The sequence below is a fragment of the Xylanibacter rarus genome, assembly GCF_001275135.1.
Classification (GTDB): domain Bacteria; phylum Bacteroidota; class Bacteroidia; order Bacteroidales; family Bacteroidaceae; genus Prevotella; species Prevotella rara.
Genome location: NZ_LFQU01000004.1, coordinates 57,672 through 115,342, shown reverse-complemented (window position 1 = coordinate 115,342; position 57,671 = coordinate 57,672). Strand labels below are relative to the sequence as shown.

Here is a 57,671-nt window from a genome sequence, read left to right as displayed (position 1 = left end):
CTCCGGGTCGGAGTAAGATGAGTGGGGGTCGAGCTTCTCCAGCATGCCCCTTATAGCGTCCTCAACGAGCTTCTTCTCGTCAACCGAGTCGACGTAGAGGTTGTTTATTGCCATTTCGGCTATCTGCAGCTTGCGCAGCGGACTGTCGTAAGAGAAGTCGATGTTCATCTGCGCGCCGGCCGGAAGGCACGACATGACAGCCGGTGCGACGGCAACGAGGGCCTTGGTGGCAGTCTTTGCCAGTGCGGCTTTTATCTTTCTGATGGTTGTGTTTATCATTGTTGTGATGTTTCTTTTATGGGATGATTGTGGGGGATGGGACTTATGGGAGGAACGGATGTTGTGGGAGAGATGGGAGGAATGGGACTGATGATGCGCGGATGAATGACTCTTGCATTGTTTTCATGCTTATTCTGCATGGCTTTTGTGTTTACTTTGCATGGCTTTCATCCTTCTTCCGCATATCATTAATGCCCCTTCCACGTATCATTAATGCCCTTTCCGCATGCTCATTATGTTTCATCAGCATTGCCGTTGGACTTATTCTGCGTCTCCTTTACGTTCCTTTTGCCCCTTGTCAGAACTTTTCTTCCTCTTCGGGACGGTCTTCCTCTATCACCAGGTTGTCTATGATGAAGTTCTGTCGCTCGGGCGTATTCTTGCCCATGTAGTACTCCAGGAGCTTCTGCACCTGGTCGGTCTTGTGCAGAGTAACCTGCTCGAGGCGCATGTCGGGGCCGATGAAGTTGACAAACTCGTCGGGACTTATCTCTCCAAGACCTTTGAATCGGGTTATCTCAGGGTCGGGACCAAGCTCCTCTATGGCCTTTACGCGCTCCTCGTCGCTGTAGCAATAGCGGGTGATGAAGTCGCCCTTCTTGCCTTTTACGTCTTCGAGCGCCTTCTTGTTGCGCACCTTCGTGCGGCGGTTTCTGACGCGGAAGAGCGGCGTCTGCAGCACGTATACGTGTCCCTTCTTGATGAGTTCGGGGAAGAACTGCAGGAAGAAGGTTATTATGAGCAGTCGGATGTGCATGCCGTCGACATCGGCATCGGTTGCAACAATCACCTTGTTGTAGCGCAGTGTGTCGAGTCCGTCCTCAATGTCGAGGGCTGCCTGAAGCAGATTAAACTCCTCGTTCTCGTACACCACCTTTTTGGTGAGTCCGAAAGAGTTGAGCGGCTTGCCCCTGAGAGAGAACACAGCCTGCGTGTTTACGTCGCGGCTCTTGGTGATAGAACCGCTCGCTGAGTCGCCCTCGGTGATGAAGATGGAGCTTTCCTCCTTGCGGTTGTTCTTCACGTCGGAGAAGTGTATGCGGCAGTCGCGCAGCTTCCGGTTGTGCAGGTTGGCTTTCTTGGCGCGCTCGCGTGCCAGCTTTGTCACTCCTGCCATCTCCTTTCTTTCCTTCTCGCTGGCCTGAATCTTCTGCAGCATAACCTCTGCCACGTCGGAGTGTTTGTGCAGATAGTTGTCCACCTCGTTCTTGATGAAGTCGCCCACGTACTTGTTTACGCTGACGCCGTCGGGGCTCATGGTAAGCGATCCGAGCTTAATCTTGGTCTGACTCTCAAACATCGGCTCCTCGACGTTGACGGCTATGGCTGCCACGAGGCCGTTGCGGATGTCGGTATATTCGAAGTTTTTGTTGAAAAACTCCTTTATCGTGCGGGCTATGTGCTCCTTGAACGCGCTCTGGTGAGTACCGCCCTGCGTGGTGTGCTGTCCGTTTACGAACGAGTGATACTCCTCGCCATACTGGTTGGTGTGCGTGAACGCAATCTCGATGTCTTCGCCCTTGAGGTGTATTATGGGGTAGATGCCGTCGTTGGTCATCGTGTCGTTGAGCAGGTCTTCAAGTCCGTTGCGGCTCAGAATCCTGCGTCCGTTGTACATGATGGTCAGTCCTGTGTTCAGGTAGGTGTAGTTGCGCAGCATCGTCTCCACGAAGTCGTGGTGGAAAGAGTAGTTCTTGAAGAGCGTGTCGTCGGGCACGAAGTATATGTATGTACCCGTCTCGTCCTGCGTCTCCTCGGTTGTGTCGCTCTTCAGCACGCCGCGTTCGAATGTCGCCGTGCGCACCGTTCCGTCGCGGTAAGACCTCACCTCGAACCTGGAGCTTAGCGCGTTGACGGCCTTGATGCCCACACCGTTGAGTCCGACGCTCTTCTTGAACGCCTTGGAGTCGTATTTACCTCCGGTGTTTAGCACGCTTACGGCCTCGATGAGCTTGCCCTGCGGTATGCCTCGTCCGTAGTCGCGCACCATCACGCTGAGGTTGTTGTCTATGTCGATCTCGATGCGCTTGCCGGCGTTCATCTTAAACTCGTCGATAGAGTTGTCGATAACCTCTTTGAGCAACACGTAGATGCCGTCCTCGGGCATGGATCCGTCGCCAAGTCGGCCGATGTACATTCCCGGTCGGGTGCGCACGTGCTCCATGTCAGACAGGTGCCTGATATTGTCGTCAGTATACTCGGTTGTAATTTTATTCTCTTCGCTCATAAAATTCCAAAATTAACAATTAAAAGTTAAAAATTAAACATCGTGGCCGGCATATGGTGGCAGCTGGGTGTGGCGTTGTCAGCTATTTCTTGCTGTCTACACCCTTCAATGATCTCAATATTGAGACAAGAAGACTTATGATGTTCTTCAAGTCGGTGTTCATTGAGTAGTAAATCTTGTCTTCCAGTATGTCTGTCGAGTGGAGCAGCCACAGCCAATATTTGGTTTCAGACGCTTCTTTGAGCGCGATGCTCATCTTGCTTATAAAGTCGGCTTTGCTTTGTGCAAATTCAGCTTCATAAAGATTGGCACCTATGCTGGTGCCGCAACGCAGCAGCTGGTCGGCAAGCGAGTATTCACGTTTGGTTTCCCTTATGAACCTGCTGCACTTAACAATGCGTATGGCGAACTTCTCCGCCTTTTCTTTCACAATGTTATTGCCGTCAGCCATAATCAACGTTGTTTAATTGTTACCACACTTCTGCCAGCTTAAGTTGATATGATCACCGCCTGCCATCCCCCTCGCTGTTTAATTTTTACTTTTAATTTTTAATTATTTTCTGCCGTTTGCCGGCAGAAAATCTATATCCACTTCTTGTAGCAGCGTCTTCTCTTGTGGAGGATGGTCTCGAGATACTGCCACTGGCTCTGCACGTTCTCGTTGGTCTCCATCTCAACCTGGCTCTCGCCCCATTTGAATCCGTAGGCCTGATAGCGCGGGATGAGGTCGTAGAACATAAGGGCGTTGGCACCCTTCATGCGGTATTCGGGCAGCACTCCGAGCAGCAGCAGGTCTACGCCCTCGGTCTTGTGAGCCTTCAGAGCCCTCAGCACGTGCCACCATCCGAAGGGCCAGAGCCTTCCGCGGCGGCACTTCTGCAGCGCCTTCGACAGCGACGGGATGGTGATGCCCACGGCCACGGGCTTGTTGCCGGCGCTGCGGTCCTCTACAACGGTGATGAGGCTGAGGTCGGCCAGGGGGAAGTACATCTTGATGTACTGGTCGATCTGCCTTTCAGACAGTTCCGAATATCCGTACAGGTCCTTGAAGCAGGTGTTTATCAGCTCAAACATCTTCTTGCCGTAGCCGCCCTCAAACACGTCCTTCTTGGTCAGTTTCCTGATGTGCAGGTCGTAGCGCTTCTGTATCATCTCGGCTATCTTGGTGTATTTCTCGGGCACTTTGTCGGGCACCATGAGCTTAAACTCCACATAGTCGTTGTCCTTCTCGAAGTCGCCCAGCTTCTCCATGTGCTCCGGATAGTACGGATAGTTGTATATGGTGGCCATAGTGCCCAGCTGGTCGAATCCCATTGTGAGCATGCCTTCGGGGTCGAGGTCGGTGAATCCGAGCGGACCTATCATCTCTTCCATGCCTTTCGACTTGCCGTATTTCTCAACGGCGTCGAACAGGGCCCTAGACACGTTGATGTCGTCGATGAAGTCTATCCATCCGAATCTGACGCACTTGCGCCCCCAGCGCTTGTTGGCGCGGTGGTTGATTATGGCTGCCACGCGGCCCACCATGCGCCCACGTCCGTCGAACGCCATGAAATACTCGGCCTCGGAGAACTCGAACGCCGCGTTCTTGTCCTTGCTCAGGGTGTTCAGGTCGTCGCTGAACAGTGTGGGAACGTCATACTCATTGTCCTTGTAGAGGTCATAGTGAAAGTCTATAAACCGCTCAAGGTCTTTCCTTGTTTCTACTTTTTTGATTTTAATAGTTGACATTTGTCTTACTTTATATTAGACAACTTAAACATGCAAAAATACGAGTTTTGCGCCATATAAAAAAATAAATAACGCTAAATCAGCCTTTTTAAGGCTTTTTGGGCATTGTATGTAAGCTTTTTATGCACATCTGCCACATGGTCCGTGCCGCCTTCAGACAGTGTCCTTGCTGCCTGTCTGTGGCCGTGCCGAGGCGCGCCCTGATGGCGCCTGCCGTGTGCCTGTTTTCCGAAAGGTGCCCTTTCAGCCTCCAAAAGGCCACCTTTTGCACGCCGAAAGGCCATCTTTTAGAGCCTGAAACATGGCTTTTTGCAACGCGCTGAATGTCAGTATGTTACAACGGCGGATAAAACCGGCGCATCATCGGGCCGCAATCAGCGCCGCGATGTCATTTTTTCGGGTCTCCGGCACGTTTTTCAATGTATCTTTAAGGCTTTTTATTCATTGCGCCTGAACATGCGGACGATAATTTTAGTATCTTTGCACATATCAATCATGCCGCGGCATAATGGCAGTCAGTCTGACGCTCCGCGGCATGTGAAAGACAAACTTTTTAACCAGTAAAGATTATGAACACAGTTATAGAAAACATGAAGACACGCCGCAGCGTGCGCGCCTTCGACCCCGACCGGATGCCGGAGCGCAGCCTTATCGAGGCTGTGGCAGAGGCAGGAACCTACGCCCCAACGGGCCGCGGAGCGCAGTCGCCGCTCATCGTTGCCGTAACATCAAAGGCCGTTCGCGACCGCCTCTCTGAGCTCAACGCCGCCGTGATGGGCACCGAGGCCGACCCCTTCTACGGCGCGCCGGTGGTGCTCGTGGTGCTGGCCGACCGCACACGCCCCACTTATCTCTACGACGGATCGCTCGTAATGGGCAACCTTATGAACGCCGCACACGCTCTCGGACTGGGCAGCTGCTGGATTCACCGCGCCCGCGAGGTGTTCGACAGCGAGGAAGGCAAGGCCATGCTGCGCGCATGGGGCATTGAGGGCGACTATGAGGGCATAGGCCACTGCGTGCTGGGATACCCGCGCGAGGGTGCCGTCAGAGAGGCTGCGCCGCGCAAGGATGACTACGTAAGATTTGTTGAATAACACATAACGCACACACACAGATGAAGATAAACATGACCGAATGGGCCAAAGCCGTCATCGACAGCAAGAAGGTGATGGCTGTGCCCATAATGACACATCCCGGCATCGAGATGATAGGGCGACGCGTGATCGACGCCGTGAGCGACGGCGAGGTGCACTTCAACGCCGTCAGGGCGCTTGCCGGACGCTACGACACGGCTGCCGCCACAGTGATAATGGACCTCACCGTTGAGGCTGAAGCCTTCGGCGCCGACATCGCCTTCGAGCCCGACGAGGTGCCGGCCGTCAGGGGGCACATGCTCAACAGCGCCGACGACATAGCACGTCTGCAGGTGCCGTCGCTCAGCGCAGGCCGCGTGCCGGCATATCTCAAGGCCAATCTGCTGGCCGCCCGTGCCATAACCGACCGCCCCGTGCTTGCCGGATGCATCGGACCTTTCTCGCTTGCAGGCCGTCTCTACGACATGTCGGAGATTATGATTCTGATATATCAGAACCCCGAGGCTGCCGCCATGCTGCTCGACAAGTGTACCGACTTCATCCTGAAATACTGCATCGCGCTGAAGAAGACGGGCGCCAACGGCGTTGTCATGGCTGAGCCTGCCGCCGGACTGATGTCTGACGACGACTGCATGCGCTTCTCTTCGGTCTACGTCAGGCGTATTGTCGAGGCCGTGCAGGACGACTATTTCACCGTCGTGCTACACAACTGCGGCAACACCGGGCAGTGCACCAACGCCATGACTGCCACCGGAGCCGCCGCATATCACTTCGGCAACAAGTGCGACATGGAGCAGGTGTCGCGTCAGGTGCCGCCCACGGCTCTCACCATGGGCAACCTCGACCCCGTCAGTCTGTTCAAGTCTGCCACGCCCGACGAGATGCGCCGCGCCACCACAGACCTGCTGCGCAAGATGAGCAACTATCCAAACTTTGTGATATCAAGCGGATGCGACACCCCGCCGCACACTCCGTTTGCCAACATCGATGCCTTCTTTGAGGCTGTCGGCGAGTGGAACAGCAAACTGTAAGCGCAGGTTCTGTCAGTTCGTCAGAGGCCTTGCAGCATGACGTAAAGGTCATGGTCAGACTCGATTCATATTGACAGACCCCGCCCGACATACTTAACTACATAAGCCGCTGCACCCTCCGAGGGCCGCAGCGGCGTCATGCGGCGCAGCGTTGTGCCGCTTTTTAATCAGAATAAAATGCTAAAACAGGAAATAATTTTCGACGACCTCAACATCCTTCCGTCTGAAGTCTACGAGCAGATGGGCTATGGCGACGCCGTGCCCGACGCTGCCGTGCAGGCCGAGACCTCTGCCGTCATGGAGCGTATAAAGGCCGTTCTGCGCCCGCGTTTCTGCTTCTTCATCACTCCCGGACAGCTCGATGCAGAGCAGCATGTGCTCACCGTAGGCTCAGTCAGCTTCAGCGTGGGGCGCATCATCAGCCGGCAGCTGCGCGGCTCGCAGGCTTTCGCCTTCTTCGTGGCCACCGCCGGCGAGGAGTTTGAGCAGCTTCAGCACCGCCTTAAGGACGAAGACGACATGGTGAAGGTGTTTGTTGCCGACTCAATAGGCAGCGTCATAGCCGAGAAGGCGGCCGACTGCATGGAGCTTTCACTGCAGAAAGCCATTGATGAGCGCGGCTGGCGCCACACCAACCGCTTCAGTCCGGGCTACTGCGGGTGGCATGTCTCTCAGCAGCAGATGCTCTTCCCCCTGTTCGGCGAGGAGCGTCCGTGCGGCGTAAGCCTTACCGACTCGAGCCTTATGGTGCCCATCAAGTCGGTGAGCGGCGTGATAGGCCTCGGTCCTTCGGTGCGCAAGCTCGAATATTCGTGCGGTCTATGCGACTTCAAAGACTGCTACAAGCGCCGCCGCAAGAAGTAGTCTGCGGTGCGTTTGGCATGATAACGTGATTCATCTCGCGTCGCGTTGCCTTACATTATATGCCGTGTCGCTTTTCATTATGCGTTCAGTTGTCTTTTATAGTCTGGCATATAGTCTTTTATTATCGTGCGTATAATCCTTTAAAACGGGCCTTTCTGCCTTTTTATTGCGCGTCAGACATGGCTTGAAACATATAGAAAAGCGCGGCAAGTCCACATAGGGCTTGCCGCGCTTTTTGCTGTATCATAATTCAGTTTTGTTGTCAGTGTCCGTTGAAGAATATGTAGAGAGCCACCATAACCACGGCAAGCAGCGTCCATGCCACCACAACTGTGCGCTTTGGTCTTTCGCTCAGCTTCACTATCTCGGGGCTTACCGTTGCCTGCTTGTTGCATAGGCTGACGATAATCATGCTGATGATGAGGATTACGAAGATGTAGAACGACAGCATCATGAAGTGCACCTGCTCCGTGGCTCCCGGTATAACCCACAGGTAAAGGATGCCCGAGCCGATGCTGAAGATGGTTCCGAAGGTGAGCGTTACGTTGGCGGCGAGCGTCGTGCAGCGCTTCCAGAACACGCCCATGACGAACACTGCCGCCATAGGTGGTGCGATGAAGCTGAGCACCGACTGGAATACGTTGAAAAGGTTCATGCCCTTTATGTTGTCAACAGCCACGGTGATGACTATCGACACCAGTGCGCCTATGACGGTTATTATGCGTCCTGTGCGCATTATTTCCTTCTGTGTGGCCTCCGGACGGATGTTCTTCACGTAGATGTCCATCGTGAACACCGTGCTCAAGGCGTTGAGCGCAGAGCCTATGGTGCTGATGAGCGCGGCGGTGAGAACGGCAAGCACGAGGCCAACCATGCCCACAGGGAAGAGGCTCGACACAAGAGTCATGTAGGCGTTGTCGGCCTCAATGGTCATGCCTCCGAAGAAACCGGTCTTCCAGAGGGCGAAGCATACGATGCCGGGGATGATGTATATGGCCACGTCGAGTATCTTCAGCCAGCCCGTAAAGTTAGCTCCCTTCTGTCCTTCGCTGAGGTCTTTGGCTGCCAGTACGGGCTGAACCATCGACTGGTCGGTGCACCAGAACCACAGTCCGCTTATAGGATAACCCAGCAGTATGGGCAGCCAGGGGAAGTCTTTGTCGCTGTTGGGCTGAAAGAGGTTCCAGTAATTAGACGGCACAATGTCGGGATTGGCCAGCACGGCGATGCCTCCTGTGAACGAGTCGCCGCCGAGGCGGTATATTCCTACGAAGGTCAGCGTGGCCGAAACGAGTATGAGCAGCACCATCTGATATACGTTGGTGTAGGCCACGGCCTTCAGTCCGCCGAGCATTGTGAAGAAGGCGGAGATGCCGAGCAGCAGGAATGCCGACATCCACATGGGTATGCCGAACACCTGGCGTATGATTATGCCACCCGCGAAGAGCGTCAGCGCGAGCCACGAGATGAGTATCGTGACGATGGTATACCACGCCAGCATGTTGCGTGTGGACTGTCCGAAGCGCAGGCCCATAAACTCGGGCAGGGTGGAAACCTTGCTGCCGAGATAGCGCGGGGCGAAGACGAAGGCGAGCAGGGCTATGAAGACGAAGGCGTACCATGCGTAGTTGCCCGACACGACGCCCGTGGTGAAGCCGGCGCTTGCCGACGCTATGAGCATAGAGGGGCCTACGTTGGTGCCCCACATGGAGAATCCTATGTGATGCCAGCGCAGAGAATGTTCGGCAAGAAACAGGCTGCTGCCCTTCTTGCGCTTGGTGCTTGCCCATATGCCGATGGCAAGCAGGATGACGAAGTATGCTATTAGTATGCCCCAGTCGAGGCCATGTAATGATTGTGAGTTCATGGATATGTTGTTTATTTGGTAGTTATAGTAGTTAAAGGAGTTATCGCGGGCTGTGCCCGCTCAGTAGTTAAAGTCATTAGCCTTACAGCCGGTTGGCGGCTTTATGGGGGATGTATGACTTATGGGAGTAATGAGACCGATGCGCTGCAGATGATGTAATGACCGGCGTATTTAGCCTTGTTAATAACCGGCAGGGCATTTGGCTTTAACTCCTTTAACTACTCTAACTCCTTTAACTCCTTGAAATATTATTCTTTTCCCTTCACCAGCTCCCTTGCCACCTTCACTGCTTCGTTGGCATTGTCGCTGTATCCGTCGGCTCCTATCTCGTCGGCGAAGGCCTGGCTTACGGGCGCTCCGCCCACCATAATCTTCACCTTGTCGCGCAGTCCGGCGTCTTCCACGGCCTTGATTACATCCTTCATGTAGGTCATTGTCGTGGTAAGCAGGGCGCTCATGCACAGGATGTCGGCGTGGTTGTCCTTCAGAGCCTCTACAAACTTGTCGCTCGGCACATCGATGCCGATGTTTATCACCTCAAAGCCGCTGCCCTCGAGCATCGATGCAACGAGGTTTTTGCCTATGTCGTGCAGGTCGCCCTTTACCGTTCCGATGACCACGCGGCCTATCGTAACGTCGGCCTTGCCTGCCATGAGTGGCTTCAGCAGCACGAGGGCGGCCTTCATGGCGCGTCCTGCCATGAGCAGCTGGGGCACAAAGGCCTTGCCGTCCTGGAAGCGCTGGCCCACCTCGCCCATGGCGCGTATCATCTGACTGTTGATGATGTCCTGCGGAGCCATGCCTGCGTCTACGGCCTTCTGCGTCGCTTCGGCTGCCTTGTCGGCGTTGCCTTGCAGTATGGCGTCGAATATCTCGTCGCTTGCCGATGGCTCGTTTGCGGCCTTCGGCGCGCAGCATTCACAGGGTTCGGCGGCATGGTCGTGCCCGTGGTTTTCTGAAAGGTCACCTTTTGCATTGTGAAAGGCCACCTTTTGCACGCTAAAAGACGGCATATTGGAGCCTAAAAGGCCACCTTTTGCAACGCCCTCATTATCAGATGGTTGCGCAGGGTGGGGCGAAAGGATAAGTCCTTCGGCGGGAACCACGGCTTCGGCAAGCTTTCTGATGTGCATGTCGGTTGTGCCGCAGCATCCTCCCACGATGTTGAGCACGTGCCACTCTATCAGCGGCCACAGCTCGCGCTGCAGCATCTCGGGCGTGTGGCTGTAGCGTCCCTCGGCGTCGGGCATGCCGGCGTTGGGGTAAAGGCTTATCATGTAGGGCGTAGTCTTGCCGAGATGTACGAGCATGTCGGCGGCAAGGCTTACGTCAGAACAGCAGTTTACGCCCACCGACATGATGTCGCTGCCGGCAACGGATGCGAGGAAATCCCCGATGCTCTGTCCCAGCATGTTGTGTCCGTCGGCAGTGGCTATGCTGAAGCTCAGCATCAGCGGCAGACGTTTGCCTGTCTTGCGCATTGCTCCGCGTGCCGCCTCGATGGCCGCCTGCGCGTTCTTTGTGTCGAATATCGTCTCTATCAGCAGGGCGTCGACGCCGCCTTCAATCAGCGCTTCGGCCTGTTCTGCGTAGGCGTCGCGCAGAGTGTCGTAGCTGAAGGCATGCCAGCCCGGCTGTGTGGTGTCTGATGTTATTGAGCAGGTCTTGCTCGTCGGACCCATCGAACCTGCCACGAAGCGCGGCTTGTGCGGTGTCTTGGCTGTAAATTCGTCGGCAGCCTTGCGCGCTATGCGGCACGCCTCGAGGTTTATCTCGCGGCAGAAGTTCTCCAGATGATAGTCTGCCATGGATATGCGCTGCGCGTTGAAGGTGTTTGTCTCGATGATGTCGGCTCCGGCTTCGAGATACTTACGGTGAATGTCCTCAATGACGTCGGGGCGCGTAAGGCACAGAAGGTCGTTGCATCCCTTCACGTTCACGTCATGCCCTGCAAGCCTTTCGCCGCGGAAGTCGGCCTCGCCGAGGCGTCGGCTCTGTATCATCGTGCCCATGGCTCCGTCGATAACGAGTATGCGGTTGCGTCCTGCCGATACGATGGGGCAGCCGTCGAGCCAGTCGGCAGGCACCTTGTCGCCCTTGTCGGCAAGCTCCTCAAACTCGCGTTCGGCGCTCTCTATTATTGCCTCCACGTCCTTATCGGCGTCGTTCTTGCCGCCGCTTATGCGTATGGTGTTGTCCTCCTGCTGCGGTTTCTTTGCCTCGTCCTCCTGATATTCCTCAACGATGCGCATGGCTTTCTCCACCTCGTCCTCGTTGTGGAAGTCCATCTCTATATGCACTCCGTTGCCTCCTATGTTGTCGAGCAGCGGCCGCAGTTCGTCGAGCGTTACCCAGCATGCCATCACACTCTTGCCTCCTGCCAGTATCTTCTTGTACAGGTCGTACCATTTAGGCGAGCCACCCTGCGGCTCACCTACGCCCGGAGTCCATTGTATTGCGTTGAGTTCCTCAATCTCGAGCAGCGCCGGCAGATGATGAAGGGCGCCAACTCCGTCGAGATGATACAGCGTGTAGTCAATCTTCTGGCACTGTTCGCGTATGAAAGGCTGCACAAAGCGGCGGTAGTCTTCCACGCTTATCATCGTTGATATGTCGCTCTGCAGCTTGCTCATCTTGCCCGGTGCCCACGAAGAGAAGTAGCAGAAAGCCATCTCGTCGCCCTCGCGTATTATGTCGTAAAGCTCGTCGAACACCTTGAAGTAGATGTCGTTTATCTGCTGCATCTGCCGTTCCAGCACCTCAGGCTGCGTAACCGTGTCCATCAGCACCTTGTCGGTGCCCTTCAGAGCCGCCAGAACGTCCATGCCTTCCATGAGGTCGGGCATGCCCACATAATAGTTGCCCTTGGCCTTCTTCTTACATTCCGTCAGCAGTTGCTTGTGCAGCAGCCAGTTGGGATGCTCCGGATTAAACTTTATGTCGTCGGTGAAGTCAGGGTCGGGGTGTATCCATATCGTGTCCTCTCCGCCTTCGAACACGCCTCCAAGGATAGCGGCGAGCGAGCCGGGGCCCAGCTGTGTGTTTGCAACCGGCAGCATATCGGCCTTCAGACAGCTGTGAGCCACATACCAATCGAGATATTCCGCGCGCCATTTCGGGTCGAACCATTTCTGGTTGAGGTCCTTCGGGGCTGGCGGCGCAGGCACATCGGCATGCGGCTTGACGCCTTCCTGAAAGTGTTCCCACATGTTCAGCACAATGCCCTTGTGGTTCCACCATTGTATGTATCGCTGTTTTGTTTCTTCAAGATTCTTTTTCCACATGTTCAATAAGTAGTTATAGTAGTTAAAGGAGTTATCGCCGGCCGTGCCGGCTAGGAGTTAAAGTCATTTGTCTTGTTGGTAAATGACTCTATATTTTTATTTAATTGCTGATTGTCAGGCGGTTAGATAGGTCTGAGGTGTTGTCTCCGGCCGTGCCGGTTAAGGGCTAAAGCCATTGGCATTGCGGGCAAATGACTCTATATTTTTTATTTTGTTGCTGATTGTCAGGTGGTTAGGGTTGTTAAAGAAGTTATCGCTTTGCGTTCCTGCTTATGGCAGAAGCTATTGTATTAAATGTCTGTTTACTTATTGTAAGATTGACGATAAGCGTTCAGACTAATGGCTTTAACTCCTAGCCGGCACGGCCGGCGATAACTACTTTAACTCCTTTAACTACCAATTTAACCTATTACCACTCAATCCCTCCAAACCTTCCGTCAATCTTTATATATTCTGTCTTGCTCAGGTCCATGTCGTCTGTGCAGTCTACCGGCTCGGGATAAACAGGTATTTCGGCACCTTCGCGCACGTAGACGGGCATCAGTTCGAGCGGCACATTGAGGTCTTTGAGCCACTTTCCGCCGCTGTAGCGCTCGCCGGTGAAGAAGTTCACCCAGTTGCCTTCAGGCAAATAGACGTCGCGGCGGCCTTCGCTGTTCATCACGGGAGCCACGAGGAAGTCGTCGCCGAAGTAATATTCGTCGTCGATATGCCAGCACATGGGGTCGTCCGGGTGATGGAATATCAGCGCCTGGAGCACCGTTGAGCCGCCGCTTACGGCCTTCCGGCTTTCCTGAAGGATGTAAGGTATGAGCTTATAGCGCAGCTGCCACCATCTCTTCACTATCGGGGCGATGGCAGGGTAGTGCCAAGGCTCGCGCTTGTTGGTGCCGTGATAGCGGATGTGTGACGAGAAGACGCCGAACTGAGTCCAGCGGACGTAGACGTCATCACGTACACGTGAGTTCATGAAGTTGGGCAGAGTGTGGAATCCGGGCACGTCGTGGCTCCAGAAGGCGAAGCCCGACAGACCGAAGTGAAGTCCGCCCTTGAGCGATCCGGCCATGCCGTCCCACGAGCTGCATGAGTCGCCTCCCCAGTGCAGAGGATAGCGCTGGCAGCCCGCCCAGGCAGCTCTTGCCCATACTATGCCGTCGCCCGTAACCTCCTTGGTAACCTCATAGGCAGCCTTCTGATACAGCAGCGCATAGAGATTGTTGAGCAGTTCGGGCTTCATGTTCTTGTAGATGGCATCCATGTGGATGTTTTCGCCGAAGTCGGTCTTTATCGCTGCCACGCCCATGTTCAGCAGACGGCGCAGCAAACCCTTGTACCACTCGGTGGCGGCGGGGTCGGTGAAGTCGATTGTTCCGGCGTAGTCGAGGGCCGAGAAGTTAGAACCTTCGCCCTCCTGCTGCTTTGTCAGCGTGCAGATATAGTGGTTCTTGCGCGCCTCGTCAATCTGTTCGGCATCCTCAGCCACGTAGGGCAGCTGCCACAGAGTTACGCGGTAGCCCTTGTCCTTCAGGCCGCGGATGAAGCCTTCGGGGTCGGGGAAGCGCTCTTCGTTGAACTTCCATTCGCACAGCCAGTCGGTCTTAAACCAGCCGGTGTCCAAGTGTATCACGTCGCAGGGATAATGTTCGCGGCGCATGCGGTCGCAAATCTCGTTCACCTCGTCGGCACTGAAGTATGTCATGCGGCTCATCCACACGCCGAAGCTCCACAAGGGAGGCATCGAGGGGTAGCCCGTCAGGTCGCGGTAGCCGCGGATAATCTCCTCCATAGAGTCGCCTCCGATGAGGAATACGTCGAGCATGGCCTGGTCGCTGAGGAACTCTACCGAGCGCGTTGACACTCCGGCGAGCGACAGCTTGCTGTGGGCGCAGGTGTGATAGAATGCTCCGTACATGCGGCTCGACACGTAGAACGGAATGTTCTTATATGTGCGGCGGTTGTTTACGCCCTGTCCGTCCTGGTTCTTGAGGAAGAACGTCTGTCCGCTGAGGTCCATCTTGGTGAAGCGTTCGCCCGTTCCGGCAAAACATTCGTCGGCCTTGCACTCGAACGACATCGTGGCGCGCTCCTTCTGTCCGTCAAGCTTGCAGAAGCCTATGGGCAGCGCGTCGTAGCGCGGAGGCGAGAAGTGGTCGTAGGCGGCCAGGCGTATCTCGCGCTTTCCGTCGGGATACAGCCTTATGTCGAGCGTCTCCTGCGGGTCGGGCAGCAGCGTGCTCCAGCGGTCGAGCTCGGGCTCCTGTATGTTGATAACGGCCCTGACGGTGCCTTCGGGGTCGGTGACGGTCCATCGGCCGTTGCCGAAGCTTACGCTCAGCGGCGTCTTCTTAACCCTGTCGCTCATCTGCAACATCTCCGACTCGTCGGTCATCTGCTCCTCGCCGAAGCCTATGAACAGGCGCAGGATCTTTGGCTCATACTGCCTGATGATGAGCGTATATTCCTCACGCGGCACGCCGGTGTCGGCTGCCATGTCGTTGGCCAGTATCTGCTTCTGGAACGGAACGAGCACGCAGATGTCGCCGTCGTTCTCGAACACGGCTGAGGGTTTGCATGCCTTCCATAGCGACTCGTTGCGGCTAAGGCTGACGTCGAAGTCGAGAAAGTCGAAAAGATGGTAGTTTGTGGGTTTCATTTTTTTGTTTGTTTTTATATGTTTTTTGCCGGCTTTTTCAGTCCTCCGTCCCCTTGCCGTTAGTGTTTCGTGGCCGGGGGCGCGGCTGTGCTAATTATGCCTTCTGTTATTATGCTTTTCAGGTTTTGTCTTGTGGCCGTGTGGCTTGTGTGCGCCGGCTGCGTGCCGGTGTGCCGTTGCGGCCTGCGGCGGCATGAGTTGCCGTGGCTGTAGATATGACGCAGCGGTGTTGTTTTTGTACTATGCCATAAGGCATAATGTTCGAGCGTCGCTCTCTGTCCATTGTTGTTTGCGTATTATCGTGTTGTCCGTTGCCGTAGCCGTGTGTCCGCGTGCGGTCTGCTTACGGCCCGTCCTGCAGCCGTTGCCCTGTAGTGGGCGTGCAGGAGCTATGTTGCAAAAATAAGAAAAATAGCCTTAACGGCAAAGGATTATCCCAAATGTTTCAGTATTTTCAGCCCTTGTCATGGTTAAGTGTTTCCCCCAGGTTTTCCAATATGTGCCATTTCGCATTGCAAAAGACCACATATTGCACGCTAAAAGGCCACCTTTCAGGAGCTAAAAGATGACCTTTTGCAACGCATTGAGCGTCAATGGGTTATGCAATGGTCGGGCTGTAGGCCGCCGTACCTTGTGTGATTGCTGCCAGTATGGCGTTATGTGTTATTGTGCCGTGCCGGCTTCAGACTTGCTGTCGCCTTCGGTCTGCGTGTGCTGCGGCACGCCTATCTCCTTCACCTTCTTCTCAAACTCGTCTCTGCCGCATGTCGCGCCGTTCTTGATGCGTGCGCGGTAGTTGTAGATTGTGTTGACCGAATAGTGGAGAAACTCGGCTATCTTTGAGCTGTCGTCGATGCCGAGGCGTATCAGCGCGAATATCCTTATGTCGGTGTTCAGGCGCGACGTGTCGTCGAGATGTATGCGCTCCTCGGGGCGCAGCAGCTTGTTGAAGTCGTCGACGAAGGTGGGGAAGAGGTGGATGAACGTGGTGTCGAATATGTCGAAGAGCTCCTGCTGCTGGCGGTCTCTGAAGTCGTGCGACTTCATCTTGCTCATCAGTTCCGTGTGCTGCTTGTTCTTCAGCATCGTCAGCACCTCCTTTCTCATCCTCTCCATGTTGTCTATGTATATAGAGCACTGCCTGAGGAACAGGCCGATGTATTTCTCCTTCACCCTGTTCGACTCGTTCAGGCTGCCTATGGCCTTGTGCAGCTGGCGGTCGGTTTCGGTCAGCTGGCGGTTGCTCTCGTCCAGGTTCTCGTTCACCTGCTGCATCTCCTTGTTGAGCTTCATCAGCTGCCTGTTCTTGCGGCTGAGCTCGTCGCGCGTCAGCTTCAGCTTGCCGCGCTGTTTGTTGACATATATGAGCAGCACAAGCACCGACACGGCAAAGAGGCTTATCACGAGCACCATGATTACGAGGCGCTCCTTCTGCTTCTGCATTATGGTCTGATAGCTGCTGTCTATGGATGTGAGCACGGGCGAAATCTGGTTGCTTCTCACCCTCGTGCCGAACTTCTCGGCGCAGTTCCAGGCAAAGTTTATGTATTTATACGACCGTGCCATGTCGCCCGTCGTGTTCAGATAGTTGGCCAGTTCCCACAGCGCGCCCTGGTCCATCACGGCGTTGCGTATGTCGCCCAGCGCCGACATTGCCAGCCAGTAGGTCCAGTTGTCGGTGTCGTTCATCCTCTTGTAGTCGAGAAAGCGGTAGTAGGCAATTATCGAGAACTCGTGCGACTGTCGGTCTACGCCCTTCATCCTCATGTCGTTGTAGCGCAGCGCGCCGGCCGGGTCGTTGCTGTTGTACCGCTCAATCTCCATCAGCTGCAGATACATGTCGCTGTTTTTGTCGGCCAGTGCCGCCAGCGAGTCGGCATACATCCTTTCCAGCCGGCCATAGTTTTCCTTCAGTCTGCCTATCTTTGTGTAGAATCCCAGCTCCTTGTAGAGATGGTTGCGCGCGGCGTAATATGCCAGCCTGCCTTCGCGGTTTAGCTCTCCGGTGTTGATTGAGGCCAGCAGCTCGTCCGACTCCATATACATTCCGGCCGTTGAACACTGAAAGGCCCTCAGCGCCGTGCAGTGGTTGGCGCTCATCATGTCGCCCTGGCTGCGCGCCATCCGTTCGGCCCTGCCGAGCCATGCTATGGCCGAGTCGTTCACGAAAGCCTTGTATTCCCTGTATATTCTGAATGCTGCCGCATATCGCGCGGCATATCCGCGGCTCTTGTCAAACTGCCGCTTGAGGCCTGCAATGCGTGCCTCGCGCTTGGATAAATAAACAGATGCATTGGCGATGGCCTCGTCAATGCATCTGTAAACCGAGTCCGTGCGTGCGGCATCAGCTGACGCCACCACCGGAACAAGCCATATAATAAGTAAAAATATGTTTCTCATCGCTGTCTTATGCTTAGCCGGAACATGCCTCCGCGGCCTTTGTAAGGTTCTGTGAGACATAGGTTTATCTCTTCCTGCAAAGATAAGACAATATTGCGAACACACAAAATTTACGGCCCGTGTTTTTTTTTTTAGCCGTTATTGTCACGCTCTGCAGCGAGCGGCTGTCGTGGCCTGCCATGATATGAAACTCGCCCGGCTCGAACACCTTGCGGCCTTCGGCGTCGTAGAACGACAGGTCGTCTTCGGTTATGTCGAACTCAACGGTGCGGCTCTCGCCCTTCTTCAGGTGTATGCGGCTGAAGCCTTTCAGTTCCTTTACGGGGCGGCTGATAGATGCCACGGGGTCGCGCACATAGAGCTGCACCACCTCGTCGGCGTCATAGTTGCCCGTGTTGCTCACCGTCACCGCTGCCTTAAAGTTGCGTCCGCTGCCCGTAACGCTCAGTTTGCCGTAGCTGAAGCTCGTGTAGCTCAGGCCGTAGCCGAAGGGGTAGAGCGGGTCGTTCACCTCGTCGAGATAGTTGCTGGCATACTTGCGGAACTCTTTTGTGCCTTCGGGCACGGGGCGTCCCGTGTTGAGATGGTTGTAATAGATTGGTATCTGGCCCTCGTTGCGCGGGAAAGTCATGGTCAGACGGCCGCTCGGAGCCACGTCGCCGAACACCACGTCGCATATAGCGTCGGCTGCCTCGCTGCCTCCGAACCATACGTTCAGTATCGCGTCCACATTATTTTGCTCCCATGTAAGCACCGTCGGACGACCAGAGAAGTTGAGCATCACCACCGGTTTGCCCATCTTTACAAGCTCGGCGAGCAGCTCGCGCTGAACGTCGGGCAGCACAAGACTCGTGCGGCTCGAGCATTCGCCCGACATGTCGGCACTCTCGCCCATGGCACACACTATCACATCGGCCTTGCGTGCCGCCTCGAGAGCCTCTGCCTTGAGCTGTGCGTCGTCGCCTCTCGTTATGTTCTTGCCGAACTCTGCCGCGCGCTGACGTGCCGAGTCGGCCATCAGGTTGCATCCCTGCGCATACAGAAGTTCAGCCTTTCCGGCCAGCGCGCGCTCCATTCCTTCCTTCAGCGTCGGGTATTTGTCTGGAGTGTAGGCCACGCACCATGTGCCGGCCAAGTTGGCGCGGGTGTCTGCCAGCGGGCCTATCAGCGCTATCTTGCCCTGCTTCTTCAACGGCAGCAAAGACTTGTCGTTCTTCAGCAGCACAAATGTCTCGGCAGCAATGCGCCTTGCCTCGGCGCGGTTTTCTGCCGTGAAGATGTCGCGCTTGCGTCTTTTCGTGTCGCAGTATTTATACGGATTGGCAAAGAGTCCCAGCTTATATTTAGCCTCGAGCACCCTGCGGCATGCCTTGTTGATGGCCTCCTCGCTCACCGTTCCGTCCTTTACCGACTGCTCCAGCGTGCCGATGAATCCCATGGAGCACATGTCCATGTCGGTGCCGGCATTGAGGGCGGCTGCCGAACAGTCTTTCAGCGAACCGCCAACGCCGTGGCTCAGCATCTCGCCAATAGAGCCGTAGTCGGTAACAACGAAGCCGTCGAACTTCCACTGCTTGCGCAGCACATCCTCAAGAAGCCACTTGTTGGCCGTTGCCGGCACATAGTCAACCAGGTTGAACGATGTCATCACGCTGCCCGTTCCAGCCTTTACGGCGGCGCGGTAAGGCTCGAGATACTGGTTATACATGCGCAGACGGCTCATGTCAACGGTGTTATAGTCGCGTCCCGCCTCAACGGCGCCATACAGGGCGAAGTGCTTCAGGCACGCCATAACGTTGGCGTTGCTGCTGTAGTCGCCCTGATATCCGCGAATCATGGCCTCGGCTATGCGTGAGCCGAGATAGGGATCTTCGCCGTTTCCCTCAGATATGCGGCCCCAGCGGGCGTCTATGCAGATGTCTACCATAGGGCTGAACACCCAGTTGATGCCGTCGGCCGTGGCCTCCTTTGCGGCTATTTGGGCAGCACGCTCTATGGCGTTGAGGTCCCAGCTGCATGAAAGCGCGAACGGAATGGGAAATATCGTCTCGTATCCGTGTATCACATCCATGCCCACAAGCAGCGGAATGCCCAGCCGGCTCTTCTCAACGGCCAGCTTCTGCAGTGCTTTTATCTTGTCGACGCCCTTCAGGTTGAACACGCCTCCAATCTCTCCGGCCTTTATCTTGCCGCTTACTTCAGAGTCCTGGGCCTGTCCTGTGGTTATGTCGCCTGCCACCTGAAGGTTAAGCTGACCAATCTTCTCGTGCAGAGTCATGCGCGACATGAGGCCGTCAACAAACTTATCCATCTCCTGGTTCTGCGCGCTCACCGCCCCGGTCAGCAGCAGTGCAGCCGCAGTTGTCAGTATTTTGCTTATTTTCATCATATGATTTATGTCTTTAGATGTCAATGACTATTTCAGAGTAAACGCCACTTTGCTCACAATATTGTCTGAAGCGTTGCCCACGAGAGCCTCAAAATGTCCAGGCTCTGCGGTCCAGCTGGCAGCCTTGTCGTCGTAGAAGCTGAGGGCGTCTTTGCCTATTGTTATGGTTACTTCCTTGGTTTCGCCCGGCTGGAGATAAACTTTCCTGAATCCTTTAAGCTCCTTGTAGGGGCGCGGAAGCGACGACTCGCAGTCGTGAATGTAGAGCTGCACCGTCTCAGAGCCTGCCACCTTGCCCGTGTTGGTGACGCTGACGGTGAACGAAAGGCTGTCGGCTGTGGTGATGCTTGCGGCACTTGCCTTTGCCTTGCCTATTCTGAAGCTCGTGTAGCTCTCGCCGTGTCCGAAGGCAAAGAGCGGCTTTGTCTTCTCCTTGTCAGCCCAGCGGTAGCCCACAAAGATGCCTTCCTTATACTCTTCGTCAATGATTTTCTTGTCGGCGCGCCATGTTCCGGGATATGTGTTGAGCTTGTGCGCACCCACATCGTTGAGCGATGCCGGCCATGTGAATGGCAGTTTGCCCGACGGGTTGGTGCGTCCTGTCAGCACGTCGGCAAGAGCATGGCCTGCCGTTGAGCCGAGGAACCAGCCCTGAACTATTGCGGGCACCGAGCTCTTCCACGGCATTGCCACGGCGTTGCCCGATATGTTGACGAATATCAGACGCCTGTTGGCCTTGGCAAGAGCCTCCACCACCTTGTCCTGATCATAGGGCAGGGAGTAAGACTTGCGGTCGTGACCCTCGGCATCCTGGTAGTCGCTCTTGTTGAGTCCGCCGAAGAACACCACGTAGTCGGCCTTGCGCGCCTTGTCTACGGCTTCGGCTATAAGCTCTTCGGGCGAGCGGCTGTCAGCAAGTTGCTGTCCTGTGGTTACGCCGTTGTACTCGCCTGTGATGTCGCCTACATATCCGCGGGCATAGTCAACCTCGATGTTCATGCCTTCGAGACAAGCCTTCAGACCGTCGAGAGGCAGTTCCTCATGCTGCGCCTTGAGCGAAGAGCTGCCGCCGCCTACGGTCATCATCTTGATGGCATTCTCGCCGACGACGAGCACGCGGCGTGCCTTCAGCGTGTCGATGGGCAGCACGCGGCCCTTGTTCTGCAGCAGGACGATGCCTTCGGCGGCTATTTTGCGTGCGGCGTCGTAGTGAGCTTCAGAGCAGAGCGAGCCAAACTGGCGGTTGCGGTTCATGTTTGTGCGGAAGAAAAGGCGCAGCACACGTTTGACCTTGTCGTTGAGTTCCTTCTCCGTGTAGGTGCCGTCCTGTATCAGTTTGCGGTAAGGCGAAGCCAGATAATAGTTGTCGTAGGCATCTGAAGTGCCGAAGGCAAGGCCGTCGGTCCATGTGCCGAACTCCATGTCGAGTCCGTTCTCAACAGCCTGACGGGTGTCGTGTGCGCCGCCCCAGTCGGATACCACCACGCCGTCGAAGCGCCACTGGCCCTTCAGTATGTCGTTGAGCAGCCACTGGTTGTGGCAGTTGTGCTGATTCTTGTACATGTTGTAGGCACCCATTATGCCCCATACTCCGGCCTCGGTTACGGCAGCCTTGAAGGCAGGAAGATAAATTTCGTGGAGCGCACGGTCGTCAACTATGACGTTTACCTGATGCCGGTATTCCTCATCGTTGTTGAGAGCGAAGTGCTTAACGCAGGCTGCCACGCCCTTTGACTGCATGCCCTGGATGTAGGGCACCACCATGCGTGAGGCAAGGTAGGGGTCTTCGCCCATGTATTCAAAGTTGCGTCCGCCCAGCGGAGTGCGGTAGATGTTGACGCCGGGGCCAAGAATCATGTCCTTGCGGCGATAGAGAGCCTCCTCGCCGAGGCTTTCGCCGTAGAGGCGGCTTATGGCAGGATTCCATGTGGCGGCAAGGCACGTTAGCGCCGGAAATGCCACACACGAGTCGTTGGTCTGGCCTGCCTGCTCCCATTTGTCCCACAGCACGTCGGGGCGCACGCCGTGAGGGCCGTCGTCGGTCCAGAACTCCGGTATGCCCAGACGTTTTACTCCGGGCGAGCTGAACTTGCTCTGAGCGTGGATTACGGCAATCTTCTCGTCGAGCGTCATGCGCTTCAGGGCGTCTTCCACTCTCTCTTCAATGGGTTTGGTCTCATCGAGATACACCGGCATGCCCTGTGCGGCGGCGCTCATTGAGCATACGCCTAGGAGCAGGGCCGGTATGGATTTAATAAAGATTTTCATGTTATGTAAGTGTTTTTAGTTTCATTATGTGATATGTGTGAGGGCTACTTCTGGAACACGCGCACGTAGTCGACCTTCATGGTCGCCGGCAGTGCGCTGTCGTCGGTGCCCTTGTATCCGCCCCAGTCGCCTCCCCACGCAAGGTTGAGGATGATGTAGAAGGGCTTGTCGAAGGGCCATGCCTCAACGCCTGAGCCGTCGTTGGCATAGTCGAGAATCATCTTTCCGTCGACATAAAACTTCAGATGGTCGGGCGTCCACTCGCAGGCATACACGTGGAACTCGTCTTCGGCGTCGGCAACGTGCAGCGTCGCATGCTCTATGGCAGTGCCCGTGTTGTTGTATTTCTGGCAGTGTATGGTCGACGACACGTCGCCCGGGTCGGCTCCCACTTCCTCCATGATGTCTATCTCGCCGCAGCGCGGCCACGGGTTTGTGGCGAAGTCGTTGCCCGCAGGCATCATCCAGAAGGCAGGCCACGTGCCCTTGCCCTTGGGAAGCTTTATGCGTGCCTCAAACCATCCGTACTTCCAGCCTGTCGACACGTTGGCATATACTCGTCCTGAGTATATCGCAGAGCCGGCCTTGAAGCAGTTGATGCTGAGCTTTCCATCGGCAATCTCTGTTACGCGGCGGCCTGCAGCCTGTCCGTCCACATAGGTCTGCAGCTCGTTGTTTACCCATCCCGGGCCCTGCTCCTCGTGAGTCCACCATGCGGTGTTGAGCGTTGTGCCTTGGTCAAACTCGTCGTTCCACACCAGGCGGTAGCCTTCGGGCACGCTGATGTTGTTGTCGGGCGCCGACTCCTGCACTACGCTTATCTGCTGAGAACCTTCGGATGAGGCTACGGTAACGATGCCCGAGCGCGACTTCAGTTCGTTGCTCGGCTCCACTTCTATGCTCACCGCTCCTGCCGCGGCTGTGGCCTTTATCCATGCCACGTCGGCAGATGCCGTGAAGTTGCCGTTCGAACTCACCCCGACGCTGAACGTTCCGCCGGCAGAAGGGGCATAGACCGAAGTTTCGGCAACGCCTATCGTGGCGGTCTGACTTACTTTCACAGTGTCGCGCACAGTGCCCGAGCGCACCACCACCATGCCCGAGCGTGCCTCCGTGCCCTTGTTGGCGCTGACGCTGAGCTTTATGGTTCCCTTGTCAGCCGTGGTGCCGTCGAGGCTGATGCCCATCCATGTGTCGGGCGTGTAGGCTGTCCATCCCTTGCCGGTAGACGTTACGTCTATGCTGAATGTTCCTCCGGCTGCGCCTGCCGTTATCTCTTCGGGCGAGCACTTTACCGATATGCCTGCCTCAGCCTGACCGTCGTCGTCGCTGTTGCTGCAGCTCGACGACGTGAGGGCAAACACGGAAAATATTGTAACAAAAATATATTTCTTCATATCCATGATGATGTCTTTCTTTCGCATTTACAGCCCTGTGCCGCATTGGTTTCGCACGGCTGCGTAACGCCTTGACCCTCAATGCGTTGCAAAAGGTGCCCTTTTAGCTTCCAAAAGACGGCCTTTTAGCCTGTAAAAGGTGGCCTTTTGGAACCTCATTTGCGGTCTTTTGCAAATAAAGCTGCCGCAGACGCTCCCCAAGCTCCCCGCAGGCGTGCCTTGCGTGGGTGCTGTGCGGCCTTTACGGCGGTGTGGGATATGTCTGCGACAAGCATCGAAAGGTAAAAAAATAATTTAGAAACGAGTAAAAGAAAAGTCCCGGCGGGCAAGAGCCATGGGCCCTTTCCGCCGGAATATGAAAAAGATTATTCTATTGTTTTCTGCAGAACTATCTTGCTTATAGATGCCGTCAGACCAGCCGGATTGCCTCCGTAGTCGACCACGAGAGTCAGTTTGTCGGCGGCACCTGTAGCCATAACGCTTGCCGGAACCTTCAGCGTGTAGTCGGCATCGGCGTCGAGGTCAACCTTCTTCATGAACAGATAGTTGTCGTCTGATGCGCTGTCGGTCAGCTTCACCGTAACGCCCTTTGTCGCGGCAGATGCGTGCAGCGTGCAGCAGAAGTCGTATTTTACGCCTGCCTCGGCCGGGATGTCAGTGTGGAGCTTCACCTGTGCCTGCCACTGCTCAAATGTAGCCTCGGGCAGAACCACCGTGTATGTGCCGTTGCTGGCGGTGAATGCCGGGTCGGCTATCTGGCTCCATCCCGGTGCATAGTAGAATTCTGTGGTGAATGCGCCGTTGTCATCAACCGGTTTCCATAGGTTCGTCTCAGCGTCGTAGTCATATACGGTGTCGTCGGTGTCAACCTCCGGCAGCACGGTTCCGTCATCGTTGGCATGGTCTTTCAGCACGAGGCTCTCAATGTTGATGCTCGTGTTGGCAGCGTTTCCGCCGAAGTCGAACACAAGTTTCAGCTTGCTGATGTCGAGTCCCGCCATGTCGCTCTTCCAGAAACATTTAGGCTCACCGGCCTTCAGCTCGACTTCCTCGGCAAAGTAGAACACGTTGTCGTCGCTTGCGTCAACAAGTTTCACCATGACAGCAGGATGATCGGTGCTTGAAGTCAGTATTACAGAGAAGTCGTATGTCTTGTCTGCCGATGTGGACATGTCTGTTTCGAGGAACATCTGAGCCTGCCATCTCTCTGAAGTGGCTGAAGGCAGAGTTATGCTATAGTCATAACCGTTCTTGACACATGTCGGGTCGGCAGCCTGAGCCCATCCCGGAGCATAATAGAACGACGGATCGCCGATGTTGGCCTTGCGCCACATGTTGAACTCGCTGTCCTCCTTGAATCCGCCAAATCCGCTTATTCGTGTCTTGTCAATGTGGAATGTGCGTGTTATCTGGCCGTCGCTCATGCCGTTGCGGTTTCTTATCTGCAGCGCAACAGTGTAGTCGCCTGCCTTGCGGTAGAACTGAGAGTCAACCGTTGCGGTAGAGTATTTAGTTCCGTCTATAATCCATACAGGTGTCACGCCGGGCTGCTCGTCGAATGAGAACACGGCATAGTTGGTCTCCTGATTAACCGTTACGTGTACAAACTCCTCATACGCTGCTGCGTCGGGCAGTCCGTTGGGGTCGGCACCCTCAAAGCTTTCGGGCGAGCATGAGCCGAGAGTGAGGCCCAGCAGCATCAGCGCGCTCCCAAATATTTTATATGTCTTGTTCATAGCTTTCATCTTTTTTTAATAATCGTTTTGTTTAAGGTTCGGGTCTGACGACATCTCAGTGTCAGGTATCGGCAGATATTTCTTGCTCTCAGACCATGTGTTTGTGCGGTAGCCATACTCATCTGGAACGAGCACCTGAGGTGCCTTGCCTGTGCGTACGAGGTCCCAGTAGCGTTTGCCTTCGCCCACGAACTCGAGCTGGCGCTCTCTTATTATTATGTCTTCGCTCACACTTTCAAGTGTGGCTATGTGCGCTCTCTGTCTTACCAGGTTGACATATCTCAGCGCTTCAGCCTGGTCACCGCCCGTCTTCAGTATCAGTTCGGCAGCGTTGAGCAGACATTCAGCATAGCGGTAAACTCTCAGGTTGTTGTTAAAGTTGAGGTCGGCATCGGCCTTCTGTCCTGCGTTGCCGTCGGGTGTGGCAATATATTTAGCCAGGAAGAAGCCCGTGTCCTGATAGCGTTTGTTATATTCGCCGTTGGCAGCGGCGTTGAAGCATGTTGCGTCGCGGCGTGTGTCGTTGCCTGCATAGCGCTCGTAGGTCTCTGTGCGCACCGGACAGAATCCCCATCCGCCTGCCACTCCGGCTGTGCCGTCAACCCATTGGTTGGGGCTTATCAGTCTTGGCAGCACCGTACCGCCCGAAGCCAGCGGGTTGCTGTATGAGCGAACGGCATTCTCCGACTTATAGTTGATTTCCCATATCGACTCCTGGCACCATTCGCCCGACTCCTTCCAAAGGGCTGCATAGTCAGGATTCAGGTCGTAGAGTCCGCTGCTTATTATGTCTCTCATATACTGCAGGGCCTGTCCGTATCTGCTCTCGTCGTTCTGATACATCACCATCTCGGTGTAGAGCATGTATCCCATAGCCTGTGTTACGCGGCCAAGCTCGCTCTCGTCTGCCTTCATCGGCAGCAGGTTTTTGTCGAGTACGTCCTTCAGGTCGGTTATCACGTTTTCGTAAACCTCGTCGGCCTTCAGCTGCGGAGCCGTGTATGGCATTGCCTCAAGATTGTCCGTGAAGAAAGGAATGTTGCCCCAGAACTTCCAGAGGTTATTATAATAGTAGGCTCTCAGCACGCGTGCTTCTGCCGAAGCCTTGTCGATGAAGTCCTGGCTCAGCTCGTCGCGCGAGTCGTTGATATAGCTCAGCACGTCGTTGGCGCGCTTGACGCCTGAATATTCGTCGGTCCACAAGCCTGCGGGAGTCTGGTTTGGCAGCGCCTCAAAGTTCATCATGAGGTGCCAGAACTGGTTGTCGGTCTTGCTCGAGCCGCCCACCCAGATGTCGTCGGCCATGATGTCGCTCATCAGGTTGATTGGGCAATAGTAGCCGTTGCCCCAGTCGGGCCACTGCAGAGGATTGTATGCAGCCACCAGAGCCTCCTCAACGTGCTCCTGTGTGTTGAAGTATTCACCCACTGTGTCGGTAGGAGGTGTCAGGTCAAGAAAGTCGTCGCTACATCCTGACAGGGTGAACACTGAAAGCATTCCGAATGCAAACAATATTTTAGATTTCATGATATGTCGTTTTTTCGTTTATTTAAAGATTTATTAGTCAGTATCTTTATCAGAAGCTCAGGTTAAGACCTACGGTGAATACGCGTGCCTGCGGATATACGCCATAGTCAACTCCGAGAGATGTTCCGCTTGATGCAACCTCAGGGTCGAAGCCCCAGTATTTTGTAAACGTTATCAGGTTCTCGGCTGCGACATACACGCGCAGCTTCTCGATGAATGCCTTTCGTGTGAGGCTTTGCGGCAGAGTGTAGCCCAGCTGTATGTTCTTCAGACGGAAGTAAGAGGCGTCATGAACATAGAGGTCTGATGAAACCCAGTTTACGTTGTCGCCGAGGATGAACATAGGATACTTGTTTGATGTGCCAGGACCTGTCCAGCGGCTCAGCATCCATGAAGGAAGGTTAGATGCGGCGATGTCCACACGTCGTGTAGCGTCGAACACGTCGGCGCCTGCAACGCCCTGCCACATCATGCTGAAGTCGAATCCGCGCCACTCAGCGTTGAGGCTTATACCGAATGTCCAGTCGGGCATTCCCTTTCCGATCTTGGTCTGGTCGTTGGCAGTGATGGCTCCGTCGCCGTCAATGTCGACAAATCTTACGTATCCGGGTTTGGCATCCGGCTGTATGAGCTCGCCTCTGTCGTTGACATAAGAGTTGACTTCCTCCTGTGTCTGGAATATTCCTGCGGTCTTGTAGCCGTAGAAGAACGGGAACGGCTGTCCGTTCTCACCGCGTGTTATCGTGCCTGCTGTCTGGAAACTGTCGTAGTTGGCAAAGCCGGTGTCGTTGCCGAGCTTTATCAGTTTGTTCTTAAGATAAGAGGCGTTGCCCTTCAGACTGAAGTGAGCGTCGGCAACATTGAACTTGTATCCTGCCTCAAACTCAACTCCGCTGTTCTCCATGTCGCCCACGTTTCCGTAAGGTTTGTTCTCGCCGACGTATGAAGGTATAGAGAGAGTCATGAGCATTCCGTTGGTCTTTTTCTTGTAATAGTCTACCGTGAAGGTAAGGGCGTTGTTGAAGAAGCCGAAGTCGAGACCGATGTCAGTCTGCTCTGATTCCTCCCATTTCAGGTCAGGGTTAGGAATGATGCTTGCCTTTATACCGTTGGTTACGGCCTCGTCGCGTCCGAAGATGTAGTTGTTGTTGACAGATGTTAGCGACAGATACTGGAAGTTACCGATGTTGTCGTTACCGTTCTTACCCCAGCTTACGCGCACCTTGAGGTTAGACAGCCAGTCGGGACGGTTCTGCATGAAAGGTTCGTTGGTTACGTTCCATCCGAGAGAGAACGACGGGAATGTGGCGTATCTGTTGTTGGCGCCGAAGCGTGAGCTGCCGTCGCGGCGTACAGTGGCCTGCACCATGTAGCGCTCAGCGTAGTTGTAGCTCAGTCGGGCAAACATAGATGCCATTGTGTAAGGCTCTGCATATCCGCCGTAGACGGTCTGGTCGCCGTTTTCGGCAAGTCCGTTGGCATAGTCGATGTAAGGCTTGTTGATGTCAATGAGGTAGTTGCGGCTTCCTCCGAGAGTCCAGCCTGTGTTCTTGAGCGCACTCTGTCCGAGCACGACGTTGAATGTGTGGTCGCCTATTGTCTTGTCGTATGTCAGCACGTTTTCAATCTGCCATACCGTGCCGCGGTCGCTTTCAGACGATGCTTTAGAGAATTCGCTGAACTGGTTGGCGCGGAGATAGTAGACCGGAGTATATGACTCGTTGCCCCAGAACGACATGTCGGCGCTGTAAGAGGTGCGGAATTTCAGTCCGTCCCATATCTGCAGCTCGCCTATGAAGTTGGCAACAAACTTATGCGACCAGTTGGCTGCGCCCGGCAGAGAGAGGTTCTGCAGCGGGTTGGTCATCTCGTTATAGTCAGGACCGGCAAGAGTATAGAGGTTGCCGTTCTTGTCATACATGGGCACATAGCCTGCCGTTCCGGCATATTTGTCGTTCTGTGCGTCGGCAGCCTCGCCTGTAAGGGTAGGCGTGAGGATAGGCGACATGGCCAGGGCGCTGCCCAGCGGCGAGCCCCACTGCGAGTTGGCGTCGATGCTCTTGCTCTTAACGCGGGCATAAGAGAGGTTGACCGTGATGTCGAGCTTGTTGAGCCAGTTGCGCGTCTTGCTCTCGTCGAAGAGAGTATATTTGGTGTTGCTGCGCAGGGTCAGACGGTTATAGTTAGAGCGGTCGTAGTCGCCGCCGATGATACCTTCCTGTGTGTAGTATCCGAGAGAGAGGTAGTAGTTGAGCTTTTCAGAAGCACCGCTCACCGTGAGTTCGTGGTTTGACACGGGCGCATTGTCGTTGAAGAGCTCTTCCTGCCAGTCTGTTCCTTCGCCGTAAGAGTAAGGATCGCTGTAGAGAGGAGCCTGTCCAGAGTTGATGCGTCCTTCGTTCATCATTATGGCATAGTCGGTTGCGTTGAGCACGTCGCGCTTTCTCCACGGGTTCTGCCATCCGTAAGAGAAGTTGTAGTTGACGCGTGTCTTGCCTATCTTGCCGCTCTTGGTCGTGACGAGAATAACACCATTGGCAGCACGCGCACCATATATTGCGCCCGAAGCTGCGTCCTTGAGCACCTCGATGCTCTCGATGTCGCTCGGGTTGAGGTAGTCGAGTCCGCCGGTGATAGGCATTCCGTCTACTATGTAGAGCGGGTCAGAGTTGTTGATGGTACCGATACCGCGCACACGTATCTGCGCTGCGGCTCCCGGCTGACCTGAAGACGACGTTACGGTAACGCCGGCAGCGAGTCCCTTCAGGGCGTTGTCCATGCGCACGGGTGCCGTGGCAGCCAGGTCGTCGGCCGAAACCTTGGCTATTGATGCCGTCACGACGCTCTTCTTCTGTACGCCGTAACCCACTACGACAACCTCGCTGAGCAGCTCGTTGTCCTCGTGCATCACGATGCGCATGTCGGCTTCGGCCTTTGTCTCTACGGTCTTGTAGCCGATGTACGACACGGTTATCATGCTGCCTTCAGGCACCTGCTGCAGCTTAAACACTCCGTTTAGGTCGGACACTGCACCCTTTGTTTCGCCTTTAAGGAATACAGATGCTCCGATAATCGGCTCACCGTTTGTGTCAACGATGGTTCCCGAGCAGTCTATCTTCTGCGCGGCAGCCGTCATTGAGAACAATGTGGCCAATAAGATTAGCATAAGAAATCTACACGTTTTCATAAAATTATTAGTTTTATAAAGATTATGTTTATTCACGGTTTTTTGCGGTTTGCAATAGTTTCGGCGCAAAAGTATTAAAAAAAGTTTCGCATGTAAAGCCTGCAAATACAAGAAGTGGACGAAAGTGAACGCCGGATTTCGCTATAATGCATTATATCAGACGGTTACGTCCGCAACCGTTTGCAGAAAAAGTGGATTGATAATAATTGTAAAAATCACATTAATATCATAAAAATGACCTGTTTTCGGGCTTAAAAGTGTCTAAATGTAACGTCAGTGGCATTAAATTTCCGTGTTTCGGGGCATATTTTTACAAAGTGTAACCAATATTTGTTAAAACCATTTTATACCTTCTGCGGCATATTTTTATCATAAAAGATACACCTCGTGATCATTCTCCCTGCCTGTTGCAGGCACATTTTCCGGCAGTCTGTGTTTAGTCTCCGGCAGCCGCTTCCGGGCATCGCTGTTCATAGCCGTGCATGCCGTTGCGCGGTGCTCCGTATCAGGCGGTTTTCCAATATGTGCCCTTTCGCATTGCAAAAGACCACATATTGCACGCTAAAAGGCCACCTTTCAGGAGCTAAAAGATGGCCTTTTGCAACGCATTGAGTATCAGTGTGTTATGCGTGCGGTTATATCTTACCTTATTAAGTATGTCCTGAGGCGCCATAAAGTTTGTCCCGATGTGCTGTCGGCAACCGTTTTTTGATATGTTTCTGACTATTTCATGCAGAAACGGAAAATATGAACATACGGTACGAAAATGTCGTAATGACGGCACGGAGCATACTGCCTATCTTTGCAGCGGATAAATGAAACAAAAGATATGAAGAGACTATTATTCACATTTGCCATTGCCTGCGCGCTTATTCCTCTTAATGCGCAGGAGACGCTCACGCTCAGTCAGTGTCTGCGCATGGGCATAGAGAACAATCTGCAGTTGCAGACCAGGCGCAACGACATAGCAAAGGGCGGGCACGCCATAACCGAAAACCGTGCCAAGCTGTTGCCGCAGATCAACGCCGTAGTGTCGATGAGCGACAATTTCAACCCGCCTGTGTCGGTAACCGACGGCTCTGCATACGGCAATCCGTACAACGTGACGAAGACACTGCAGTATAACGCCTCGGCAGGACTGCAGCTCCAGATGCCGCTCTACAACCAGACGCTGCTCACGGCGCTCGACATCACGAAGATGATGGACCGCATCAACCGCCTCGGCTACGACAAGGCGCGCAACGATCTCATGGAGCAGATAGCCAAGATGTACTATCTCGCGCAGAGCACAGCCGAGCAGATAGCCATCGTCAGGGCCAACATCACGCGGCTGGAGGAGCTGAAGAACATCACCGTGGCATTCTTCGACAACGGCATGGCCATGGAGGTTGACGTCAAGAGAGTGAACATCAATCTGGAAAACCTTCAGGTGCAGCGCGACAACGCCGAGGCAATGCTCGTGCAGCAGATCAACATGCTGAAGTACGTAATCGACTATCCTGTCGACAAGGACATCGCGCTGACGCCCGTGGATGCCTCGAGTGTTGAGGCCGTCGAGCTGTCGGGACTTTGCGAGTCGCTGCCCGAACTGCAGCTGTTGCAGAAGCAGGGCGAGCTGTCGGAGAAGCAGCAGAAGATGATTCAGCAGGGCTATCTTCCGTCGCTCATGCTCACGGGCAACTTCACTTACTCTGCCTTCACCGACAAGTTCAGCAACTGGTTCCACTCAGGACCGTCTAACCACTGGTACAACTCATCGGGCCTGGGCATCACGCTGCGCGTTCCGGTGTTCGACGGACTGGAGAAACGCTCCAAGATACGCAAGGCGAAGCTCGACGCCGAGAACGCACGCCTGGCTTACGACGACGCCCTTAAAGGTCTGCGCACGCAATACATGAATGCCACCAACGACCTGATGAACAGTCGCCGCAACTTCACCAAGCAGCTCGACAACTACCGCCTGGCCGAGGATGTCTACGCCGTAACCACCGAACTCTACCGCGAAGGCATAGCCTCTATGACCGAGGTGCTGCAGGACGAGATGCAGATGAGCGAGGCACAGAACAACTATGTAACGGCTCACTACAGCTACCGCCTGACCGCTCTGTCGCTGCTAAGGCTTACGGGACAGCTCGACTCGCTGCTGAAATAAGCCTGATGTCAGGTCAACACCATACATAACATCACATCAACATATATCAACAACTTTAAAATATACCACAATGGAAACCCAGAACAACAACATACAGCAGACCAGCACACACGCTCAGCAGGCAAAGAAACTTAGAAGACAGCGCACAAGACAAATCGTGGCAAGCATCTTCGGCATTGCAATCCTGGTGTGCGGAATAGTGAAAACGTCAATGATTTTTCTCGACTACAATAACACCGAGACAAGCAACGACGCTCAGATAGAGCAGTATATCTCGCCCGTAAACCTCCGCGCGTCGGGCTATATCAAGCAGGTCTGCTTCACGGAGCATCAGAACGTGAAGAAAGGCGACACCCTCCTGATACTCGACGACCGCGAATACCGCATACGTGTGATGGAGGCCGAGGCTGCGCTTAAGGACGCCATAGCCGGCGCTTCGGTAGTAGGGCAGTCGCTGCAGACGTCAGAGGCTTCGGCATCTGTCTACGAGTCGTCTATCGCCGAGGTGAAAATCCGCCTGGCAAAGCTCGAGAAAGACCGCGCACGCTACAAGAACCTGCTGGAGCGCAACGCCGCAACGCCGATACAGCTGGAGCAGATTGAGACCGAATATGAAGCCACGAAGAAGAAGCTCGACGGCCTTATCAGTCAGCAGAAGGCTGCCAAGTCGGGCGTAAGTGAGGTGTCTACGCGCCGCCAAAGCTCTGAAGCTGCCATAGAAAGGGCACGCGCCGCACTCGAGATGGCACGCCTTAACCTCTCTTACACCGTTGTTGTTGCTCCCTGCGACGGCAAGTTGGGACGCCGCACCGTTGAGGACGGACAGTATGTTTCGGCAGGACAGACGCTGACATACATCATGCCCGACACGCAGAAATGGGTGATAGCAAACTATAAGGAGACGCAGATTGAGAATCTGCACGTAGGTCAGGAGGTTGTGCTTACAGTGGACGCAATGGACGGACGCGAGTTTAAGGGACGCATAACGGCCATCTCAGGCGCCACGGGAGCAAAGTATTCGCTCGTCCCGACGGACAATTCTGCCGGCAACTTCGTAAAGATTCGCCAGCGCGTTCCTGTCAGAATCGACTTCACAGGACTGTCGAAGGCCGACAACGAACGCCTTGCTGCCGGAATGATGGTGGTCGTAAAGGCCAAAAAGCAATAACAAAGCAGAAGATTTTTAATTAAGAATTAAGGATTAAGAATTAAGAAAATATGTCCTTTTTAATTAAGAATTGAGAATTAAGAATTAAGAAGACATGCTCCCGGAGCATTCAACATAAAAAGTATTGAGCCATGGAACAAAATGTGATTAGCGTAAGTTATGGGGCAAAATACAAGAATTATCCGTTCTACAACTGGGTGCCCAAGCCGCTCGGAATTATCCTGCTGATACTTCTGTTCATACCTATCCTTACGGTGGGCGGCGTATATACCGCCAACAGCGGCGAGATGACGAGCGGACTGGGCATACAGTCGGAACACATACAGTTTGTCGGTTTCGTCACGTCTATAGGCATGGCGGCCTTCTCTCCCTTCTTTTATCAGCTGGTGTGCATACGCCGCGAGAAGATGATGTGCGTAGTGGGGTTCTCCCTTCTGTATCTTCTCAGCTATGTGTGTGCCGTCACCGACAGCATATTCGTGCTGGCTCTGTGCAGCCTTATCATGGGTTTTCTGCGCATGGTGCTGATGATGGTCAACCTGTTTACGCTCATACGCTACGCCTTCGGCATGGAGGCCACGCGTAACATAACGCCGGGCAACGAGCCGGACGACGAGCAGGGATGGGACCGCCTGGACTCGGAGAAGAGCAAGAGCATGCCCATTATATACCTGTTCTTCATGATTCTGGGACAGCTCGGCACGTCGCTCACGGCATGGCTGGCATACGAATATCAGTGGCAGGACGTCTACTACTACATGATGGGCATGACGCTCGTGGCAATACTTGTGGTGCTTGTAACGATGCCTTACCACGCATACAAAGGCCGCCGCTTTCCGATAACGTTCCGTAAGTTTGGCAACGTGGCCGTGTTCAGCTCGATGATGACCTGCGGAATATATGTACTGGTCTACGGCAAGACGCTCGACTGGTTTGCCGATCCTACCATCGTGCGCTCCACTATACTCACCGTTGTGTTTGCCGCAGTGTTCTTCTACATGGAGTGGTCGCACCGCTCGCCCTATTTCCTTATGGAAGTGTTCCGCCTGCGGACGATAAATATGGGCATAGTGCTGTTCCTTCTGCTCATGGTATTCAACACAAGTTCGATGTTTGTCAACGTGTTTACCGGCATAGGCATGGAGATAGACAACTGGCAGAACGTTGCGCTGGGCAACTGGAGCATGCTTGGCTACTTTATAGGAGCCGTCATCGCAATAATCCTCGGCTCGCGCAACGTCAAGCTGAAATATCTCTTCGGCCTCGGATTTCTGCTCATCGGAGTGTCTGCCCTGTTCATGTATTTCGAGGTGCAGACGGCCGGACTTTATGAAAGGATGAAGTATCCTGTGATTATACGCTCAACAGGCATGATGCTTATATACTCTCTCACGGCCGTATACGCCAACCAGCGCATGCCCTACAAGTATCTTTCCACATGGATATGCATCATGCTCAGCGTGCGCATGGTTATCGGTCCGGGCATCGGTTCGGCACTATATTCGAACGTGCTTCAGCACCGTCAGCAGCATTATGTTACGATGTTTGCGCAGGATGTCGACCGCACCGACACGCAGACGGCTTCATCCTACGACCAGACCCTGCAGGGAATGCGCTGGCAGGGGCGCAGCGAGACCGAGGCAGAGAACATGGCTGCCATGTCGGCTAAGGGCAAAGTGCAGGTGCAGGCCACGCTGTCGGCTGTCAAGGAGATGTCGGGATGGACCTTCTACGGCTGTATTATCTCAATGCTCTTCGTACTCATTTATCCATATAAGAAGAGGAAATTATCTGCTTGGCGCGACTGACGGTCGGCCAAGTCAGATAATTTTATTAACTTAGCGGCCGTAAAACATCTGCCGCTATGGAAAAGACTACAGACGAAAAGGCTTCGGAACGGCTTGCCGCATTGCAGCATGACATAGCCTGCATGGCCGACGTGTGCTCGTCGGGGGGCGTGGTCAACGACCTGCCCGGGCGCATGACGGAGGGCTTCAGCAACTTCGGCATAGGCCTGATAGTATGCCACGAAGGCGAGTTTGAGTTCACCCTGTCGGGCCGCACCCATAAGGCCTGCCGGGGCGAAACCGTGTTTATACCCGAAGGGGTGTTCTTCAGCGTGGAGAGAAAGTCGGAGACGCTGCGCCTTAGCGTCATTGTCTATAAGACGGCTCCTATACGCTATCTGGTCGGTACGATGGTGCAGTCGGTGCAGCTCTACGCCCGTCTGTCGCCCGACCTGCCCTGCGTGTGGAGCACCGGATGCGAAGACGACATAGCGGGATATATCTCGCTGATAGGCAGCGGCGAGCCGCAGGCCGACGACCTCTTTGCCGTGAGCGAGCGCAAGATGCTCCTTCTGTCGCTCACTTACCGTCTGTGCATGGTGTTCAGCCGCAAGTATTTTGCCGACGGCTCTCACAACGCGCGGCGCACGGAGGTGTTCTTGAAGCTAATCCAGCTCATCGGCCGCCACTATATGGCAGAGCGCGGAGTGGCGTTCTATGCCGACAAGCTGTGCCTCTCGCCCAAATATCTGTCGGAGCTGTCTAAGGCGGTGTGCGGATACACCGTCCAGGAACTTGTCTTCAAGGCGATAACGCGCAAGGCTATGTCGCTGCTCGACAGCACGGGAAAGACCGTTGCCGAGATTGCCGACGACTTCCATTTCCCCAATCCGTCAAGCTTCGGCACGTTTTTCCGCAAGCAGACGGGCATGTCGCCGCAGAAATACCGCGAGCGGATATAACCATCTGAATATCAATATGTTATAAATGGCGTTGCAAAAGACCGTCTTTTGGCCTCTAAAAGACCACATATTGCACGCTAAAAGGCCACCTTTTGCAATGCGAAAGGTGGCCTTTTAGAAAACATACCCTGTGGGGGGTGTGCCTGATGTCATGTTTTTTGATTTGTGCCTGTGGTCGGGCGGCGTTTTTGCCGCTAACTGTCTGGTGTCTGACAGCTATTTTATTATCTTCAAATTCTTGCCCGGTCTGTTGTAGCCGAAGCTCTCCTGCGGCATCTTGTTGTCGCTTACGGTGTAGCCGTCGGTGGCCTCGTCGAAGTAGATGCAGAAGGCTCTGCTGTTGGTTGCATACGGGGCAGGGTGGGGCATGCTTATCGTGTTGCCGCTGATAACTGAGCCGGGCTGGTTAGACAGCGTGTAGATGCCGCCTGCGTCGTACAGCTGTCGGGCGTAGTCGGTAACGGTGTTGCCGGTTATGCGGTTGTTGCGCATGCCGCTCTCAAGCGGCGTCCAGCCCCAGCCCACGCAGATGCCAGAGTAGTTTACGTGCGAGACCTCGTTGCCGCTTATCTCCGTGTCTCTCACATATCCTGCGCTCACGGCGCCGCATCCCCAGTCTTCGTTGGCGGCGTCGGTTATCTTGTTGCGCTCAATGGTCAGTCTGTTGCACATGTCGCTGCCTATTGCCGGCGTGTAGGGTATGTGCGTCTCGAAGCCCTGCTCGCCAAACCAGCCCGCCATTATTGCCGTTCCGCCTATGTCGGTGAAGGTGCATCCGGTGATGTCCGACGAGCTTACGGCGTATGCTAGGTCTACGGCTGTGGCGCCGGTGTGGCTGAACGTGCATGAGCTGAAGCCTATGCTGTCGGCAAACTGCGCCGTCACGGCTGCCTCGGGGCGTGCTATCCATGCCTGATTTTCAAGCTCTGCCTTGTGGAACAGGCCCGGTTCGGCCAGCTTGTAGCCGTCTATGAAGCGGAAGCCTCCTTGCAGGGTGACGTGCCCCTCGTACAGCGGTCGGCGCCATGCGGAGTGCTCGAAGGCTATGTTCTCAAACCTTATGTTGCTCACGTGGCGCTCGCGCGTGCCGCCGATGGTCAGCAGCGTCTCGAGCACGGGCACCGTGATGTCCATCGTGTTGGGGTCCTTGCCGTCTTCGGGATAATAGTATATGCGGCCCGAAGGGTAGTCCTGGTACCACTCGCCCGGCTCGTCGAGCAGTTCGAGGGCATTGGTGAGGAAGAACGAAGAGCTGCCGCGCTCGCCGTCGATGACCGGTTGAGGCCACGGATGGGCAAACTCTATCTGGCTTTCGGGCTGATGAAACCACACCTTTGTCAGTCCGTTGCCCATGTCTTTCATCTCTCTTACACGCAATATGGCTATCGCCCAGCGCTGATGCACGGTCATTTCGAGCTGCCGCGCGTGGCTCAGGTCGATTTTGGGCGTGGGTATCGTTATGCTCTCGTCGGTGGTATTGAATGCCTTCATGCGCTCCATAACGCCATAGGCAAACTGCGACGCGCGCACGGCCTTGCGTCCACCGGCCCACAACTGGCGCGTCTCCACGATGCGGTTGCCAGTCATCGGCGCATCGGCCACCCACACCTTGCCCCTCACTCCGGCAGGAAGTCGCTCGTCGTCGCAGCCCTTGCGCCAGCCTTTTACCTCAGTTCCGCCGCTGATTACTGCCCTCTCGCCGTCGGCAGAGCGTATTATCGTGGGGCTATCGGCCGTTCCGCTGTCCTCGGGACGTATGAACAGGGGCTTGTACAGGCGATAAACGCCGCCGCCCATGATGATGTTTATGCCCCCCTCGGCATTCCTTGAGCCGAGCCGGCGCCACTCTCTTGCCTGCTTAAGTGCCTGCTCGAGCGTCTTCAGCGGCGCCTCGCGTGTGCCTGCTGCCTTGTCGTTGCCGGCGGTTGATGACACGAATATGTCGCCTGCCGGTGCCGTGAGGTGGCAGCAGAGGGCGGCTATTACGGTAAAAAACAATTTCTTCATGATTTGATTTATTAGATAAAGGTAATTTAAGATACGTCTGTCCGTCCTGCCCGTGATGCCTGTCGGGCTGCAGGCCGGTTATTTCTGCAAATGTAAGAAAAATCGCCTTAACGGCAAAAACTTTGCTCCCTAATTGCGCATATTGGTCCTTCCGTATGTCGTGATACACGGTTATAAAAGAATGCGGCGAGGGTTTTGTGCCCCCGCCGCCTCTTAGGTAAATGATAAAGTTTAAGGTATTGTTGTTATTTCTTTTTCTTTCTTACGGCCCATCCTTCCTCGCTGAAGTCGGGTTCGTCGCCCACCAGCTTGGCGTTGTCGCGCTTGAAGAACTGCCGCCAGTCGTCGTTTATGCTGCTGTCGGCCTTCGGTGCCTTGGCCTTTTTCTTCTTCTTGGGGCTTTCTTCAGCCTCTCTTGCACGGCGCTTCGACTTCTTCTCGAATCTCTCGAAGCCTCCGTCCTTAGGCTCTCTGCGCTTTCTGCTGCGGCCTTTTCCGCCCTCGTCGGCGTCGTTGCAGCGCACGTCGCGTCCCTTGTATGTAGTTCCGTCGAGCGCGTCCATCACCTTTTCTGCGTCCTCTTCAGGCACTTCTATGTACGACATCTTGCTCAGCAGGTCGATGTTGCCCACCTCCTGGCGTCCCTTCATGTGCTTGTTGATAAACTGCATTATCTCTCCGGGATAGAATCCGTCGGCCTTTCCCAGGTTGATAAACAGGCGGCGGTAGCCCTCTTCGGCCTTGCGGGTGCGCTTGCGGGCGTCGTCCTTGCGGTCTTTCTTGCGGCTTTCGCCCTGCACCTGCACCTTTCCGATTTCGGGAGCGTCGGCATAATAGGCAAGGAACTTGCCGAACTCAACGCTCACAATCTTCTTTATGAGGTCTTCTTTGTCGATGTATTCAAAGTAGCGGTTGATGTCTTCCATGAACGGAGCTATCTCTTCCTCGTTCACATCGGTCTTGACTATCTGGTCCATCACCTTGTAGAGCTGCTTCTTGCATATCTCCTGAGCCGACGGCATGACGCCTTCTACGAACTTCTTGCCGATGGTTTTCTCTATGGCTCGCATCTTTGAGCGCTCGCGAGAGTGGATTATTGATATCGAGGTGCCCTTCTTTCCGGCGCGTCCTGTTCGTCCGCTGCGGTGAGTGTAGCTCTCAATATCGTCGGGCAGACCGAAGTTGATGACGTGCGTAAGGTCGTCTACGTCGAGTCCGCGGGCAGCCACGTCGGTGGCCACGAGCAGCTGGGTCATGTGCTGGCGGAACTTCTGCATGGTGAGGTCGCGCTGCTGCTGCGACAGGTCTCCGTGCAGAGATTCGGCGTTGTAGCCGTCGTGTATCAGCTTGTCGGCTATCTCCTGCGTCTCGCGTTTTGTGCGGCAGAAGATTATGGCGAATATTTTCGGGAAGTAGTCTACCACGCGTTTCAGTGCCAGATACTTGTCCTTGGCGTTCACCATGTAGTATATGTGGTTTACGTGCTCGGCTCCTTCGTTGCGGCTTCCCACCACAATCTCCTTCGGGTCGTGCAGGTAGTTGCGTGCAATCTTCTCTATTTCCTTGCTCATCGTGGCCGAGAAGAGCAGCGTGTTGCGGTCTTCGGGCACGCCTTCGAGTATCTCGTCGATGCTTTCAGAGAAGCCCATGTTGAGCATTTCGTCGGCTTCGTCGAGCACAACGTTCCTCACGGCGTCGAGCTTTGCCACTCCGCGGTTCATCAGGTCGATAAGTCGGCCGGGCGTGGCCACTATTATCTGTGCCCCGTGGCGCAGCGACTTTATCTGGTTTTCGATAGAAGTGCCGCCGTATACGGGCACGATGTTGATGCCGTCGATGTATTTGGCAAAGTCCTTCAGGTCGTCGGCTATCTGCAGGCACAGCTCCCTGGTGGGACTGAGGATGAGCGCCTGTGTCTGACGCACACGCGAGTCGGTGCGCTGCAGCACCGGAATGCCGAACGCAGCCGTCTTGCCCGTGCCCGTCTGGGCCAGCGCAATTACGTCGTTTCTGTTACCAAGTAAATAGGGGATTACTTCTTCCTGTACGGGCATGGGATGTTCAAAGCCCAGCTCCTCAATAGCGCGGCGAATCTCTTCGCTTACGCCTAATTCTTCAAATGTCTTCAAATTAATTATAATTAATGCGGTGCAAAGATACGAAATAAATGAATAAAGCACAATGAATAATGAAAAATCTTGCATCTTTTATGCTGAAATGCCCGCCGTGGCGCAGGCCTTTGACGCATGGAAACGTTACATGGTGAAGGATGAAAGAGGTTTTATGAAATTTAATATTCACTTTTTTTGTGAATAGGATAATATGTGTTATCTTTGCCGTTGGATAGAGATTACTTCCACACTTACGCCTGAGTTATGGCAGTGTTGCCGTTGTTTACACGGCAGCATGGACTAATTGGTGTGGAGAGGTGTCTGGTTTGAATTTATGAAAATAAACTTTGAAAAAGATTATCTGCGTGAGCTTTACGAAAAGGGAAAGGCTCAGGACAAGAAACACAGGTTTCAGCCGCAGGTTGTCAAGGGATATGTGAAGTGCGTCAGGGTGCTGTACAAGGCACGGCGCATAGAAGACCTGTTTCCGTTCAGGTCGCTCAATTATGAAAAACTGCAGGGCGACAAGAAGGGACTTTCGTCGGTTAGAATAAACAACCAGTACCGGCTTGAGTTCAGGGAGATAGCCTCGGCAGATGACAGCGCAGTGATTGAGATATGTTCTTTGACTGACATTACGAATCATTATAAATAGACAAGACAAATGGATGAGTTGGCAACACCGTTCAGTCCGGTGCATCCGGGCGAACTGATAAAGGACGAACTGGAGTGCAGACAGCTGTCGCAGAAGTTGGTGGCAGAGCGTCTGGGCCTGCCTTACACAGCATTCAACGAGGTGCTTAACGGCAAGCGGCCCGTAACAACCGACCTTGCGCTGGTGCTTGAGGCTGCTCTCGGCATTCCGGCATATATACTTGTGGGCATGCAGAGCGACTATAATCTGCAGGTGGCAAGGGAGGACAAGAAGCTGGCAAAGAGGCTGGCGGAGATAAGAAAGGCAGCTGCGCTGCTGTAAACGGATAATTATTTGAATACAATGAAGATAGCAGTTTTTTGTTCGGCAAATTCAAATCTCGACCCCGACTTCTTCAAAATGACCGAAGAACTGGGGCGATGGATGGCCGAAAACGGGCATACGCTGGTGTTCGGCGGATGCAACCTGGGACTTATGGAGTGTGTGGCGAAGGCCGTGCATGATGCAGGCGGCACTACGATAGGCGTGGTGCCGATGATTATAGAGAAGGGCGGAAAGGTGTCCGACTATGTTGACGTGAAGATGATGTGCGACAACCTGAGCGACCGCAAGGACCTCATGCTGGCTCAGTGTGACGTTGCCGTGGCGCTGCCGGGCGGCGTGGGCACGCTCGACGAGATATTCACCATCGCTGCGTCGGCGTCTATCGGATATCACAGCAAACCCGTGATACTCTACAACATGAAGGGCTTCTGGAACTCTCTCCTTGCCATGCTCGACGACCTTAAGGCCAAGGGCGTGATACGCAGCGGCTTCGATAAGACGCTCATGACGGCCGATAGCATGGACGAACTGAAGGCGCTGCTAACACGCTGACAGTCAGACGCTTTGCAAAAGGCCACGTTTTAGCTCCTAAAAGGTGCTCTTTTAGCGTGCAATATGTGCCCTTTTAGAGGCTAAAACGTGGTCTTTTGCAAATAGGTATGTATCGTGCCGATTTCAGACGGGTATCGTCAGGCGTTCCGATATCGGTTAAGGCATAAATAAAAAGGCATTTTTCCGTAAACGGAAAGATGCCTTTTGTTTTTCTTTCAGATATATTCCGTTATTCCGCCGGTGCGTTGTCCGCAGCAGTTGCGGCTACCTTTCTGTTCGGCTTGAACATCTTGTCGATAACCAGCGCTATGGCTCCGTCGCCCGTAACGTTGCATGCCGTGCCGAAGCTGTCCATGGCAATGTAGAGCGCAATCATCAGAGCCTGCTGCTCGGTGTTGAACCCCAGTATAGAGGCGAGCGGTCCGAGAGCCGCCATGATGCTTCCTCCCGGCACTCCCGGAGCTGCCACCATCACTATGCCGAGCATCATTATGAAGTGGATGAACACGGGCAGTGAGTGGGGTATGCCCTCAAGCATGCACAGCGTAAGCGCGCAGGCCGTGATCTTCAGCGTAGAGCCCGACATGTGGATTGTGGCGCACAGAGGCACCACGAACGACGCAATGTCGTTTCTCACGCCGTTCTTCAGCGTCTGGCGCAGCGACACCGGTATTGTGGCTGCCGACGACGACGTGCCGAGAGCGGTGAAGTAGGCAGGCAGCATGTTGATGAGCAGCCTCAGAGGGTTGCGCCTTACGATGGCTCCCGCTATGACATACTGGTAAAGAAGTACAAAGATGTGGAGCGCGAAGATTACAACTATAATCTTGGCAAACACCGTCATGATGCGCATGGCGTCGCCCTTCATCGTCATATCAAGGAATATGCCGAAGATAAAGAGCGGCAACAGCGGAACCACCGCCACGGCTATGGTCTTGGTGATTACCTCCTTCAGCTCCATGAAGGCATTTTTCAGAGTGGGCGTGTTGCTGTAGGCTATACACAGGCCCATGAGAAACGAGAACACCAGTGCGCTCATGACGTCGGCCATTGGCGGTATGGTTATCTCGAAGTAAGGAGCAGTTCCCTCCGGCTTCACAACGGAACTGAAGTCGGAAACCGACGAAATCATCGACGGGAACAGGCTTGTTCCCACGCCATACGACAGCACTCCAGTGAGCACCGTGTCGGCGTATGCTATGGCTACCGTGGCCAGCAGCAGCTTGCCCGCGCCCTTGCCGATGTCGGCAATGGCAGGAGTAACCAGGCCGATGATTATCAGCGGAATGACAAAGTTGAGAAACTGGCTGAACACAGCGTTGAAGGTGACGAACACCCTTACTACCGGCAGGCTGAGCACATTGCCCAGCGCTATGCCAAGAGCTATCGCTATGATAACTCTTGGCAGCAGGCCCAGCTTTATCTTTTTCATTATCGGTCTTGTTTAAGCCTTTCAGCCATGGCGCGGCCCAGGGCCTCACACTGTGCGTAAGAGTCTTCTTTCAGACTCTGCTTCATCTCAACCGGAGTGCCCACAGCCTCAAACTTCAGCTTGGTTTCGTTCCAGTGGTGTATGCGCTCAACGGCCTTGCCGGCCCATGCGTAGCTTCCGAACCATCCGATATAGTGGCGGTTCTTGATGTCCTTGCCTGCTATCTCGCTCAGCAGAACCTCCATTTCGTGGTAAAGACCTGCGTTGTAGGTCGGTGCGCCCACGATGAGTGCGCGGTAGCGGAATATGTCGCGCAGTATGTAAGAGTGGTGAGTCTTCGACACGTTGTACATAACGATGTTCTTGATGCCTGCCTGGCTTGCCGCCCGTGCTATCACCTCGGCCATACGTTCTGTGTTGCCGTACATCGTTCCGTAGCATATCACGATGCCTTCCTCGGTCTCATAGCGGCTCAGACGGTCGTATATGTCTATCACTTTGCTGATATGCTCGTGCCATACGGGGCCGTGCGTAGAGCAGATATAGTCGAGCTGCACTCCCTCAAGCTTCTTCAGGGCGTTCTGTACGGGCACTCCGTACTTGCCGACGATGTTCGAATAGTAGCGAACCATCTCGAGCCAGAACGTGTCGCAGTTGATGTCAGAGTCTATTATGCCGCCGTTCAGCGCGCCGAAGCAGCCGAACGCGTCGCCCGAGAAGAGCACGTTGCTCGTCGTGTCGAGCGTAACCATCGTCTCGGGCCAGTGAACCATAGGCGTCAGAACGAAGTTGAGCTCATGCCTTCCGAGGCTCAGCTTGCTGCCGTTCTTCACCTCCACCTCGTTGGTCGTTATGCCGTAGAAGCCTTCGATCATGCCGAACGTCTTCTTGTTGGCAACGATCTTTATCTCGGGATAATATTTTCTGATAAGCTCTATGGCGCCGCTGTGGTCGGGTTCCATGTGGTTTATCACCAGATAGTCTATCTTGCGGTTGCCTATCACCTCCTTGATGTTCTTGATATATGGCATGAAGAAGTCTACCTCGACTGTGTCGACGAGGCACACTTTCTCATCGACAATGAGGTAAGAGTTGTACGAAACTCCGTTAGGCAGCGGCCATAGGCCCTCGAAGAGCTCCTTGTTGCGGTCGTTGACGCCTACATAATAGATGTTGTCTTTAATCTCAATCATGGTTCAAATAAATTTATTTGGTTTATTGTTATTCTTTTTTCATGGTATGGGCTGCCGCCTCCGGCTGTCGTGGCGGCGTGTCTATCCGGCCTGTAGGGCCTCCTTGCGCATGGCCTCGCCAAACTCCTTGTCGATAGAGTTGTCTATGCTCTTGCAGCAGTTGGCCGAGAACTTCTGCGCACATTCAATCACCTTGTCCCACAGTTCCTCGCCGAGGCCGCGGTCGATGACGTCGCGCGTCACTCCGTAGCGCATCATTCCGTACACCAGTCCGGCGTTGAAGTTGTCGCCGGCGCCTATCGTGCTCACCGTGCTGGTGGCCGTAACGGGGTAGCTCTTCCTGAATCCGCCCTCGGCATGAAGCTCTACCGGCTGCGCGCCGTTGGTGTAGATGAACTTCTTGCAGTAGAAAGAAATCTCCGAGTTGTACACTTTGTCGGATGTCTCCATCTTGTACATCACCTTGAAGTCGTCGTGGCTGCCGCGCACGATGTCGGCATATTCAAAGTTCTCGAGTATGTTCGGCGTGAGCTTCATCACCTCGTTGGCGTGCGACGACCTGAAGTTGACGTCGTAATATATTATCGCCCCGTTGCTGCGCGCATGGTTCATGAGCGCTGCCACCTGCGGCCTTATCACGGGATTGACGGCATAGTAGGAGCCGAGCATGACGATGTCGTCGCGGTTGATCTCAGGACATATGTAGTCGAGACGGTCGTGCGGGTGGTCTTTATAGAAGATATATTCTGCGTCGTTGTTGTCGTTGAGAAACGCGAGCGACACGGGCGACTTGCTGCCCTTGAACATGTTGACGTTAGAGGCGTCAACTCCGTTTTCCTTAAGGAAGTCGACCGTGCGCCGGCCTATGCGGTCGTCGCCCACCTCGCTGATAAAGGCTGCGGGCACGCCGGCACGTCCGAGCGATATTATGCCGTTGTAGACCGAGCCTCCCGGCACGGCGCTCACCGGACGTTCGTTCTTGAAAATGATGTCAAGCACGGTTTCACCTATTCCTATAACTTTCCTCATCTGTTTTAGTTTTGACATTTTCGGGCTGCTGCCTGTGCGCCTCCTGCCGTCCGCCTTGCCGCAGGCTGATGTGCTGCCGGCGGCTGATGGTCCTGCGGGCTTAGGCCTCCGGCTGTTGCGGTGCGGGCATGCGGCGCTGTGCGCGGCGTGCGCCCTGTTGATATAATTAGCTGCAAATATCCGAATTTTTTATTAAATAACAAACTAAAAAGTTGTATTTTTGCACAATGGATTTTGAGCTTTAATAAAAGATACAAATGCAATATAATACATCTACTTTGGCCAACGGCCTCAGGATTATCCACCTGCCGTCGGCCTCGCCCGTGGTTTATTGCGGCTACGGCATATGTGCCGGCACGCGCGACGAGCAGCCCGGAGAGGAAGGCATCGCCCACTTCTGCGAGCACACCACGTTCAAGGGCACCGCAAGGCGCACCTCAATACAGATACTGAACCGGCTGGAGAAGGTGGGAGGCGACCTCAACGCCTTCACCAACAAGGAGGACACGGTGTTCTATGCGGCACTGCTGAAGGAGCACATCTCAAGAGCTGTCGACCTGCTTACCGACATGGTGTTCCACAGCACATATCCGCAGGCAGAGATTGACAAGGAGATTGAGGTGATATGCGACGAGATTGAATGTTACAACGACTCGCCTGCAGAACTGATTTATGACGAGTTTGAGAACGCCATATTCAGCGGACATCCGCTCGGACACAACATCCTGGGCAGGGCGGAGCGCCTGCGCGAATATACAACGGACAACGCGCTGAGCTTCACGCGCCGCTTCTATCGTCCCGAGAATGCCGTGTTCTTCGCCTACGGCGACATCAGTTTCAGCCGTCTTGTCAGACTGCTCGAGAAGGCCACGGCCGACTTTCCGCCGTGCAGTCCGCTCGTCGACAGCGTGCCGAAGGGCGTCCTGCCCGAATATAACCCGCAGGAACTGCTCCGCCATAAGAACACTCATCAGGCCCATGTGATGATAGGCAACCGCGCCTACAGCGTGCACGACAACAGGCGCATGGCCCTGTATCTGCTCAACAACATACTCGGCGGACCGGGCATGAACGCCCGTCTGAACATAGCCTTGCGCGAGAAGCACGGACTGGTGTACACCGTAGACAGCTCGATGGTGAGCTATTCTGACACCGGAATGTGGTGTGCCTACTTCGGCTGCGACCCTAAGGACGTGAAGAAATGCCGCCGCCTCGTGATGCGCGAGCTCGACCGCATGGCGCAGAAACCCATGTCGGCAGCACAGCTTGCAGCCGCCAAGAGGCAGATAAAGGGACAGATAGGCGTGGCGTGTGACAACCGCGAGAGCTTCGCCCTCGACTTCGCGAAGAGCTTCCTGCACTATGGCTGGGAGAAAGACGTCACGGCGCTGATGAGCCAGATAGACCGTCTGACCGCCGAAGAGCTGCAGGCCGTGGCTGCCGAGGTGTTCAGCAAGGACAAGCTCACGGCGCTTACATTCGTCTGATCCGCGCCGGTCTCATCATAGTTTGTCGTGTTTACGTAATACCTTGATATACAATAGTTTACGCGGAGCGTTGACTCCGCTTTCCAAAAGGCCACCTTTTAGCTTGCAAAAGGTGGCCTTTTGTCGTCTGAAAGACGGCCTTTTACAATGCAAAAGCATACCTTTCAGAAGTCGCCCCGCATACAGCCGTCTGCCGGTTGAGCGCAGGCGGCATAAAATCAGACGTGCAGCCCTTATGTATAGACAAATGTCCTATTTGTCGCAAAAGATGGAATAAAACTTTATTTAATCAAAAAGTTTAGTATAAAAGGTGTAATTTTTGTTAAAATAATTTGGCGTACATTGATTTTTGGAATATCTTTGCAAGATATTAAATCATACCCGTATCATAAATGAAGTTCACCAATATACTTCTGACAATCGCCGTATGCAGCTCGTTGACATCCTGCTTTAAGGACGAGCCGCTCAACGCTGAATGCGACATCGAGCAGGCATACGTACACACAGACAATCCTTCAGACATATTCTTCGCGCCCAGCGACACGCTGGTAAACGTGCTTTCAGATGCGAATAACATCGTTTTTGAAATTAAAGAGGGCGCAGATGTATCTGCAATGGCGCCGATATTTCATATAACCGAAGGCGCAAAGATTGAGCCGGCAAGCGGTTCGGTGCACGATTTCAGCGACGAAAAGGAAGTAACTTATAAGGTTACGTCTGAAGACGGTAATTGGAGCCGTGTTTACAACGTGTCATTTAGGCTTACGGAATCGCCAAACAAGTTTGATTTTGAGAACATAAGGCTTGTAGACGGCAGTGCCGGCGGTCAGTTCTATGAATGGAGCGACCTTTCAAAGTCTGGCGGCTGGATGGGCAATTGGGCAACAGGAAACCCCGGATTTAATTTAAGTGCACAGTTTATTGGCGGCTCAATACCGCCGGAAAACTATCCCTCCTCACCAATAACCGATGGATATAAGGGAAAGGGTGTTAAACTTGAGACGATGAGCACCGGCAGTTTCGGCTCAATGGTCAATATGGGTATAGCTGCAGGAAATCTCTATATAGGAGAATTTGATGCAAGTAAGGCACTCAGTGGAACTGACGGTGCATTGCAGGCAACAAGTTTCGGGCGCACATTTGATAAAGTTCCGTTAAAGCTGACAGGATGGTATAAATATAAATCTGGCGGCGAATGCGTTGACGGAAAAAGGAAACCGATACCGGGAACCTATGACAAAGGCGATATATATGCTGTAATATACAGAAATCATGACAACAATAATAAGGCCATAACGCTCCATGGCGACGATGTGTTGACAAGTCCTTATATTGTAGCAATTGCCCGCGTGCCGGAAGTTAAAGATACACAAGAGTGGACATCGTTTGATGTTGACTTTGAATATCGTTCGGAGATAGACAAGCAACTACTTGCTGACCATGGATATAACCTAAGTGTGGTATTCACATCAAGTATCGAGGGAGCGTCATTTAAGGGTGCATTAGGCAGCACGCTTATAGTTGACGAAGTTGAAGTGGTCTGCGAAGAAACAACCGAATAGTCATGAAGAAAACGTTTATCACATTAGTCCTGACCGCATTTACGGCCTCTGCGGCCTTCGGAGCAGGCATATTCGACAATCTTGTTTACAACCTGCGCTTCGGCTACAGCGTGGGAGGCACAGCCCCCATGGGCATGCCGGCGACGATAAGAAGCCTCGACAGCTACAAGCTCGAGCCCAACTTCTCGCTCGGACTGGGCATATACAAGCCCCTGTCAGACAAGTGGGGACTCACCACCGGACTGCATCTTGAGAACAAGGGAATGAACATCGACGCCACCGTCAAGAACTATCACATGGCCATCGTGAGGGGAGGACAGAGGCTAGAGGGCCAGTTTACCGGCCACAACGCTTCCGAGGTGGAGATGTGGATGCTCACGCTTCCGCTGCAGGCAACCTACGCCCTTAACAGCAACCTGCACCTGAAGCTCGGTCCCTATCTGTCTTACGTCAGGTCGCACTCCTTCCGCGGATATGCCTACGACGGCTACCTGCGTGTCGGCGACCCCACCGGAGCAAAGGTGGAGCTTGGCTCTGACGAGGGCAGCCGCGGCACTTACGACTTCAGCGACGACATGCGCTCATGGCAGCTTGGCATGATGCTCGGCGCCGAATGGTACTTCCACAAGCAGTGGGGAGCCTTTGCCGACGTCTCATGGGGATTCACCGGAATATTCAGAAAGCACTTCGACACAATCGAACAGACGCTTTACCCGATTTACGGAACAATAGGTGTTTCATATAAAATAAAGTAACATAATAACAAAACAAGGAAAAAGATGAAGAAAATTTTTACTATTATTGCGCTCCTCGCACTCACTCTTACAGCAGGAGCTAAGGATTTTACCGACCAGCTTTCAATCTCTCTGGGCAGCGGCGAACCTACAATATCTGAATCAACAATATCTGTTGAGGAAGTAGAAGGCTCTGACGGACTCTACAACATCACTCTGAAGAACTTCTCTTTCGGTCCGTTGAACCTCGGCGACATCAAGGTTGAGAACGTAAAGGGCAACGATGAGGAGCCAAGCGGATACACATGGTTTGAAGAGACAAAGGCTTCTGTAAAAGTAAACATAGGAGTCCCTGTTACAGCTGAGGTTACTGTCAACGAAGGCAGCTACATGCATGGCGACAAACTCTACATGACAATGACAATATCTGCTGTCGGAATGAATATCTCTGCTGTGTTCGGAACACCCGAAAGCCAGACTAAGAGCTATACAGACAACCTCGTTGTTACAGCTATGGGCAGCACAATGCCGGCTCAGCAGGCTACAATCGAAGTTACAAAGCAGTCAAACGGCAAATACACTCTTGCCCTGAAGAACTTCGAACTTACAGGAGTTATGGCTGTAGGTACTGTTGAAATGACAGACGTTGACGCCGTTGAGGAAGACGGAGTTGTTAAACTCAGCACCAAGCAGACCGTAACTATCAAGGACGGTGACGATCCTGAGGTTAACTGGGCACTTGAAGGCGTACCTGTAGACGTTGACATGACAGCTGATATGACTGACGACAAGCTGAAAGCCGACATCAATATTCTGTATTCAATTCCAGGTGTTATGGACATGGATATCAATGTTAAGTTCGGTTATGAGTCAGCAGGCATCAGCGCTCCTGTAACCAACAGCGGCGTTGAAGCTGTATATGACATCAACGGAAACAAGCTGAACGGCATGAAGAAGGGTCTCAACATCCTGAAGAAGGCCGACGGAACAACCGTTAAGGTTATCAAGAAATAATGACGCGCAGCGAGCATCTGTGCCGCTGAAGGCGCAGACTTATGGCGCTTAAAGATAAAAAATCCCGTACAGGAAACATCTTGTACGGGATTTTTTCGTATCTTTGTATTGCGCAGAAACGCGCCACAGGGCCTGACAAAGGCCTGCAACCGACTGATATACTATATAAAAACACGCTTATGGAAAAGCTTCTTCATTATGTATGGAAGCACAAGATGTTTCCTGCCAGACCGCTCCTGACAACCACGGGCGAGAGCGTTGAAGTGATAGATGCAGGTCTGCCCAACACCAACGCGGGGCCCGACTTCTTCAACGCGAAGGTCAGAATTGGCGGCACTATGTGGGTTGGAAACATCGAGATACACGACAAGGCATCCGACTGGTATGCGCACGGACACGACAAAGACAAGGCCTATGACAACGTTGTGCTGCATGTGGCTGCCGAAACGGGGCCTGACATCATAACATCCGACGGCCGCAAGGTGGCGCAGATAAGGCTCGACGTGCCGCAGGAGGTTAGCCGCAACTATGACGAACTTATCACCACCGACCATTATCCGCCGTGCTACGCCATCATACCGCAGCTAAGCCGGCTCACGGTTCACAGCTGGATGAGCCGCCTGCAGGCCGAACGGCTGGAGCAGAAGACCGACGCCATAAGGCAGAGGGCAGACAGATGCGGAGGCTCGTGGGAGTCGGCGCTCTTCGTAACGATGGCGCGCAACTACGGATTCGGCGTCAACGGCGACGCCTTTGAGGCGTGGGCAATGAGCATTCCGCTGCAGAGCGTGGCGCATCACCGCGACGACCTGTTCCAGATTGAGGCAATATTCATGGGACAGGCAGGTCTGCTGGAATATGACACCATACCCGAACCTTACCGCGACGACGCCATGAAGGAGGGCTATTTCGACCGTCTGCGCAAGGAATATCAGTATATGGCACATAAGTTCGGGCTCACTCCCATTGACGCCGGCATGTGGAAATTTCTCAGAATGAGGCCTCAGAACTTTCCCCACATACGCATATCGCAGCTGGCACAGCTATATCATTCGCGCCAAAGCGACCTGAGCCGCCTTGCCGAGTGTACATCGGTTGAGCAGCTTAAAGACCTGCTGCGCACCAGGGTTACGCCTTACTGGGAGACTCACTACACCTTCGGCAGCACGAGCGTGAAGAACCGCAAGAGCATCTCTGACTCATCGCTCAACCTGCTCATAATCAACACCGCCGTGCCCATGCTCTTTGCCTACGGCCGCCACCGCCACGACGACACGCTGTGCAGCCGTGCGTTCAGTCTGCTCAGTGAGCTGCGGGCAGAAAACAACCATATAGTAAGGCTGTGGGAGCAGTGCGGACTGAAGGCCGAAAACGCCGGAGACAGTCAGGCGCTGATACAACTGAAGAAGGAATACTGCGACAAGAAGGACTGCCTGAGGTGCCGTATAGGATACGAATATCTGAAGACAAAGCGCTGACAGGACAACAGAAATGTGCCTTTTTATCGCAATCCGTGCCATATAAAACGGCATATCAGAAGCCGGATTGATGCCGATTTTACGGCCATTTGTAACCTCTTGATTATCAACATGATACAAACGGCTTCCTAAAAGGCCATGTTTTAGGCTCCAAAAGGTGCCATTTCATCGTGTAAAAGGTGCCCTTTCGCAAGCCAAAAGGCCACCTTTCAGAAAACGCCCCGTCATGCCCCATATCACAAGGGCATAAACCTGACTAAGAAACTGCCGCGAAGACAAAACAAATCTTTTAGCACAAAAAAACAGAAAATAATACGGAAAAAGCCTTATCTTTGCATCCATTATGGAATATATATTCACCACACGAATGATGGTTCGCGACTATGAGTGCGACATCGAAGGCATTGTGAACAACGCAAACTATCTGCACTACACCGAGCACACGCGCCACCTCTTTCTGAAAGAGTGCGGACTAAGCTTCGCCGAGATGCACCGCAAGGGCGTCGACGCCGTCGTGGCCCGCATGAACCTGCAGTATAAGACGCCGCTGAGATGCGACGACGAGTTTATATCATGCCTCAACCTCAAGAAGGAAGGCTTGCGATATGTGTTCTATCAGGACATCTACCGCGCCTCTGACAACAAGATATGCTTCAAGGGCGTGATAGACCTTGTATGCCTGGTGAACGGCAAACTGGCCAACAGCAAGGAATATGACGAGGCTTTCAGCCGCTGGCTTTAGACTGCAGCGGCCACAGGCGCATGCGCCTTCAGCCCCCACATCACTCCCATAAGCCCCATAAATCCCGTCCCTCCCATCCTCAAAAACCATCCCTGCCATGCACGAACAAGAGATATTAAACATGCTTACGCTCAGCAGAATCAGCTATTTTAATTCTGCCGAGATAACCGCATTGTGGCGCAAGACGGGCAGCGCTACGGCCATAATGGACAACCGCCGCAACATATGCGACCTGATGCCCGACTGCAACAAGCGCACTGCCGAGGCGCTGGCCGACACGGCTGAGGCAGAGGCGAGGGCAGAGAGCGAGATTGAGTTTGCGGCACGTAACGGCATAAGCATATTGTGCATGGGCAGCGAAGACTATCCGCAGCGGCTGAAGGAGTGCATCGACGCACCGCTCGTGCTGTTCTATAAGGGCACGGCAAGGCTCAACCGCATGCGCGTAATCAACATCGTCGGCACACGCCACTGCACCGCCTACGGGCAGGACTGCATACACAGCTTTGTTAAAGACTTGTCTGCGATGTGCCCCGACGTGCTCATTGTAAGCGGACTGGCATACGGAGTGGACATATGCGCGCACCGCGAGGCTCTGGCAAATGGACTCGACACAGTGGCCGTACTGGCTCACGGATTAGACTATCTCTATCCGCCACGCCACCGCGACACGGCCGACAAGATGCTCACCCAGGGCGGACTGCTCACCGAGTTCTTCTCAAACACCAATGCCGACAAGCTCAACTTTCTGCGCCGCAACCGCATCGTGGCAGGCATGTCCGACGCCACGGTGCTGATAGAGAGTGCCTCTCACGGCGGCGGACTTGTAACGGCGCGCATTGCCAACGGCTACAGCCGCGACGTGTTTGCCTTTCCCGGCCGCACGGGCGACATGTATTCTGAAGGCTGCAACAACCTTATACGCGACAATAAGGCGGGCCTTATATGCGGCGCCGCCGACTTTATAAACGCCATGGGATGGCAGACCGACGCCCGTCTGGAGCAGGCTCGCCGCAACGGCATAGAGCGTACGCTCTTTCCCGAGCTTACAGCCGACGAGCAGGCCGTGGCTGATGCCCTGCAGAAGGAGAACGACCAGCAGGTAAACAGTCTGACCCTGACCTCCGGCATCCCCGTCAGCCGCCTCGCCGCCACCCTGTTCACGCTCGAGATGAAAGGCATGGTGAGGTGCATGGCAGGAGGAGTTTATCATTTAATTAATAACTGAAAATAGAAAAAACGTCAGGTAGTTAAAGGAGTTAAAGTAGTTATCGCTCACGCGGTGAGCTAGTAGTTAAAGTCAAATGTCTTGTGGCTTATCCCGGCATAAGTCCCATTATGTCCCATAAGTCCCACAAACACCAGCAGGACATTCGGCTTTAACTCCTAGCCGGCACAGCCGGCGATAACTCCTTTAACTACTAGCTCACCGCGTGAGCGATAACTACTTAAGACCAAACCATCAACCCTACACGCAATGAAAATAGGCAACATACAGTTTGGCGACCGGCCTTTGCTGCTGGCGCCGATGGAAGATGTAACCGACATAGGATTCCGCCGGCTGTGCAAACGCTACGGAGCGGCTATGGTATACACCGAGTTTGTCAGCGCAGAAGCACTGGTGCGTTCGGTAAAGAGCACCATGAACAAGCTCACAATAAGCGACGACGAGAGGCCCGTGGGCATCCAGATTTATGGCCGCGACGTGCCGCAGATGGTGGAGGCGGCAAAGATTGTAGAGGAGGCCGGCCCCGACCTGATAGACATCAACTTCGGTTGTCCTGTCAAGAAGGTGGCAGGCAAGGGCGCCGGAGCAGGCATGCTGCAGAACATTCCGCTGCTGCTCGACATAACACGCGAGGTGGTCAAGGCGGTGAAAGTGCCCGTAACGGTGAAGACAAGGCTCGGATGGAACAGCGACAACCTAATAATAACCGAACTTGCCGAGCAGCTTCAGGACTGCGGAATACAGGCTCTGACGATACACGGACGCACAAGGGCGCAGATGTACACAGGTCAGGCAGACTGGACTCTGATAGGCGAGGTGAAGCGTAATCCGCGCATACACATCCCCATAATAGGCAACGGCGACATCACTACGCCCGAAGAAGCCAGGCAGGCGTTTGAGCGTTACGGCGTAGACGCGGTGATGATAGGCCGCGCAACGTTCGGTCATCCGTGGATTTTCAAGGAGATTCGCGACTATCTTAACGGCAAGGAGCCCGATCCTGAACTCGACTTCAACCGCAAGCTGGACATCCTCGAGGAGCAGTTGCGCATCAATGTGGAGCGCATAGACGAGTATCGCGGCATATTGCACACGCGCCGTCATCTCGCCGCCACCCCCATATTCAAGGGCATTCCCGACTTCCGTCAGACGCGTATAGCCATGCTCCGCGCCTCGACAGTTGACGAACTGATGGCCATCCTCGAAGATTGCAGAAAGAGACTGGGTAATTAAGACGTAAGAATTAAGGATTAAGGAAACATCATTTGGCAGCTGAAAACACGGCTGAAGATAGCCCTTTTAATTGAGATTTAAAGTCTAATGCATAATAATAAGAGGGCATAGAGCCTGCCAAATTATGAATTATAAATTGTGAAACGAAGTTCGGCATTAGCCAATTATGAATTAATCGTGTGATAGAATTTTATGAACAGCGATTTATCAAGAACCCGACTGCTGCTTGGCGACGATGCCACTGAAAGGCTGTGCGCAACGCGCGTCATTGTGTTTGGCGTGGGCGGCGTAGGCAGCTGGTGCGTTGAGGCACTGGTGCGCTCGGGCGTAAGACATATAACCATTGTAGACCCCGACCGCGTGTGTCCGTCGAACATCAACCGGCAGCTCATGGCCACCACGTCGACCGTGGGCAAGCCGAAGGTGGAAGTGCTGCGCGACAGACTGCTCGACATCAGTCCCGAGGCTGAGGTTGACGCGCGTTTTATGGCGTTCAGTGCCGATACGGCGACAGATTTTAATCTAAACGACTACGACTATGTTGTCGACGCGATAGACAGCATAGCCGACAAAATGCTGCTGATACGCACGGCATGCCGCTCAAAAGCCACCCTGCTGTCGTCTATGGGGGCAGCGCGCAAGCTCGACCCGTCGCGCATCAAGGTTACAGAATTCTGGAAAGTGGAGGGCTGTCCGCTTGCCCGCAAGCTGCGTCAGGAGTTCAAACGTCAGGGCGACAAGCCTGCACGCAAGTTCAGATGCGTATATAGCGACGAGCTTCTGCCCAATCAGGGCACGTCAGACGAGGCGCGCGCCAACGGCTCAATGCTCCACATAACCGGCATATTCGGCTTCACCCTGGCAAGCCAAATCATCAATGACGTATTCAAAGAAGCAAAAGGGGAAGACAGGGAGTAATAATTAAAAATTAAAAAGTAAAAATTAAGAATTAAGAAAATTAGCCCAATTATTAATTAATACATAATTTTTGGGGACAATTAACCAACCCAATTATGAATTGTGAATTATTAATTATGAATTAAAAATATAACTATGGAAGGCTATAAGACAAAAGAATTCGGCGTGCCCGTAAAGCGTTACTGTCAGACAATGGAGCTGAAGGACGACGCGGAGCTTATCCGCCGCTATCGCGAGGCTCACGACAAAGAGCACTTCTGGGACGAGATTAAGGAAGGAATAAAGGCCGTAGGCATATTGGAAATGGAGATTTACATCCTCGGCAACCGCCTGTTTATGATTGTCGACGCACCGTTAGACTTCGACTGGGACAGTGCGATGGCGCGCCTTGCCACGCTGCCGCGACAGCAGGAATGGGAAGAGCATGTGGCAATGTTTCAGAATTGCGCCGCCGACGCCACGTCAGACCAGAAGTGGCAGATGATGGAGCGCATGTTCTATCTTTACGAATAACGCATCCGACTGATGCCTGATGAAACAAGCCCTGACGCCATTTCAGAAGCGTCAGGGCTTGTTCTTTTATCACAAAGCCTTGCGGCCGCTCCTTGTCCTTAGCCCTGCCGCAGTCCCTTATCATGCCGTAAGCGGTAAGCCTCGTTACCTTCTGTTTTCCAAAAGACGGCATATCGCATTGCAAAAGGTGCCCTTTTACACGCTGAAAGACCACCTTTTAGAAGCTAAAAGATGGCCTTTTGCAAGTGTACTGATAGTCAGTCTGTTATTAACAAATATTCATTTCTGTCAGACAAGACGGCAGATATGCAGAATTTATGATTATATACATACATCTGCCAGACCAGGGCCTGCATGCTGCAATGTAGAATATTGCGGCTATTTGACCATGACTTTCTGTGTAGATGTGCTTCCGTCTGTATATGTCACCACGCGTATGTTAATACCTTTGACCATACCGTTGGTTTCACGTCCTGACACATCATAGTATTTAATGTCCTTGACGGCTTTTCCGTCAGCACCGATATCGCTGATGCCAGAGGCTGTGCCCCTTTCCATCTCGATGTTGTCGAGATAGATGACATCCTGATAACCTCCGGTAAATCCGTAGAATACGAAACTTATGTGAGATGCTCCGGCAAACTTGTCGAGCTTGACTTCATACTGTTTCCAGCCCTCTTCTGTGTCAGAGCCTACTACGTATTCGCCTGCAAACTCAATATCGCCGTCGTCGGCACGTACATAAACCATTATGATAGGTTTGTTGTTTGGATATGCCGTGGCGATGTTGTAAACCCAGAACTTCAGTGTAGAGTTCCAGTCGCCAAGGGCTATCTTCGGCGAAACGAAGCCTGCTCCGGTGAATGTCTCATACTGGTTGCCGTTGTACATATAGGCCACTCCGCCGTCGTTGTCCTGTGGCGTTGCTCCGTTGTAGCTCTCGCCGTCCGGATTAGTTACGCCCCATGTGATGTATGTATCCAGACCGTTAACCACCATCCACGGCTCGGTTGACAGCTCCTTGTTGGCAAACGACTCCTTGAACGGCATCTCATAGAGCTTGCCGAGCACCACTTCTCCTACAAGAGCCTGGCCTTCGCCCTCTGTGTTTACTGCCGACACGGCGTAATAAGCCGTTTTCTGCTTGTCTGAAGGTTCGTTTTCTACCACGTATGAGTTATCTTTGACACCTTTCTCGATAAGTGTAAGAACCTTGTCTGTAGGATCATATTTGTAGACATTGAATGAAATCTCATCGGCAACAATCACTCCTCCGTTTGCACCGGTTTCAGGAATGTTCCATGAAATTATGGCATCCATGTTGTCGGCAGAGCCTTTCACCCTATAGTCTGACACCACCATCGGCACATCGCGTCCTACGAACAGCGTGTCATAGAGCACCTCGCTGCGTCCGTAAGAGTTAGAAGCCACAAGCATATACGTGTTTTGTCCG

The 57,671-nt window shown here is 53.9% G+C and carries 40 protein-coding genes and 3 pseudogenes (2 of these 43 cut by a window edge); 20 read left to right on the top strand and 23 right to left on the bottom strand.

The window, feature by feature from the left end:
- The 4 genes from ACU52_RS03860 to ACU52_RS03845 form a co-directional block, all read right to left on the bottom strand.
- Positions 1 to 195 carry the 5' end (the start) of a S41 family peptidase gene (locus ACU52_RS03860; protein ID WP_053397856.1) on the bottom strand. 1,350 nt of this gene lie to the left of the window's left edge, so only the first 195 of its 1,545 coding nucleotides appear in the window; its start codon is at positions 193 to 195; the stop codon falls past the left edge of the window.
- A gap of 382 nt (positions 196 to 577) precedes the next feature.
- Positions 578 to 2,506 (bottom strand): DNA topoisomerase IV subunit B, encoded by a 1,929-nt coding sequence (locus tag ACU52_RS03855; protein ID WP_021855768.1) that lies wholly within the window; start codon positions 2,504 to 2,506, stop codon positions 578 to 580.
- A gap of 82 nt (positions 2,507 to 2,588) precedes the next feature.
- Complete coding sequence (locus ACU52_RS03850) at positions 2,589 to 2,957, bottom strand: four helix bundle protein (protein WP_053397825.1); 369 nt, start codon at positions 2,955 to 2,957, stop codon at positions 2,589 to 2,591.
- A 131-nt stretch (positions 2,958 to 3,088) separates the two neighbouring features.
- Positions 3,089 to 4,237 carry a hypothetical protein gene (locus tag ACU52_RS03845; protein ID WP_053397824.1) on the bottom strand — a complete coding sequence of 383 codons (1,149 nt, stop codon included), beginning with the start codon at positions 4,235 to 4,237 and terminating at the stop codon, positions 3,089 to 3,091.
- A gap of 569 nt (positions 4,238 to 4,806) precedes the next feature.
- On the opposite strand from ACU52_RS03845, the gene ACU52_RS03835 reads away from it, so the two are divergent.
- The 3 genes from ACU52_RS03835 (at position 4,807) to ACU52_RS03825 (ending at position 7,229) form a co-directional block, all read left to right on the top strand.
- Positions 4,807 to 5,334, top strand: a complete 528-nt coding sequence (locus ACU52_RS03835; protein WP_053397822.1) for a nitroreductase — start codon at positions 4,807 to 4,809, stop codon at positions 5,332 to 5,334.
- A 20-nt stretch (positions 5,335 to 5,354) separates the two neighbouring features.
- On the top strand, positions 5,355 to 6,365 hold the full coding sequence (locus ACU52_RS03830; RefSeq protein ID WP_053397821.1) for a uroporphyrinogen decarboxylase family protein: 1,011 nt from the start codon (positions 5,355 to 5,357) through the stop codon (positions 6,363 to 6,365).
- 177 nt (positions 6,366 to 6,542) lie between these two features.
- Positions 6,543 to 7,229, top strand: a complete 687-nt coding sequence (locus ACU52_RS03825; RefSeq protein ID WP_053397855.1) for a vitamin B12 dependent-methionine synthase activation domain-containing protein — start codon at positions 6,543 to 6,545, stop codon at positions 7,227 to 7,229.
- A gap of 262 nt (positions 7,230 to 7,491) precedes the next feature.
- On the opposite strand, the gene ACU52_RS03820 is transcribed toward ACU52_RS03825, so the two are convergent.
- From ACU52_RS03820 to ACU52_RS03770, 13 genes and pseudogenes are all read right to left on the bottom strand, one after another.
- Positions 7,492 to 9,096 carry a sodium:solute symporter gene (locus tag ACU52_RS03820; protein ID WP_053397820.1) on the bottom strand — a complete coding sequence of 535 codons (1,605 nt, stop codon included), beginning with the start codon at positions 9,094 to 9,096 and terminating at the stop codon, positions 7,492 to 7,494.
- 248 nt (positions 9,097 to 9,344) lie between these two features.
- Positions 9,345 to 9,968, bottom strand: a pseudogene (locus ACU52_RS15790) (corrinoid protein); the annotation flags it as partial.
- A 243-nt stretch (positions 9,969 to 10,211) separates the two neighbouring features.
- A pseudogene (locus ACU52_RS15785) lies at positions 10,212 to 11,348 on the bottom strand (homocysteine S-methyltransferase family protein); the annotation flags it as partial.
- A pseudogene (locus ACU52_RS15780) lies at positions 11,324 to 12,386 on the bottom strand (corrinoid protein); the annotation flags it as partial. The pseudogenes ACU52_RS15785 and ACU52_RS15780, both read right to left, overlap by 25 nt.
- Before the next feature lie 403 nt (positions 12,387 to 12,789).
- Positions 12,790 to 15,033 carry a glycoside hydrolase family 31 protein gene (locus ACU52_RS03805; RefSeq protein WP_053397819.1) on the bottom strand — a complete coding sequence of 748 codons (2,244 nt, stop codon included), beginning with the start codon at positions 15,031 to 15,033 and terminating at the stop codon, positions 12,790 to 12,792.
- 118 nt (positions 15,034 to 15,151) lie between these two features.
- Positions 15,152 to 15,316: a hypothetical protein gene (locus tag ACU52_RS14965; protein WP_156316879.1), complete on the bottom strand. Its 165-nt coding sequence runs from the start codon at positions 15,314 to 15,316 to the stop codon at positions 15,152 to 15,154.
- Between the two features lie 380 nt (positions 15,317 to 15,696).
- Positions 15,697 to 17,433 (bottom strand): Npt1/Npt2 family nucleotide transporter, encoded by a 1,737-nt coding sequence (locus ACU52_RS03800; protein ID WP_053397818.1) that lies wholly within the window; start codon positions 17,431 to 17,433, stop codon positions 15,697 to 15,699.
- Positions 17,434 to 17,497: 64 nt separating this feature from the next.
- On the bottom strand, positions 17,498 to 19,819 hold the full coding sequence (gene bglX, locus ACU52_RS03795) for a beta-glucosidase BglX (RefSeq protein ID WP_082335157.1): 2,322 nt from the start codon (positions 19,817 to 19,819) through the stop codon (positions 17,498 to 17,500).
- 30 nt (positions 19,820 to 19,849) lie between these two features.
- Positions 19,850 to 22,090 carry a glycoside hydrolase family 3 C-terminal domain-containing protein gene (locus ACU52_RS03790; protein WP_053397817.1) on the bottom strand — a complete coding sequence of 747 codons (2,241 nt, stop codon included), beginning with the start codon at positions 22,088 to 22,090 and terminating at the stop codon, positions 19,850 to 19,852.
- Between the two features lie 44 nt (positions 22,091 to 22,134).
- Positions 22,135 to 23,487: a family 16 glycosylhydrolase gene (locus ACU52_RS03785; protein WP_053397854.1), complete on the bottom strand. Its 1,353-nt coding sequence runs from the start codon at positions 23,485 to 23,487 to the stop codon at positions 22,135 to 22,137.
- A 365-nt stretch (positions 23,488 to 23,852) separates the two neighbouring features.
- The gene (locus tag ACU52_RS03780; RefSeq protein WP_239684863.1) at positions 23,853 to 25,223 is read right to left on the bottom strand and encodes a hypothetical protein; all 1,371 of its coding nucleotides are present in this window, start codon (positions 25,221 to 25,223) and stop codon (positions 23,853 to 23,855) included.
- 15 nt (positions 25,224 to 25,238) lie between these two features.
- Positions 25,239 to 26,750 carry a RagB/SusD family nutrient uptake outer membrane protein gene (locus ACU52_RS03775; protein WP_053397816.1) on the bottom strand — a complete coding sequence of 504 codons (1,512 nt, stop codon included), beginning with the start codon at positions 26,748 to 26,750 and terminating at the stop codon, positions 25,239 to 25,241.
- 49 nt (positions 26,751 to 26,799) lie between these two features.
- Positions 26,800 to 29,937: a SusC/RagA family TonB-linked outer membrane protein gene (locus tag ACU52_RS03770; protein WP_053397815.1), complete on the bottom strand. Its 3,138-nt coding sequence runs from the start codon at positions 29,935 to 29,937 to the stop codon at positions 26,800 to 26,802.
- 829 nt (positions 29,938 to 30,766) lie between these two features.
- Between ACU52_RS03770 and ACU52_RS03765 the strand changes: the two genes are divergently transcribed.
- The 4 genes from ACU52_RS03765 to ACU52_RS03750 all read left to right on the top strand — a co-directional run bounded on the left by ACU52_RS03765 (position 30,767) and on the right by ACU52_RS03750 (position 36,006).
- Positions 30,767 to 32,089, top strand: a complete 1,323-nt coding sequence (locus ACU52_RS03765; protein WP_053397814.1) for a TolC family protein — start codon at positions 30,767 to 30,769, stop codon at positions 32,087 to 32,089.
- A 70-nt stretch (positions 32,090 to 32,159) separates the two neighbouring features.
- Positions 32,160 to 33,257 carry an HlyD family secretion protein gene (locus tag ACU52_RS03760; RefSeq protein WP_021856046.1) on the top strand — a complete coding sequence of 366 codons (1,098 nt, stop codon included), beginning with the start codon at positions 32,160 to 32,162 and terminating at the stop codon, positions 33,255 to 33,257.
- A gap of 131 nt (positions 33,258 to 33,388) precedes the next feature.
- The gene (locus ACU52_RS03755) at positions 33,389 to 35,065 is read left to right on the top strand and encodes an MFS transporter (protein ID WP_053397813.1); all 1,677 of its coding nucleotides are present in this window, start codon (positions 33,389 to 33,391) and stop codon (positions 35,063 to 35,065) included.
- A gap of 56 nt (positions 35,066 to 35,121) precedes the next feature.
- The gene (locus ACU52_RS03750; protein WP_053397812.1) at positions 35,122 to 36,006 is read left to right on the top strand and encodes an AraC family transcriptional regulator; all 885 of its coding nucleotides are present in this window, start codon (positions 35,122 to 35,124) and stop codon (positions 36,004 to 36,006) included.
- A gap of 216 nt (positions 36,007 to 36,222) precedes the next feature.
- Here the strand turns inward: ACU52_RS03750 and ACU52_RS03745 are convergent, their stop codons facing one another.
- Together ACU52_RS03745 and ACU52_RS03740 are read right to left on the bottom strand one after the other, a co-directional pair.
- Entirely contained in the window at positions 36,223 to 38,013 is a 1,791-nt protein-coding gene (locus tag ACU52_RS03745; protein WP_053397811.1) for a right-handed parallel beta-helix repeat-containing protein, read from the bottom strand.
- A 245-nt stretch (positions 38,014 to 38,258) separates the two neighbouring features.
- Positions 38,259 to 40,142, bottom strand: a complete 1,884-nt coding sequence (locus tag ACU52_RS03740) for a DEAD/DEAH box helicase (protein WP_021856041.1) — start codon at positions 40,140 to 40,142, stop codon at positions 38,259 to 38,261.
- A gap of 316 nt (positions 40,143 to 40,458) precedes the next feature.
- On the opposite strand from ACU52_RS03740, the gene ACU52_RS03735 reads away from it, so the two are divergent.
- From ACU52_RS03735 to ACU52_RS03725, 3 genes are read left to right on the top strand one after another with little or no spacing between them, the layout of a single operon-like run.
- Positions 40,459 to 40,779 (top strand): type II toxin-antitoxin system RelE/ParE family toxin, encoded by a 321-nt coding sequence (locus ACU52_RS03735; RefSeq protein ID WP_053397852.1) that lies wholly within the window; start codon positions 40,459 to 40,461, stop codon positions 40,777 to 40,779.
- Positions 40,780 to 40,788: 9 nt separating this feature from the next.
- The gene (locus ACU52_RS03730) at positions 40,789 to 41,100 is read left to right on the top strand and encodes a HigA family addiction module antitoxin (RefSeq protein ID WP_021965299.1); all 312 of its coding nucleotides are present in this window, start codon (positions 40,789 to 40,791) and stop codon (positions 41,098 to 41,100) included.
- A 21-nt stretch (positions 41,101 to 41,121) separates the two neighbouring features.
- Positions 41,122 to 41,655, top strand: coding sequence for an LOG family protein (locus ACU52_RS03725; protein WP_053397810.1), 534 nt, complete (start codon positions 41,122 to 41,124; stop codon positions 41,653 to 41,655).
- 229 nt (positions 41,656 to 41,884) lie between these two features.
- Here ACU52_RS03725 and ACU52_RS03720 read toward each other — a convergent pair whose 3' ends face one another.
- The 3 genes from ACU52_RS03720 to ACU52_RS03710 all read right to left on the bottom strand — a co-directional run bounded on the left by ACU52_RS03720 (position 41,885) and on the right by ACU52_RS03710 (position 45,309).
- Positions 41,885 to 43,087: a dicarboxylate/amino acid:cation symporter gene (locus ACU52_RS03720; RefSeq protein ID WP_021856037.1), complete on the bottom strand. Its 1,203-nt coding sequence runs from the start codon at positions 43,085 to 43,087 to the stop codon at positions 41,885 to 41,887.
- Positions 43,087 to 44,280, bottom strand: coding sequence for an FprA family A-type flavoprotein (locus ACU52_RS03715; RefSeq protein ID WP_053397809.1), 1,194 nt, complete (start codon positions 44,278 to 44,280; stop codon positions 43,087 to 43,089). Before ACU52_RS03715 ends, ACU52_RS03720 begins: the two co-directional genes overlap by 1 nt.
- Before the next feature lie 81 nt (positions 44,281 to 44,361).
- The gene (locus tag ACU52_RS03710; RefSeq protein WP_053397851.1) at positions 44,362 to 45,309 is read right to left on the bottom strand and encodes a carbohydrate kinase family protein; all 948 of its coding nucleotides are present in this window, start codon (positions 45,307 to 45,309) and stop codon (positions 44,362 to 44,364) included.
- A gap of 257 nt (positions 45,310 to 45,566) precedes the next feature.
- On the opposite strand from ACU52_RS03710, the gene ACU52_RS03700 reads away from it, so the two are divergent.
- The 10 genes from ACU52_RS03700 to ACU52_RS03655 all read left to right on the top strand — a co-directional run bounded on the left by ACU52_RS03700 (position 45,567) and on the right by ACU52_RS03655 (position 56,218).
- Entirely contained in the window at positions 45,567 to 46,796 is a 1,230-nt protein-coding gene (locus tag ACU52_RS03700) for a M16 family metallopeptidase (protein WP_053397807.1), read from the top strand.
- Positions 46,797 to 47,188: 392 nt separating this feature from the next.
- Entirely contained in the window at positions 47,189 to 48,358 is a 1,170-nt protein-coding gene (locus ACU52_RS03695) for a PCMD domain-containing protein (RefSeq protein WP_053397806.1), read from the top strand.
- Between the two features lie 2 nt (positions 48,359 to 48,360).
- On the top strand, positions 48,361 to 49,113 hold the full coding sequence (locus tag ACU52_RS03690; RefSeq protein ID WP_053397805.1) for a porin family protein: 753 nt from the start codon (positions 48,361 to 48,363) through the stop codon (positions 49,111 to 49,113).
- 24 nt (positions 49,114 to 49,137) lie between these two features.
- Positions 49,138 to 50,106 carry a calycin-like domain-containing protein gene (locus ACU52_RS03685; RefSeq protein WP_053397804.1) on the top strand — a complete coding sequence of 323 codons (969 nt, stop codon included), beginning with the start codon at positions 49,138 to 49,140 and terminating at the stop codon, positions 50,104 to 50,106.
- A 179-nt stretch (positions 50,107 to 50,285) separates the two neighbouring features.
- Positions 50,286 to 51,584, top strand: a complete 1,299-nt coding sequence (locus ACU52_RS03680) for a DUF2851 family protein (protein WP_053397803.1) — start codon at positions 50,286 to 50,288, stop codon at positions 51,582 to 51,584.
- 340 nt (positions 51,585 to 51,924) lie between these two features.
- A complete protein-coding gene (locus tag ACU52_RS03675; protein ID WP_053397802.1) occupies positions 51,925 to 52,326 on the top strand; it encodes an acyl-CoA thioesterase in 402 nt (133 codons plus the stop codon).
- A gap of 97 nt (positions 52,327 to 52,423) precedes the next feature.
- Positions 52,424 to 53,554 carry a DNA-processing protein DprA gene (gene dprA, locus ACU52_RS03670; RefSeq protein ID WP_053397801.1) on the top strand — a complete coding sequence of 377 codons (1,131 nt, stop codon included), beginning with the start codon at positions 52,424 to 52,426 and terminating at the stop codon, positions 53,552 to 53,554.
- 249 nt (positions 53,555 to 53,803) lie between these two features.
- Positions 53,804 to 54,787, top strand: coding sequence for a tRNA dihydrouridine synthase DusB (dusB, locus tag ACU52_RS03665; RefSeq protein WP_021856027.1), 984 nt, complete (start codon positions 53,804 to 53,806; stop codon positions 54,785 to 54,787).
- 192 nt (positions 54,788 to 54,979) lie between these two features.
- Positions 54,980 to 55,705, top strand: coding sequence for a tRNA threonylcarbamoyladenosine dehydratase (locus tag ACU52_RS03660; protein ID WP_053397800.1), 726 nt, complete (start codon positions 54,980 to 54,982; stop codon positions 55,703 to 55,705).
- Positions 55,706 to 55,834: 129 nt separating this feature from the next.
- Positions 55,835 to 56,218 carry an L-rhamnose mutarotase gene (locus ACU52_RS03655; protein ID WP_394330567.1) on the top strand — a complete coding sequence of 128 codons (384 nt, stop codon included), beginning with the start codon at positions 55,835 to 55,837 and terminating at the stop codon, positions 56,216 to 56,218.
- A gap of 378 nt (positions 56,219 to 56,596) precedes the next feature.
- Here ACU52_RS03655 and ACU52_RS03650 read toward each other — a convergent pair whose 3' ends face one another.
- On the bottom strand, positions 56,597 to 57,671 hold the end of the coding sequence (locus ACU52_RS03650; protein ID WP_147630753.1) for a choice-of-anchor J domain-containing protein. 3,071 nt of this gene lie beyond the right edge of the window; only the last 1,075 of its 4,146 coding nucleotides appear in the window; its start codon lies off the right edge, out of view — the gene reads right to left on this strand; its stop codon occupies positions 56,597 to 56,599.

Excerpts from the sequence above, each read along its gene's own strand:
- ACU52_RS03785 (WP_053397854.1), bottom strand. The coding sequence starts at position 23,487 with ATGAAGAAATATATTTTTGTTACAATATTTTCCGTGTTTGCCCTCACG.
- ACU52_RS03720 (WP_021856037.1), bottom strand. The coding sequence starts at position 43,087 with ATGAAAAAGATAAAGCTGGGCCTGCTGCCAAGAGTTATCATAGCGATA.
- ACU52_RS03755 (WP_053397813.1), top strand. The coding sequence starts at position 33,389 with ATGGAACAAAATGTGATTAGCGTAAGTTATGGGGCAAAATACAAGAAT.
- ACU52_RS03855 (WP_021855768.1), bottom strand. The coding sequence starts at position 2,506 with ATGAGCGAAGAGAATAAAATTACAACCGAGTATACTGACGACAATATC.
- ACU52_RS03730 (WP_021965299.1), top strand. The coding sequence starts at position 40,789 with ATGGATGAGTTGGCAACACCGTTCAGTCCGGTGCATCCGGGCGAACTG.
- ACU52_RS14965 (WP_156316879.1), bottom strand. The coding sequence starts at position 15,316 with ATGGACAGAGAGCGACGCTCGAACATTATGCCTTATGGCATAGTACAA.
- ACU52_RS03790 (WP_053397817.1), bottom strand. The coding sequence starts at position 22,090 with ATGAAAATCTTTATTAAATCCATACCGGCCCTGCTCCTAGGCGTATGC.
- ACU52_RS03690 (WP_053397805.1), top strand. The coding sequence starts at position 48,361 with ATGAAGAAAACGTTTATCACATTAGTCCTGACCGCATTTACGGCCTCT.
- dusB (WP_021856027.1), top strand. The coding sequence starts at position 53,804 with ATGAAAATAGGCAACATACAGTTTGGCGACCGGCCTTTGCTGCTGGCG.
- ACU52_RS03735 (WP_053397852.1), top strand. The coding sequence starts at position 40,459 with ATGAAAATAAACTTTGAAAAAGATTATCTGCGTGAGCTTTACGAAAAG.
- ACU52_RS03765 (WP_053397814.1), top strand. The coding sequence starts at position 30,767 with ATGAAGAGACTATTATTCACATTTGCCATTGCCTGCGCGCTTATTCCT.
- ACU52_RS03800 (WP_053397818.1), bottom strand. The coding sequence starts at position 17,433 with ATGAGAAACATATTTTTACTTATTATATGGCTTGTTCCGGTGGTGGCG.
- ACU52_RS03780 (WP_239684863.1), bottom strand. The coding sequence starts at position 25,223 with ATGAACAAGACATATAAAATATTTGGGAGCGCGCTGATGCTGCTGGGC.
- ACU52_RS03685 (WP_053397804.1), top strand. The coding sequence starts at position 49,138 with ATGAAGAAAATTTTTACTATTATTGCGCTCCTCGCACTCACTCTTACA.
- ACU52_RS03775 (WP_053397816.1), bottom strand. The coding sequence starts at position 26,750 with ATGAAATCTAAAATATTGTTTGCATTCGGAATGCTTTCAGTGTTCACC.
- ACU52_RS03710 (WP_053397851.1), bottom strand. The coding sequence starts at position 45,309 with ATGAGGAAAGTTATAGGAATAGGTGAAACCGTGCTTGACATCATTTTC.
- ACU52_RS03745 (WP_053397811.1), bottom strand. The coding sequence starts at position 38,013 with ATGAAGAAATTGTTTTTTACCGTAATAGCCGCCCTCTGCTGCCACCTC.
- ACU52_RS03820 (WP_053397820.1), bottom strand. The coding sequence starts at position 9,096 with ATGAACTCACAATCATTACATGGCCTCGACTGGGGCATACTAATAGCA.
- bglX (WP_082335157.1), bottom strand. The coding sequence starts at position 19,819 with ATGAAAATAAGCAAAATACTGACAACTGCGGCTGCACTGCTGCTGACC.
- ACU52_RS03845 (WP_053397824.1), bottom strand. The coding sequence starts at position 4,237 with ATGTCAACTATTAAAATCAAAAAAGTAGAAACAAGGAAAGACCTTGAG.
- ACU52_RS03835 (WP_053397822.1), top strand. The coding sequence starts at position 4,807 with ATGAACACAGTTATAGAAAACATGAAGACACGCCGCAGCGTGCGCGCC.
- ACU52_RS03750 (WP_053397812.1), top strand. The coding sequence starts at position 35,122 with ATGGAAAAGACTACAGACGAAAAGGCTTCGGAACGGCTTGCCGCATTG.
- ACU52_RS03825 (WP_053397855.1), top strand. The coding sequence starts at position 6,543 with ATGCTAAAACAGGAAATAATTTTCGACGACCTCAACATCCTTCCGTCT.
- ACU52_RS03850 (WP_053397825.1), bottom strand. The coding sequence starts at position 2,957 with ATGGCTGACGGCAATAACATTGTGAAAGAAAAGGCGGAGAAGTTCGCC.
- ACU52_RS03770 (WP_053397815.1), bottom strand. The coding sequence starts at position 29,937 with ATGAAAACGTGTAGATTTCTTATGCTAATCTTATTGGCCACATTGTTC.
- ACU52_RS03695 (WP_053397806.1), top strand. The coding sequence starts at position 47,189 with ATGAAGTTCACCAATATACTTCTGACAATCGCCGTATGCAGCTCGTTG.
- ACU52_RS03830 (WP_053397821.1), top strand. The coding sequence starts at position 5,355 with ATGAAGATAAACATGACCGAATGGGCCAAAGCCGTCATCGACAGCAAG.
- ACU52_RS03660 (WP_053397800.1), top strand. The coding sequence starts at position 54,980 with ATGAACAGCGATTTATCAAGAACCCGACTGCTGCTTGGCGACGATGCC.
- dprA (WP_053397801.1), top strand. The coding sequence starts at position 52,424 with ATGCACGAACAAGAGATATTAAACATGCTTACGCTCAGCAGAATCAGC.
- ACU52_RS03725 (WP_053397810.1), top strand. The coding sequence starts at position 41,122 with ATGAAGATAGCAGTTTTTTGTTCGGCAAATTCAAATCTCGACCCCGAC.
- ACU52_RS03760 (WP_021856046.1), top strand. The coding sequence starts at position 32,160 with ATGGAAACCCAGAACAACAACATACAGCAGACCAGCACACACGCTCAG.
- ACU52_RS03700 (WP_053397807.1), top strand. The coding sequence starts at position 45,567 with ATGCAATATAATACATCTACTTTGGCCAACGGCCTCAGGATTATCCAC.
- ACU52_RS03715 (WP_053397809.1), bottom strand. The coding sequence starts at position 44,280 with ATGATTGAGATTAAAGACAACATCTATTATGTAGGCGTCAACGACCGC.
- ACU52_RS03805 (WP_053397819.1), bottom strand. The coding sequence starts at position 15,033 with ATGAAACCCACAAACTACCATCTTTTCGACTTTCTCGACTTCGACGTC.
- ACU52_RS03680 (WP_053397803.1), top strand. The coding sequence starts at position 50,286 with ATGGAAAAGCTTCTTCATTATGTATGGAAGCACAAGATGTTTCCTGCC.